Annotated in this window: 51 protein-coding genes and 1 other annotated feature (1 of these 52 running past the window's edge); of the genes, 9 read left to right on the top strand and 42 right to left on the bottom strand. The window is 35.6% G+C overall.

The window, feature by feature from the left end; all coding sequences use genetic code 11:
* The 9 genes from AC806_RS00255 to treP all read right to left on the bottom strand — a co-directional run.
* A protein-coding gene (locus tag AC806_RS00255) for a histidine phosphatase family protein (RefSeq protein ID WP_069028479.1) crosses the window boundary here: on the bottom strand, nt 1–247 show its start. Its footprint begins 620 nt before the window's first position; the window shows 247 of its 867 coding nt (coding positions 1–247); it begins with the start codon at nt 245–247; its stop codon lies off the left edge, out of view.
* A 267-nt stretch (nt 248–514) separates the two neighbouring features.
* Complete coding sequence (locus AC806_RS00250; protein ID WP_061840008.1) at nt 515–1,489, bottom strand: ribose-phosphate diphosphokinase; 975 nt, start codon at nt 1,487–1,489, stop codon at nt 515–517.
* Between the two features lie 301 nt (nt 1,490–1,790).
* Nucleotides 1,791–3,164 (bottom strand): bifunctional UDP-N-acetylglucosamine diphosphorylase/glucosamine-1-phosphate N-acetyltransferase GlmU, encoded by a 1,374-nt coding sequence (gene glmU / locus AC806_RS00245; protein ID WP_061840009.1) that lies wholly within the window; start codon nt 3,162–3,164, stop codon nt 1,791–1,793.
* Between the two features lie 99 nt (nt 3,165–3,263).
* Nucleotides 3,264–3,665, bottom strand: coding sequence for a nucleoside-diphosphate kinase (ndk, locus tag AC806_RS00240; protein ID WP_014123445.1), 402 nt, complete (start codon nt 3,663–3,665; stop codon nt 3,264–3,266).
* A 47-nt stretch (nt 3,666–3,712) separates the two neighbouring features.
* Complete coding sequence (gene purR / locus AC806_RS00235; protein WP_061840010.1) at nt 3,713–4,531, bottom strand: pur operon repressor; 819 nt, start codon at nt 4,529–4,531, stop codon at nt 3,713–3,715.
* 144 nt (nt 4,532–4,675) lie between these two features.
* The gene (locus AC806_RS00230) at nt 4,676–5,509 is read right to left on the bottom strand and encodes a metal ABC transporter permease (protein WP_069029355.1); all 834 of its coding nucleotides are present in this window, start codon (nt 5,507–5,509) and stop codon (nt 4,676–4,678) included.
* Complete coding sequence (locus AC806_RS00225; RefSeq protein ID WP_069029354.1) at nt 5,482–6,162, bottom strand: metal ABC transporter ATP-binding protein; 681 nt, start codon at nt 6,160–6,162, stop codon at nt 5,482–5,484. The genes AC806_RS00230 and AC806_RS00225 overlap by 28 nt, the downstream gene beginning before the upstream one ends.
* Before the next feature lie 223 nt (nt 6,163–6,385).
* Entirely contained in the window at nt 6,386–7,237 is an 852-nt protein-coding gene (gene ispE / locus AC806_RS00220; RefSeq protein WP_061840012.1) for a 4-(cytidine 5'-diphospho)-2-C-methyl-D-erythritol kinase, read from the bottom strand.
* 164 nt (nt 7,238–7,401) lie between these two features.
* A complete protein-coding gene (treP, locus tag AC806_RS00215; protein ID WP_061840013.1) occupies nt 7,402–9,399 on the bottom strand; it encodes a PTS system trehalose-specific EIIBC component in 1,998 nt (665 codons plus the stop codon).
* 287 nt (nt 9,400–9,686) lie between these two features.
* On the opposite strand from treP, the gene AC806_RS00210 reads away from it, so the two are divergent.
* The 3 genes from AC806_RS00210 (at nt 9,687) to treR (ending at nt 13,764) form a co-directional block, all read left to right on the top strand.
* The gene (locus AC806_RS00210) at nt 9,687–12,317 is read left to right on the top strand and encodes a glycoside hydrolase family 65 protein (RefSeq protein WP_069028478.1); all 2,631 of its coding nucleotides are present in this window, start codon (nt 9,687–9,689) and stop codon (nt 12,315–12,317) included.
* Nucleotides 12,318–12,333: 16 nt separating this feature from the next.
* Complete coding sequence (gene pgmB, locus AC806_RS00205) at nt 12,334–12,984, top strand: beta-phosphoglucomutase (RefSeq protein ID WP_014123437.1); 651 nt, start codon at nt 12,334–12,336, stop codon at nt 12,982–12,984.
* A 63-nt stretch (nt 12,985–13,047) separates the two neighbouring features.
* The gene (gene treR / locus AC806_RS00200; protein WP_069028477.1) at nt 13,048–13,764 is read left to right on the top strand and encodes a trehalose operon repressor; all 717 of its coding nucleotides are present in this window, start codon (nt 13,048–13,050) and stop codon (nt 13,762–13,764) included.
* A gap of 53 nt (nt 13,765–13,817) precedes the next feature.
* Here treR and rny read toward each other — a convergent pair whose 3' ends face one another.
* The 8 genes from rny to AC806_RS00160 form a co-directional block, all read right to left on the bottom strand.
* The gene (gene rny / locus AC806_RS00195) at nt 13,818–15,374 is read right to left on the bottom strand and encodes a ribonuclease Y (protein WP_069028476.1); all 1,557 of its coding nucleotides are present in this window, start codon (nt 15,372–15,374) and stop codon (nt 13,818–13,820) included.
* Nucleotides 15,375–15,632: 258 nt separating this feature from the next.
* A complete protein-coding gene (gene recA / locus AC806_RS00190) occupies nt 15,633–16,676 on the bottom strand; it encodes a recombinase RecA (RefSeq protein ID WP_014123434.1) in 1,044 nt (347 codons plus the stop codon).
* A gap of 113 nt (nt 16,677–16,789) precedes the next feature.
* Complete coding sequence (locus AC806_RS00185; protein WP_061840016.1) at nt 16,790–18,031, bottom strand: competence/damage-inducible protein A; 1,242 nt, start codon at nt 18,029–18,031, stop codon at nt 16,790–16,792.
* A gap of 139 nt (nt 18,032–18,170) precedes the next feature.
* A complete protein-coding gene (gene pgsA / locus AC806_RS00180; protein ID WP_014123432.1) occupies nt 18,171–18,752 on the bottom strand; it encodes a CDP-diacylglycerol--glycerol-3-phosphate 3-phosphatidyltransferase in 582 nt (193 codons plus the stop codon).
* A 55-nt stretch (nt 18,753–18,807) separates the two neighbouring features.
* Nucleotides 18,808–19,689, bottom strand: a complete 882-nt coding sequence (locus AC806_RS00175; protein ID WP_014123431.1) for a helix-turn-helix domain-containing protein — start codon at nt 19,687–19,689, stop codon at nt 18,808–18,810.
* Between the two features lie 96 nt (nt 19,690–19,785).
* Nucleotides 19,786–21,084 (bottom strand): EF-P 5-aminopentanol modification-associated protein YfmH, encoded by a 1,299-nt coding sequence (gene yfmH, locus AC806_RS00170; RefSeq protein WP_014123430.1) that lies wholly within the window; start codon nt 21,082–21,084, stop codon nt 19,786–19,788.
* Nucleotides 21,077–22,345 carry an EF-P 5-aminopentanol modification-associated protein YfmF gene (gene yfmF / locus AC806_RS00165; RefSeq protein ID WP_069028475.1) on the bottom strand — a complete coding sequence of 423 codons (1,269 nt, stop codon included), beginning with the start codon at nt 22,343–22,345 and terminating at the stop codon, nt 21,077–21,079. The genes yfmH and yfmF overlap by 8 nt, the downstream gene beginning before the upstream one ends.
* Before the next feature lie 312 nt (nt 22,346–22,657).
* On the bottom strand, nt 22,658–23,980 hold the full coding sequence (locus AC806_RS00160; RefSeq protein ID WP_014124543.1) for an IS1380 family transposase: 1,323 nt from the start codon (nt 23,978–23,980) through the stop codon (nt 22,658–22,660).
* Between the two features lie 249 nt (nt 23,981–24,229).
* On the opposite strand from AC806_RS00160, the gene mscL reads away from it, so the two are divergent.
* The gene (mscL, locus tag AC806_RS00155; protein ID WP_069029353.1) at nt 24,230–24,694 is read left to right on the top strand and encodes a large conductance mechanosensitive channel protein MscL; all 465 of its coding nucleotides are present in this window, start codon (nt 24,230–24,232) and stop codon (nt 24,692–24,694) included.
* 80 nt (nt 24,695–24,774) lie between these two features.
* On the opposite strand, the gene AC806_RS00150 is transcribed toward mscL, so the two are convergent.
* From AC806_RS00150 to AC806_RS00105, 10 genes are all read right to left on the bottom strand, one after another.
* Nucleotides 24,775–25,017, bottom strand: coding sequence for a Veg family protein (locus AC806_RS00150; protein ID WP_014123427.1), 243 nt, complete (start codon nt 25,015–25,017; stop codon nt 24,775–24,777).
* A 95-nt stretch (nt 25,018–25,112) separates the two neighbouring features.
* Entirely contained in the window at nt 25,113–25,676 is a 564-nt protein-coding gene (locus AC806_RS00145) for an RNA polymerase sigma factor (RefSeq protein ID WP_069028474.1), read from the bottom strand.
* Between the two features lie 96 nt (nt 25,677–25,772).
* Entirely contained in the window at nt 25,773–26,291 is a 519-nt protein-coding gene (locus AC806_RS00140) for an NYN domain-containing protein (RefSeq protein ID WP_014123425.1), read from the bottom strand.
* A 6-nt stretch (nt 26,292–26,297) separates the two neighbouring features.
* Nucleotides 26,298–27,089, bottom strand: coding sequence for a 23S rRNA (guanosine(2251)-2'-O)-methyltransferase RlmB (gene rlmB, locus AC806_RS00135; protein ID WP_014123424.1), 792 nt, complete (start codon nt 27,087–27,089; stop codon nt 26,298–26,300).
* Nucleotides 27,090–27,185: 96 nt separating this feature from the next.
* A complete protein-coding gene (locus tag AC806_RS00130) occupies nt 27,186–27,575 on the bottom strand; it encodes a Mini-ribonuclease 3 (RefSeq protein WP_014123423.1) in 390 nt (129 codons plus the stop codon).
* Nucleotides 27,572–28,981, bottom strand: coding sequence for a cysteine--tRNA ligase (cysS, locus tag AC806_RS00125; protein ID WP_014123422.1), 1,410 nt, complete (start codon nt 28,979–28,981; stop codon nt 27,572–27,574). The genes AC806_RS00130 and cysS overlap by 4 nt, the downstream gene beginning before the upstream one ends.
* Before the next feature lie 65 nt (nt 28,982–29,046).
* Nucleotides 29,047–29,241: a binding site (T-box leader), on the bottom strand.
* Complete coding sequence (gene gltX / locus AC806_RS00120) at nt 29,238–30,695, bottom strand: glutamate--tRNA ligase (RefSeq protein WP_014123421.1); 1,458 nt, start codon at nt 30,693–30,695, stop codon at nt 29,238–29,240. Its footprint overlaps the feature before it by 4 nt.
* 126 nt (nt 30,696–30,821) lie before the next feature.
* Nucleotides 30,822–31,958, bottom strand: coding sequence for a PIN/TRAM domain-containing protein (locus tag AC806_RS00115; RefSeq protein WP_069028473.1), 1,137 nt, complete (start codon nt 31,956–31,958; stop codon nt 30,822–30,824).
* A 24-nt stretch (nt 31,959–31,982) separates the two neighbouring features.
* On the bottom strand, nt 31,983–33,353 hold the full coding sequence (radA, locus tag AC806_RS00110; RefSeq protein WP_061840899.1) for a DNA repair protein RadA: 1,371 nt from the start codon (nt 33,351–33,353) through the stop codon (nt 31,983–31,985).
* Nucleotides 33,354–33,376: 23 nt separating this feature from the next.
* Nucleotides 33,377–33,877 (bottom strand): dCTP deaminase/dUTPase family protein, encoded by a 501-nt coding sequence (locus AC806_RS00105; RefSeq protein WP_014123418.1) that lies wholly within the window; start codon nt 33,875–33,877, stop codon nt 33,377–33,379.
* Between the two features lie 195 nt (nt 33,878–34,072).
* Between AC806_RS00105 and AC806_RS00100 the strand changes: the two genes are divergently transcribed.
* From AC806_RS00100 to AC806_RS00080, 5 genes are all read left to right on the top strand, one after another.
* Nucleotides 34,073–34,972, top strand: coding sequence for an aldo/keto reductase (locus AC806_RS00100; protein ID WP_014123417.1), 900 nt, complete (start codon nt 34,073–34,075; stop codon nt 34,970–34,972).
* 344 nt (nt 34,973–35,316) lie between these two features.
* Nucleotides 35,317–36,123, top strand: a complete 807-nt coding sequence (gene proB, locus AC806_RS00095) for a glutamate 5-kinase (RefSeq protein ID WP_061840900.1) — start codon at nt 35,317–35,319, stop codon at nt 36,121–36,123.
* Complete coding sequence (locus AC806_RS00090) at nt 36,120–37,367, top strand: glutamate-5-semialdehyde dehydrogenase (RefSeq protein ID WP_069028472.1); 1,248 nt, start codon at nt 36,120–36,122, stop codon at nt 37,365–37,367. The genes proB and AC806_RS00090 overlap by 4 nt, the downstream gene beginning before the upstream one ends.
* 181 nt (nt 37,368–37,548) lie before the next feature.
* Nucleotides 37,549–37,746, top strand: coding sequence for a hypothetical protein (locus AC806_RS00085; RefSeq protein WP_069028471.1), 198 nt, complete (start codon nt 37,549–37,551; stop codon nt 37,744–37,746).
* Between the two features lie 161 nt (nt 37,747–37,907).
* Nucleotides 37,908–39,530: an ABC-F family ATP-binding cassette domain-containing protein gene (locus tag AC806_RS00080; RefSeq protein ID WP_069028470.1), complete on the top strand. Its 1,623-nt coding sequence runs from the start codon at nt 37,908–37,910 to the stop codon at nt 39,528–39,530.
* Nucleotides 39,531–39,585: 55 nt separating this feature from the next.
* On the opposite strand, the gene AC806_RS00075 is transcribed toward AC806_RS00080, so the two are convergent.
* From AC806_RS00075 to dnaA, 15 genes are all read right to left on the bottom strand, one after another.
* The gene (locus tag AC806_RS00075; RefSeq protein WP_014123412.1) at nt 39,586–40,455 is read right to left on the bottom strand and encodes a DegV family protein; all 870 of its coding nucleotides are present in this window, start codon (nt 40,453–40,455) and stop codon (nt 39,586–39,588) included.
* A gap of 118 nt (nt 40,456–40,573) precedes the next feature.
* Nucleotides 40,574–41,866, bottom strand: a complete 1,293-nt coding sequence (locus AC806_RS00070; RefSeq protein ID WP_014123411.1) for an adenylosuccinate synthase — start codon at nt 41,864–41,866, stop codon at nt 40,574–40,576.
* A 227-nt stretch (nt 41,867–42,093) separates the two neighbouring features.
* On the bottom strand, nt 42,094–44,016 hold the full coding sequence (locus AC806_RS00065; RefSeq protein WP_069028469.1) for a fructose-bisphosphatase class III: 1,923 nt from the start codon (nt 44,014–44,016) through the stop codon (nt 42,094–42,096).
* 142 nt (nt 44,017–44,158) lie between these two features.
* Complete coding sequence (gene dnaB, locus AC806_RS00060) at nt 44,159–45,526, bottom strand: replicative DNA helicase (protein WP_014123409.1); 1,368 nt, start codon at nt 45,524–45,526, stop codon at nt 44,159–44,161.
* A 92-nt stretch (nt 45,527–45,618) separates the two neighbouring features.
* The gene (gene rplI, locus AC806_RS00055) at nt 45,619–46,071 is read right to left on the bottom strand and encodes a 50S ribosomal protein L9 (RefSeq protein ID WP_014123408.1); all 453 of its coding nucleotides are present in this window, start codon (nt 46,069–46,071) and stop codon (nt 45,619–45,621) included.
* A gap of 7 nt (nt 46,072–46,078) precedes the next feature.
* Nucleotides 46,079–47,533, bottom strand: coding sequence for a GGDEF domain-containing protein (locus tag AC806_RS00050; protein ID WP_083207527.1), 1,455 nt, complete (start codon nt 47,531–47,533; stop codon nt 46,079–46,081).
* 193 nt (nt 47,534–47,726) lie between these two features.
* Nucleotides 47,727–47,966, bottom strand: coding sequence for a 30S ribosomal protein S18 (gene rpsR / locus AC806_RS00045; RefSeq protein ID WP_014123406.1), 240 nt, complete (start codon nt 47,964–47,966; stop codon nt 47,727–47,729).
* 23 nt (nt 47,967–47,989) lie between these two features.
* Complete coding sequence (gene ssb, locus AC806_RS00040; protein WP_041591730.1) at nt 47,990–48,493, bottom strand: single-stranded DNA-binding protein; 504 nt, start codon at nt 48,491–48,493, stop codon at nt 47,990–47,992.
* A 41-nt stretch (nt 48,494–48,534) separates the two neighbouring features.
* A complete protein-coding gene (gene rpsF / locus AC806_RS00035) occupies nt 48,535–48,834 on the bottom strand; it encodes a 30S ribosomal protein S6 (protein ID WP_014123404.1) in 300 nt (99 codons plus the stop codon).
* A gap of 244 nt (nt 48,835–49,078) precedes the next feature.
* Entirely contained in the window at nt 49,079–51,544 is a 2,466-nt protein-coding gene (gene gyrA / locus AC806_RS00030; RefSeq protein ID WP_014123403.1) for a DNA gyrase subunit A, read from the bottom strand.
* A 20-nt stretch (nt 51,545–51,564) separates the two neighbouring features.
* Nucleotides 51,565–53,514 (bottom strand): DNA topoisomerase (ATP-hydrolyzing) subunit B, encoded by a 1,950-nt coding sequence (gene gyrB, locus AC806_RS00025; protein WP_069028468.1) that lies wholly within the window; start codon nt 53,512–53,514, stop codon nt 51,565–51,567.
* Nucleotides 53,515–54,636 (bottom strand): DNA replication/repair protein RecF, encoded by a 1,122-nt coding sequence (gene recF, locus AC806_RS00020; protein WP_069028467.1) that lies wholly within the window; start codon nt 54,634–54,636, stop codon nt 53,515–53,517. It lies immediately after the preceding gene.
* Nucleotides 54,623–54,862: a S4 domain-containing protein YaaA gene (gene yaaA, locus AC806_RS00015; RefSeq protein ID WP_069028466.1), complete on the bottom strand. Its 240-nt coding sequence runs from the start codon at nt 54,860–54,862 to the stop codon at nt 54,623–54,625. The genes recF and yaaA overlap by 14 nt, the downstream gene beginning before the upstream one ends.
* A 185-nt stretch (nt 54,863–55,047) precedes the next feature.
* Nucleotides 55,048–56,178 carry a DNA polymerase III subunit beta gene (gene dnaN / locus AC806_RS00010; RefSeq protein ID WP_069028465.1) on the bottom strand — a complete coding sequence of 377 codons (1,131 nt, stop codon included), beginning with the start codon at nt 56,176–56,178 and terminating at the stop codon, nt 55,048–55,050.
* A gap of 158 nt (nt 56,179–56,336) precedes the next feature.
* Nucleotides 56,337–57,671 (bottom strand): chromosomal replication initiator protein DnaA, encoded by a 1,335-nt coding sequence (gene dnaA, locus AC806_RS00005; protein ID WP_014123398.1) that lies wholly within the window; start codon nt 57,669–57,671, stop codon nt 56,337–56,339.

Here is a 57,671-nt window from a genome sequence, read left to right as displayed (position 1 = left end):
CAACTTCTTCACCAGCAGGAGTTAATACTGCGTCTGACCAGCCTTGCACTCTATCAGTAGTATTTAGCATCGTTTTTCCATGACGTACAATATACAAGGTTAATTCGTCCTCTTGATTCGAAGTTTCCTCTGTAGATTCTGTAGTTTGTGCCGCTTGGTTTGCTTGAGTATTTGCCTCATTTTGACAAGCGGATAATAACATAACAAAAGATAAGGCAATGCTAGATTTTATTAACAATTTTTTCATTTTCAATTCCTCCTAAATCTATTTGCTCACAATGAAGTTTTTCTCTCCTCCTTTCGGGCTAAAAAATAAAAAAACCTACAATCGTCCCTTGAAAACTAAATAGGGATAATCGTAGGTTATGCTCCATATGGATAACATTCCAACTTCATTATTAATAATATACAATGAAAAGGCTACCATAACGAGTAGTAACTGTCAATTGTCTTTTAGACATTCATCTATTAAAAGACAATTGATAAAAAAAGCCCCAAAATTAGGGACTTTTTATTATAAGTCAACCTTTTTTTCAAATAAAGGACTAACAGGTTTACTTTCATGAATACGTCTGATTGCTTCTGCAATTAAATCGCAAACGCTAATTTCATCTAGTTTATCAATTTTACGTTCTTCTGGTAAGTTGATAGAATCCGTAACGACCAAATGTTCAATAGCAGAATCTGAAATACGATCTAAAGCAGGACCAGATAATACAGGATGTGTACAAGAAGCATAAACACTCGTAGCACCAGCTTCTTTAAGTGCATTTGCCGCCAGCGTGATCGTACCTGCTGTATCAATCATATCGTCGATAATCACACATGTCTTTCCATTAACATCGCCTATAATGTTCATCACTTCTGCCACATTTGCGCGAGGACGACGTTTATCGATAATTGCAATGGACGCATTTAAAAACTCTGCTAATTTACGTGCTCGTGTTACCCCACCGTGGTCAGGAGAAACAACGACTACATCATCACCTTTAATCCCATGTTCAATAAAATAATCCGCAATTAAAGGAGCACCCATTAGATGATCGACAGGAATGTCAAAAAAGCCTTGAATTTGAGAAGCGTGCAAGTCTAAAGCAACTATGCGATTAGCGCCAGCTTTTTCGATCATATTGGCCACTAATTTAGCCGTAATTGGTTCACGCGCACGGGCTTTACGATCTTGCCGCGCATAACCATAGTAAGGCATTACCACATTTATGGTCTTTGCACTTGCTCGTTTTAAAGCATCGATCATGATCAAAAGCTCCATCAAATTATCATTTACTGGACTACTCGTTGATTGAATAATATATACGTCTGCTCCTCGGATGCTTTCTTCGATGTTAACTTGGATTTCACCATCGCTAAACTGTTTTACTGTACATTTTCCTAATTCTATTCCTATAGCTGCCGCAATTTTTTCTGCTAAAGGTTCATTTGAATTTAATGCAAAAATTTTTAATCTTGGATCAAAATATTGATTAGACATGAGGACCTCCACTTTCTATACATTCCAACGAACCGTTTATTCGTCTTAAATAGTTTGCTTACGTTGTCATTATAATGTTTATAGCCAGTGAAGACAAGACATTAACATCATATTCTTAAAGCGCATAACAAAAAGAGACCGAAATAATAGGGGCCCTTTATAGTAAATATCTACCAAATAACGAAAAAATATTTTAATGCACTAGACACGCTACAAAAAAAGAAGCGAACAAGTCAAGGGTAAACTAATTGAATTTTTTCATATATCATTACTAACAATACCTAACATTTCAGTCTCTTTTTTATTGTAAAAATGGTAATCTTTTTGCGTACCCTTCTTTATTTACTTGACGAGCACGTGCAATTGCCATATCGTCTTCATAAACATCATCAGTAATTGTTGAACCCGCAGCTAAGCAAGTATTTTGAGCAATATTCACAGGCCCAATCAAATTAACCGCTGAACCAATAAAACTATGATCTCCAACTGTCGTATGATGTTTGTTTTTACCATCATAATTGACAAAGACTGTACCACAACCAACATTGATCTCTTTACCCAATGTAGCATCACCAACATAGGTCAAATGGCCTACTTTAGTCTTCTCACCGATCGTTGCATTTTTAATTTCAACAAAGTTCCCTATATGAGCTTGTTGCTTAACTTCGGTTTTAGGACGCAAATGAGCATAAGGACCCACATCTGCTTTTGAATACACAATACTTTCTTCAATCGTAGAAGACTTCACAGTAACACCATCTTCAATCCTGCTATCCGTGATTTGTGAATTTTGTGTAATGACACAATTTTCTCCAATGACCGTTTCGCCTTTTAAGGAAACACCGGGGTCAATGATAGTTTCAGCACCAATTTTTACACCATCATCAATATAGCTTGTATTCGGATCAATGAATGATACACCATTTTGCATATGTTTACGGTTGATCCGTCTACGCATAATATTATTAGCTTGCGCCAAAGCAACCCGATCGTTAACGCCAATAGATTCTTCGAAATCACTTGTCTGATAAGCAGCAACGATATGTCCTTGCTCTTTTAAAATTTCGATGATATCTGTTAGATAGTATTCTCCTTGAACATTATCTGTGGTGATATTATCTAAAGCTTCAAATAACAACTCATTATCAAAACAATAAGTTCCCGTATTTATTTCTTTTACTTGTGCTTCTTCTGTCGAAGCGTCCTTTTGCTCAACGATTCGATCTACAATACCTACACGATCCCGTAAAATCCGACCATAACCACTAGGATCATCAGCGTGTGCTGTTAAAATCGTAGCGGAAGCATTTTTCCCTTGATGATATTCAAATAACTGATCCAAAGTCTCACTCGTTAAAAGCGGCGTATCCCCACTGATAACTAGCGTTGTGCCTTTTTTCCCCTTCAAAAAATCAGCTGCTTGTATTACCGCATGACCTGTACCCAATTGTTCAGCTTGTAAAGCATATTCACTCCGTGTATCCAGCTGTGCTTTTACCTCTTGAGCTCCATGACCAACAATCGTTACAACTTCATTGGGATTAATTTCTTCAACACGATTCATAATATGTTCGACCATGGGTTTACCGCAAACTGGGTGTAGTACTTTATATAGCTTTGATTTCATTCGTGTACCCTTACCAGCAGCTAAAATAATTGCGTAACGTTCGTCCACCTGTCTCACTCCATTTTTAATTTTTGCTTGTTTAAGTGTAGCCCACTTGCTTAGACATTTCAACCAATGAGTAAAAATTACAGCTAGACCAATTTTTAATTATCCAAAGAAACGAGCAATTTCTTCTTGTGCTGTATCTACTGAGTCGGAAGCATGAATCAAATTCCTCGTTTTATTTACACCGAAATCACCACGTAAAGTGCCCATTTCTGCTTCTAAAGGATCAGTCGCGCCAACGATTTTTCTAGTCTGTGAAATTGCTTGTTCTCCTTTAACCACCATCAACAAGACTGGACCTTCCATCATATAATCTAAAAGCCGAGGAAAAAACGGCTGATCTACTAAATGGTGATAATGTTCATGTAACTGCGCTTTAGATAAAGTTTCTATTTTTATTTGAGAAATTTGTAGCTGTTTATCTTCAAACCGTTGAATAATACGTCCTAGCAAACGACGAGCTAGCCCATCAGGTTTTATAATCACTAAAGTTTGTTCACTCATTAAGCTTATCTCCTATTATTTTATAATTAATCCATTCTACAATACTTTTAATTTTCGAAATAATTTCCAGGAACGACTTTAATTGTTTTCGTTTGTGTGTCCACATCTTTAACATATAACAGTGAATTGTAGTCTGTAACAGCTCTTTTTCCTTTAAAGTTTGCTTCAGCAAAAACACTAACGCCCACTAATTCAGCATCGAACTCATCGATCAAACCCTGCATACCATTAATTGTACCGCCGCCTTTCATAAAGTCGTCAACAACCAAAACACGAGATCCTCTGGCTAAGCTTCTTTTAGATAATTCCATTTTTTCAATACGCTCAGAAGAACCTGAAGCATAGTTGACACTAACAGTAGGACCCTCAGTTATTTTTGAGTCTCTGCGTACAATAACAAAAGGAGCATTCAAATAATAGGATACAGCTTGAGCGATGGGCACGCCCTTTGTCGCAACGGTCATTACCGCATCAACTTCTTCGTTGATATATTTTGAAGCGATAATTCGCCCAACCTGTCGTAACAATTGAGGTTGTCCTAATAAATCAGTTAAATAAATATAGCCTCCGGGTAGCAAACGATCTTGCTCAGATAGACGTTTAGCCAAAGCGTTAATATATTCTCTAGCTTCTTCTTTTTCAATCACAGGAACAAAAACAACACCTCCTGCAGCACCAGGGATGGTGTCTAAAATTCCAGTTCCTCTTTCTTTGAATGTTTTTTTAGCAATTGCTAAATCCTCACTAATAGATGATTTAGCTGATTCGTATCGCTTAGAAAAAAACGTTAAGGGAATCAATTCATGCGGGTGCTCTAATAAATAATGTGTCATATCGATCAATCGTTCACTACGACGAACTTTCACTTCATTCAACTCCTTTTTCATTTGATCGTTTTAATTATATAGTTTTTTTTGGAAATTAGCGAGTATTTTTTAAGTTTTTCTAGAAATTGTTCGTGATTTATGCAAACAATAAAAAACAGAGAACATCTTTGTTCCCTGTTAATTTTATTCTTTTAACCGTTTTTCACGTTGAAATAAGGTATAGAGCTTTTTGATCGCATTTACGACTAAAAATAAAGCAATAAATACTAAGGTAATCGTAGCGCCAGGTGGTGTGTCGATATAAAAGGAACTAACTAAGCCACTCAACATTCCCACAAGTCCAATTAACACACTGATTAAAATTACCGCATTAAAGCTTTTTCCTATCCTCATACTAATCGCAGCTGGTAAAACCATAATAGCTGAAATCAGCAATGCTCCTGCAATTGGGATCATAATTGCAATTGCTACTCCTGTTAATACATTAAATAGCATAGACATCCAATGAATAGGTAACCCGTCCACGTGGGCTGTCTCCTCATCAAAAGTTAAAACGTACATCGGACGTTTAAATAAGAGAAATAACAATAAGGACAAAACAAACAATATACCTAAGAAAATAACTTGGGGTTGCGTAATTGTTACGATGGATCCAAATAGATAAGATTGAATGCTAGCAGAGGAGTTTCCCCCGGTAATATTCATCAATACAAGAGCGACTGCAAGGCCTCCTGCCATTAAAATAGCAATAGAAATCTCGGAATACCCTCGGTAAACCATCCGCAAATACTCTAGTAAAATAGCCGCGATAACCACAACGACCATGGTGGTAAATGTAGGATTTAAGTTAAGAAAGAAACCAAAAGCTACTCCTGCTAATGATACATGAGACAAGGTATCAGCCATAAGAGACTGTCGGCGAATAACTAGAAATACTCCTAGCATCGGCGCAATCCCAGCAATAAAAAGAGCAGCTAAAAAAGCTCTTCTCATGAACTCATATGAAAGCAGCGCCATTGGGTTCCCTCCTTTCGCACCAAATGAATTTGACGATCAGCATACTCTTTAATATCTTCATGATCGTGGGTAATCATAAGTACGCCTTTATCATGTTCATGTGCACTATGTTGTAATAAACGATAAAAATTGGCACGGGATTGTTCGTCCATTCCATTTGTCGGTTCATCCAAAATGAAAAGATCAGGATCTGTAGCAAACACTCGCGCTAAACTGATTCGTTGTTTTTGTCCACCAGACAACTCGCCAATACGTTTATCTCGCATTTCCCACATATCAACAGCTTCCAGTGCTTTTTGTACGTGTTCATTATCTATATCAGTAAAACGTTTGAACCAACGACCTTTAGGATAACGCCCGGAACTTACTAATTCATAAACCGTGCTAGGAAACCCAACGTTAAACGAAGCTACCAATTGGGGAATATAACCGATACTAAGTTTTCCGCCTTTATTGTTTTTAGGGGAAATGTAGATACTACCTGATTCAGGTTTTAATAACCCAAGTGTTGCTTTGACTAGCGTTGATTTAGCTGCGCCATTTTCACCTGTTAAAGTAACAAACTCGCCATCACTTACTTGATAACTAACGTCTTCTAATACAGGCTCTTCATCATAGTAAAAAGTTAAATCTTTTACTTCGATATAACGCATCTGTTTTCCTCCTTCTACCATAAATTTTCTCCAATCAATTGAATGATTACCTATTGTTAAATTTTTTATTTTATGCTCCCTAGTTATTTAACGGGATACAAAACGTATTCATTACGATTTATTAACAAGCTTTAATGTATCAAAACTTTTATTGCTCGTCAAGCAAAAGTTAATAGATTAAATCATTACTTTTTCAATAAAAAAAGCCGGGAAATCCCAGCCTTCATCGTAGTGTTCGCACCATATATACTTCATCACAAAATCCTTTTACCCCGTTTACGATACGTTTAGCACGACTTTGTTTTTGACATAATGCAAATACAGTAGGTCCACTCCCACTCATCAAAGCAATATCGGCGCCAAATTTCATCATACGCGATTTGATTTGTTGAATAATTGGATGTTTAGGAATCGTTATATCTTCTAAACTATTACCCATGTAATTCAACATCCCTGAATAGTCCTGCCTTAAAATTGCCGAAGCAAGTTCTTTCATATTAGGATGTGTAATTTGTGTCATATCCACTTGTTGGAAAATTTTTCTGGTTGAAACACTTAATTGTGGTTTAACCAAAATAACCCAACATGGAGACATTGGCTTTAATACATTGACGATTTCACCTTTGCCAGCAATAAAAGATGTGGTGCCATATAGACAGTAGGGAACGTCGGTACCAACGTGCATACCTATATCAATCATTTCCTCCATGGAAAGTTCTAGCTTCCATAAACGATTTAGCCCACGCAAAGTTGCAGCGCAATCAGTACTACCGCCGCCAAGACCTGCAGCGACTGGTATATTTTTTTTAATCGTAATTTTAATCCCTGCAGCAATACCATAACGTTTTTTTATTATAGCAGCCGCTTGATAGACATTGTTTCTTTGATCACTCGGCAAAAAAGCTTTATTAGATTCAATAACAATTTGATCTTCATATAAAGGCTCAAAACTTAAATGATCAGCCAAATCAACGCTTGACATAACCATTTCTAACTCATGATAATTATCTTCTCTTTTATACAATACATCCAAGCCTAAATTGATTTTTGCCGGTGCTTTTTCAATTATTTCCATGTTTTCCACCCATTCGAAATAGTCATGTTGTATTCTATCATAGCAAATTTTTCTTGTATAGACACAAATAACAGTTAAAAAACAAAGAAAAAAGAAAAAAGTGTAAAACCAACTTATAGTCGTTGGTTTTACACTTTTTCAAAATACACTTTACACTTATTTACTCAAGAAACTTCGATCTCTCCTAGGTCTTCTTGTGCAGTGACTTCTCCTTCTCCTACAAGGGCAAAAGAATTAATTTTATCGCCGTTTGTAAATACTGTTAAAACATCCGTTTGTTTACCAGCATCTTTCACCGCTTTTCTATCCATTGTAGCAAGTTGTGTATCAGAGCTGACTTGGTCATTTTCTTTTACATTGATAGTAAAAGGCGCACCTTTTAGTTCAACGGTGTCTAAGCCCATATGAACAAGCACTTCCACGCCACTATCAGTTAAGATACCGATAGCATGTTTTGTTTCAAATACACTAGATATCGTCCCAGCAACTGGAGAATAAATTTGGTCTTCTGTTGGTTTTACTGCATAACCATCTCCCATCATTTTTTGAGAAAAGACAGGATCATCAACAGCTGTAATCTTAAGTAACTCGCCAGAAACTGGTGCAAATAATTTTTCAGTTACTTTTTGTGTATCCGTTAAAGAAGCAGCAGTGTCCTCTTCAGAAGAAGAAAGGCCAATATCACCAGCTGTCGCGCCAACAGCCGCTAATTCTGCTGTTGAATCTTCACGGTCCTCTTTATTAAAAATGCCACGTTTTCTAAAGACCACTGTTAAAATAAACGGAATAACAATAGCGATGACCATCGAAATTGCAAAAGCTAGATAGCCGCCACCAATTTGACTGTTAATAACTAAAATTCCCGGCAGGCCCCCAACTCCAATGGAATTTGCGCGTACATCCATAAAGTTATTAAATAAACCGGCAAATCCCGAACCAATCATCGCGGCGACAAAAGGATAGATAAATTTTAAATTAATCCCAAACATCGCTGGCTCGGTAACACCTAGGTAACAAGAAATCATGGCGGGAATGGAAACTTGTTCTTCTTTCTTATTGCCACGATGCAAGTAAATCACAGCTAAAACCGCTGAACCTTGCGCAATATTAGATAAAGCGATCATCGGCCACAAACTTGTCGTATGGCTTGTCACTTCAGAAGCAATTAATTGTAAGTCAATGGCATTAGACATATGATGTAAGCCGGTAATAACCAGAGGGGAGTAAAGTAAGCCAAAGGCAAAACTGAACAACCAACTAACAGACGAAGTTAGACCAGCGAATATAACATTTGAGATAATATTTCCTAGCCACCAACCAAATGGACCTAAGATTACGTGAGCCGCAATAATCGTAGGTAGTAAAGCAAATAATGGAACAAAGATCATCGAAACCGCTTCTGGAATGTGCTTACGGAAAAATATTTCCAGATAAGCGAGTAAGAACCCTGCTAACATTGCTGGAATAACTTGTCCTTGGTAACCAATCATATCTACCTGGGCAAAACCAAAATCCCACTGAGGAATATCCGCAGCAGCAGTGGAGGCAACCTCATTGGCATCAAGTAACTGCGGGGAAACCAAGGTAATACCTAGGACAATACCTAAGATTTGCGTAGTTCCCATTTTACGGGTAACACTCCAGGTAATCCCTACAGGTAAGAATTGAAAGATTGCTTCTCCTGGTAACCATAAGAAATCATTAATAGCGGTCCAAAAAGTAGAACGATCAACAATTGTAGCTCCACCAAAATCCACGCCCTCTAAAATGTTACGAAAACCTAAAATAAGACCTCCGACAATAATAGCGGGTATAATAGGAGCGAAAATTTCAGCTAAAGCACCGACTGCCCTTTGTAATGGATTCTGATTTTTTTTAGCTACTGATTTAGCATCTTCAGTCGAAGTACCCTCTATTCCTGAAGCTTCTTTAAAATCATTATAAAAAGTAGCTACATCATTTCCTATAATAACCTGGAACTGTCCAGCATTGGTAAACATTCCCTTTACACTAGGAATATCATCAATTGCTTCTTGATCCGCTTTATCCGGATCATTCAAAACAAAACGCATTCTAGTTGCACAATGGGTAACAGCATTAATATTTTCTTTGCCGCCAACTTCTTTTAACAGTCGCTTGGCATCTTCTTCGTACTTGCCCATAAGACTTCCTCCTCAGCGAAAATTGTATATACATGTATAACTACAACTTTATCATACCTTGTGATATTTTATATTGCAAGCGTTTTATTCATTTTATTTTATAATACTTCTGTTTTTTAAAGTAATAGATTGTCGGAAAATGGGCTTTCATTACAATTAGCCCGTTATTTTTCCTCAAGATATATTTTCGGCTATAAGCTCATAAAAAGTTTCTTCTTATCATTGTAAAAGCTTTCATTTTTCGTTATAATAAAATTGCATGTATAGACAAGTTAGGAGGAGTATCCATGTATCATATTCGTATAGAAACAACAGGACAATGGGTAGTTCATTGGCCAAATGGTAACACTGAAATTTTATCCGCCTCTTTAAATGAATGTCTGTCCTATTTAACAAAAGAAATTAAAACACAATCCATTGAAGGAGGAACGATAGACCAAGAGATCCTCTTTGAAAAAGATGGACAAACCTTCGAATTAGCACAATATTTAACTGAAGAAACAAATCGCCCATTTGTTTGCGGCAAGGCAACAGATTTCGACACAAAAGCAAAGCAAATTCCTTGGAATATTGAGTATTATGGTTACAATCCAGAAAAAAATGAATATTCTCAAGAATCTTTATTAACCGTTGGTAACGGTTTTATCGGTCTACGCGGCACTACACCAGAAATGGAAATTAGCGACAATAATTATCCAGCGCTTTATCTGGCAGGTCTTTATAACGAAGTTGGTTCCCAGGTTGCTGATAAAACGATTTATAATGAAGATTTTGTTAATGCGCCTAACCTACAAAAGATGTATTTAGTCCTCGATGACCAACGTATCGATATTGAAAATAACCAAATTTTATATATGAAACGACAGCTTAATTTAAAAAACGGGCTACTCTCTTTTTACTACACCCTTCAATCAGACGATGGTAAAAAAATTGCCATTCAAACGAAAAAAATTGCCAATATGGAAAATGTTCATCAGTATGCGGTAAGTTATTCATTTACGCCACTTAACTTTTCAGGTGAAGTAACGTTTATCTCAGAAGCTGATGGTGATGTTTACAACTACAATGTTGAGCGTTATCGTAGTCTATCAAGTCGTCATCTACAAGTTAGTAAGCTACAAGCGGATAAAGACGTGGTATCTCTTTTAGCAAAAACAAATACTTCAAATATTACTGTCAGTCAACAGGCAAAATTACGTGGTTGCCAGCACTCACTAGATGATTTAGTAATTGAAAAACAGAGCAATAAAGTGATGCAAAAAGTACCCTTAACGGTAAAAAAACAAAAGACTTATACTTTTGAAAAAACCGTGCTCGTCAATCAATATAGAAAAGAAGATAAAGTAGCTGATATCGATCTACAAGCAGTTACTTTACCAACCTTTAACGAATGCTTACAAGCTTCTAACAAAGCGTGGGAAAATCTCTGGGAAAAAGCTGGTATTCATATTACGGGAGATTTGATGTCGCAAAAATTATTAAATCTACACACTTATCATCTATTAGTTTCTGCATCTCCTAAAGGTAATCAAGGATTAGATGCCTCTGTAGCTGCTCGTGGTTTGCATGGAGAAGCTTACCGTGGACATATTTTCTGGGATGAATTATTTATCTTCCCATTTTATATTCTTCATTTTCCGGAAATAATTAAACCACTATTACTCTATCGTTATAATCGATTAGAAATGGCAAAAAAAGAGGCAAAAGAAGTCGGATATCAAGGAGCCATGTTCCCTTGGCAATCTAGCCTAGATGGTTCTGAACAATCACAAGACCTACATCTAAACCCAATTAGTGGAACATGGAAAAAAGATAACAGCCGTTTACAAAGACATATTTCTCTAGCGATCGCTTATAATATATGGCTTTATTGGCACAACACACAAGACATAAGTTTCATGAAAGATTACGGTTTAGAGATGCTTTTAGAGATCGCTCTTTTTTGGGAAAGTGCAGCTGTCTATAATCCAACGACCAAGCGTTATGATATTGATCATGTAATGGGGCCTGATGAATTTCATGAAAGCTATCCTGAAGCAAAAGAAAGTGGCTTAAAGAACAACGCCTATACAAATATGATGGTAGTATGGTTATTTGAAGAAATTGCCCGAATAAAAAATGAATTCTCTACAACAGATTTTGCTACTATTCAGAAGAAAACTGGTGTTAACGATCAATTACTAGAAAAAATGGATGAGATCAAACGTCAATTATCCTTAGAAATTGACAATAAAGGAGTTATAGCACAATTTGACGGTTACTTCGAGTTAAAAGATTTAGACTGGCAGCATTATAAACAAGAATACGGTAATATTTATCGAATGGATCGTATATTAAACGCTGAAGGAAAGTCAGCTGATGATTATAAAGTAGCTAAACAAGCTGATAGTTTGATGATATTTTATAATTTCTCTAAAGAACAAGTATCCACCATACTAAAAGATTTAGACTATCAAGTGCCTGCCGATTATGTTCAAAAGAACCTTAATTATTATCTAGCACGCACTTCACATGGTTCAACCTTATCCCGTGTTGTACATGCTCAACTGGCCGCTATGGTTGGCGATCAAGATTTATCATGGCAACTTTATCAAGAAGCGTTATACTCAGATTATCGCGATATTCAAGGAGGTACTACTGCTGAGGGGATACATGCTGGTGTCATGGCAGCAACCTTGTATATACCACTAACTACCTTTGCCGGGCTAGATATTCGTAAGGATATCATTAGTTTTGAACCAAATTTACCGCAATCTTGGTCAAGTATTCAATTTTCTATAACCATTCGGGGTATTGACTTTATTATTTTTGTTTCACATGAAACAATCTCAATTACACCAACACAAACTACTTTTGTTGAAATTAATCATGAAAATGTTGAACTATCTGCTAATGAACAGACAACAATAACTTATTAAACGAGGAGAGAGAATAATGAAAAAGGGATTTGTATTTGATCTTGATGGCGTCATCACTGATACTGCTAAACTACACTATATCGCTTGGAAAGATTTAGCTGCTGCGTTAGATATCGAAATTGATTTGGCTTTTAATGAGCAACTCAAAGGTGTAAGTCGAATGGAATCTTTAGACAAAATCTTAGCTCACGGCGGAAAAAAAGATGATTTTTCTATAGCACAAAAAGAAACACTAGCAGAAGAAAAAAATAAACACTATGTAGAGTTACTACAAGCTTTAGGTCCACAAGACTTATTACCTGGTTTCAAAGAATTTTTAAATACCGCTAAAGAAAAGCAAGTTCCTTGTGTAATTGCTTCAGCTTCTAAAAATGCACCATTTATTTTAAAAAAATTAGAAGTTTTTGATGCTTTTGATGCAATTGTTGATCCAGATGAACTAACTAAAGGTAAGCCTGATCCGGAAATTTTTATTCGTGCTGCCGATACCATACACATTGCTCCAGAAGAAGCCGTCGGATTTGAAGATGCACAAGCAGGTATCGAGGGCATTAAAGCTTGCGGTATGTTTGCTGTAGGTGTTGAAACAACAGAGCCTTTATACCAAGCAGATCTTCGTGTAAAACAACTAAGTGAACTTACAGTTGACGAATTATTAGAAAAATAACAAATTGTTTTTCCTTTTTTCTACGCCTATATATAATAAACAAAAAAGGAGGCAATGTTTCGAATGAATAAGTTTAAAGAGATATTTTTAGATTTAGAGCAAAAAATATTATCTGAAGAATACCCACCCCACTCCTTGCTTCCAAGTGAAAACCAGCTGATTAAATTATATGACGTTTCCAGAGAAACTGTACGTAAAGCGTTAAATCTATTACGAAATGCTGGCTATATTCAGAAAAAACAAGGGAAAGGTTCTATTGTTTTAGATATCCATCGCCTGGATTTTCCGATCTCTGGTTTAACGAGTTTTAAAGAATTACAATCGAATCAGCATATTTCTAGTCAGACAACAGTGGTGGAATTAAGAAAAATTGCCGTATCTATAAAATTGCATGAAATCACTAGCTGGCCAATAGCCAAAGAAGTGTGGAAATTAGTCCGTCAACGTAAAATAAATGGGGAAGTAGTGATCTTAGATAAGGACTATCTTCTTAGCGATGTTATTCCACAACTACCTAAAGATAAAGCACAAGATTCCATCTATGATTACTTTGAAAATGAATTAGGATTAGACATTGCTTATGCGCAAAAGGAAATAACCGCTGACCCGGTAAATAAAGAACTCCGTGATTTAATGGACTTACATCCGGAAGATCGCCATGTAGTTACTGTTAGAAGTCTAGTTTATCTAGAAGATACGCGTTGTTTTGAATATACAGAATCTATCCATCGCTTGGATAAGTTCCGTTTTGTAGATTTTGCTAGAAGAAGAAAAATATAAAAAAACAAAGGAACGGTCTATTTAATAGATCGCTCCTTTGTTTTTTATCTTTATTATTTCGCGTACTCAGTCGCTCGAGTTTCTCTTATTACAGTAACTTTAATATTACCTGGGTAATTCAGCTCGTCTTCAATTCTTTTACGTATATCACGAACCAAACGGATCGCATCCATATCGGTTATTTCTTCAGGTTTAACCATTACACGTACTTCACGTCCTGCTTGCACAGCAAAACTATAAGAGACTCCTTCAAAACTGTTAGAAATATTTTCTAAGTTTTCCAAACGACGAATATAATTTTCTAAGGATTCACTTCTTGCGCCTGGTCTAGCCGCAGAAAGCGCGTCTGCCGCAGCCACCAAAGCAGAAATAACAGAAGTTGCTTCTGTATCTCCATGATGAGAAGCTATTGCATTAATAACAACAGAATCCTCCTTATACTTAGTAGCTAATTCAGCTCCTATTTGCACGTGAGATCCTTCAACTTCACGGTCTAATGCTTTTCCTATATCATGCAAAAGACCTGCACGCTTAGCCAACTGAACATCTTCACCTAATTCAGCAGCTAATACTCCAGTTAATTTTGCCACTTCAATAGAATGATTCAAAGCATTTTGACCATAACTTGTTCTAAAATGCATTCGCCCTAAAATTTTGATTAGATCTGGATGTAAGCTATGTATTCCAAGATCAAAAACGGTTTGTTCACCATAATCACGAATACGAGCATCCGTTTCTTTGCGAGCCTTTTCAACCATTTCTTCAATACGTGCTGGATGGATACGTCCATCCTGAATCAATTTTTCCAAGGCCATACGCGCCGTTTCTCGACGAATTGGGTCAAAGCCAGATAATACAACCGCTTCTGGTGTATCATCAATAATTAGATCAATTCCTGTTAATGTTTCAAGTGTTCGAATATTACGGCCTTCACGACCAATAATACGCCCCTTCATCTCATCATTTGGTAAAGTAACAACAGAAACTGTCGTTTCAGAAACTTGGTCGGCAGCACAACTTTGAATAGCTAAAGATAAGATATCTTTGGCTTTCCTATTCGCTTCATCTTTGGCTTGCTGTTCTGATTCTTTAACCATTACAGTTAATTCATGATCCAATTCTTCTTCTGTTGATTTCATGATCATATCTTTTGCATCATCTTTTGTCAGCGCAGCGACTCTTTCTAATTCATCTTGTTGTTTTTGAATAAGTTCTTCAATCTCATTTTCTCGCTCGTCAATTAATTGTTGTTTCTCACTAACGTTATTTTCCTTATCCGTCAATGATTGTTCACGTTTCTCCAAAGAATCATCTTTTCGATCAAGTAATTGTTCTCTTTGCAGTAAGCGATTTTCTTGCGATTTTAATTCACTTTTATTTTCTTTCAACTCACTTTCAATTTCTGACCGGTATTTCTGATTTTCTTCCTTAGCTTCTAACAACGCTTCTTTTTTCAGAGTTTCTGCTTCTTTTTTTGCACTAGACAAAATGCTATCAGCACTTTGACTGGCACCGTCTATCTCTTTTTGATGACGATATTTTGTATAAAAAACTCCGCATAAAAGCCCGACAATTAAACCGATGATAGCGAGGAGAATGTTCAATCCCATTGGTAAATCACCTCCAGACTATCTCTATATTTTCATCTTTTGTAGTTTTTTGATAAACGTACTTACAAATAAATTACCAATATGCCTACTTGCATATGTGTGTAATACACACAGTTTAATTTTAATGTTTGTACTAAGGAGTGTCAACTTAAAAAGTGAGAGTTATTAATTAATCGCTTTTTCACATTGTTATTTAACAAAACAAAAACGCTTTTTATGGAAAAATATTTCCCATAAAAAGCGTAAAAATATTTATTCTTATGAATTTTCCTCTAAAGGAAGTTCTTCTTGTCCTTCTTCTGCTGACTCAGAATCATCAATCCCATAAGCTTTACGAACAAGCGCTGATATTTCAGCGACCATTTCTGGACGTTCTTTCATATATTTTTTCACATTTTCACGTCCTTGGCCAATCCGTTCTTCTTTATAAGAATACCATGCACCACTCTTGTCAATAAGATCTTTTTCTACGGCCATATCCAATAATTCACCTACTTGTGAAATACCTTCTCCGTACATAATGTCTACCTGTGCTATCTTAAATGGGGGAGCAACTTTATTTTTTACGACTTTAAGCTTCGTGCGGTTACCAATAATATCCGTACCAGATTTTAATTGTTCAGCTCGTCGAACTTCTAAACGCACTGTAGAATAAAATTTTAATGCGCGTCCACCTGGCGTAGTTTCCGGGCTACCAAACATAACACCAACTTTTTCGCGGATTTGATTAATAAATAGCGCAATTGTCTTGGTTTTATTGATCGAACCAGATAGCTTACGTAATGCTTGAGACATCAAACGTGCTTGTAAACCAACATGAGTATCGCCCATTTCGCCATCGATTTCTGCTCTTGGAACCAATGCTGCGACTGAATCGACTACCACAATATCAACAGCGCCACTTGAAACTAAGGCATCAGCGATTTCTAATCCTTGCTCGCCCGTGTCCGGTTGAGATAGTAATAGTTCATCAATATTAACACCTAAGTGTTCTGCATATTGTGGGTCCAAGGCGTTTTCTGCATCAATAAAAGCAGCTGTTCCCCCTTGCTTTTGAACTTCTGCTACAGCATGAAGAGCAACGGTCGTTTTACCTGAACTTTCAGGACCATACACTTCTACGATACGGCCACGTGGGTAACCACCAACTCCTAATGCGACATCTAATGCAAGTGAGCCACTAGGAATAGTTGAAATCTGTTGATCAGCCTTTTCCCCTAGCTTCATAATAGCGCCCTTGCCAAAATTTTTCTCAATCTTTTTTAATGCAGTATCTAGTGCTGCTTTGCGGTCATCTGCCAATTAAGATAAACCTCCTTATATGATAAAAACTACTTGTGTACTCATTTAATTGTATACCTATCATAGCGTTTTTTTCAAAAAAAAGCAAGAAAAAAGCGAACAAATATTCGTATTTATTTTATTAATTTTTTCCTTAATAAATCTAAGCCAGTCATGACTGCGCTATGACGAATATAGTTCCGATTACGAGTAAAGTGGTATAAATAACTTTCCACACCTTCTTCAGTTGCTAAACCTATCCAAACTGTCCCTGCTTTTTGATCTTCTAGTGAATCCGGTCCGGCTACTCCTGTAAAAGAAAGTGCAAAGTCACTATGGGCTAGTTTTTTCGCTTGTATTGCCATCGCTTCTGCACATTCTTTACTAACCGTTCCATATTTTTCTAACATTTTCGAATCAAGATTTAGTAACTGTTCCTTGGTGGTTTCTGAGTATGTAACAAAACCACCAGGAAAAACTTCGGAAACGCCAGAAACACTGCCTAACATTGCTTGAAAACTACCTGCAGTCAAACTTTCAGCTGCACTTACAGTTTTTTTCTGTTTCTTTAATAGTTCGACAACAACTTCTACTAAAGAATTATTTTCTCCATAACCATAAAAGTAATCACCAACTCGATCTAATATTACTTCTTCCATTTGATTCAGTTTTTGTTTTCCATCATTTTTATCTGTGGTACTAACAGTCAAACGCAAGGTAACTTCATTAGGTTTAGCATATGATGCAATCGTTGGATTGCTTTGATGTTTGATTAGGTCTGCTAATTTAGTAACAAGTTCTGATTCTCCAATGCCATAAAAACGCAACACGCGCGAAATTAACTGTTCATCTGTTTGAAAATGATTTTGCAATAAAGGAATAGCTTCATTAAAAAACATCGGTTTTAATTCATTAGGTGGCCCTGGTAATAACAAATAAGATTTACCTGTCGGTGTTTGATAAAAAATCCCTACAGCCAAACCATTACTATTTTGTAAAGATTCTCCATCTTTGAAAACTAAAGCCTGTAGACGATTATTTTCTGTCATTGGTCGTTCACGTTTTTCAAAAAATGCTAATAAGTTTTGATAACCCCCTTCATCTGTCACTAACTCTTGTCCTACATGTTTTGCTGTAACTTGTTTTGTTAGGTCATCGTCTGTAGGACCTAATCCCCCACACAAAACGGTTAAATCACTTCTTTGGTCCGCTAGCTCCAATGCTTCTTCCAGGCGTTTAGGATTGTCTCCTACAACACTTTGATAATAAACTTCAATTCCTAATCCAGCTAATTCTTCCGCTAAAAAAGTTGTATTCGTATTATCAATTTGTCCTAACAAAATTTCTGTACCTACTGCTATGATTTCTGCTTTCATTTTTCTCGCTCCTACTATTAAGTACGCAAAAAGTCTGGTTTCCATTTTAGAATAATTAAATTTTTCGCTTAAAGAAAAAATCGAATGGTCAAACATCTTCACAACGTTTACCCATTCGTTTATACTTTTTATTCATAATTTACATCGAACCTTTAAATACGCCGGCATTTTTAACAAAATAATCCACTCCTGAATATAGAGTGAAGAACAGGCAAACATATAACAGGATTTCTCCTAATGGTAAAGAGATGAGATTAAACGGTATATTATTAATATATAAAAAGATAATAGCAAACATTTGCGTAGCTGTTTTAATCTTTCCTGGCCATGCTGCGGCCATTACACTGCCATTTTGTTCAACAATCAGCAAACGCAAACCGGTGATCGCCAATTCACGACATACAATAATAACGACAACCCAGCCCGGGGCCTTGCCTAGTTCAACTAATAAAACAAATGCTGTCATAACCAACATTTTATCGGCTAATGGATCGGCAAATTTCCCAAAATTTGTCACTAGTCCTTGTTTACGCGCAATCTCTCCATCAAGCCAATCAGTAAAGCTTGCTACAGCAAAGATCACCGCTCCCACTAAATTGGTTACAGCTAGTTGAGTATTCCCTAAAGATAATACTCCCCAATCTAACGGCGCAAGAACTACCACCATAAAAATGGGGATCATTAACATTCTAATAACAGTAAGTTTATTTGGTAAATTCACTTTATAACCCTCGCATCTCTGATAAAATCAGTGATACATTCCTTTCCTTTATTTTTTAATCTTGATACGTTACCTCAAAATTCAAATTTTTCTGCAACGCTTCATAATCAGGATCATCAAAATCTACTTCTTTATCGTTTGCTTTAAGATCAATATTCGCACTAGCACCTAAGGTTACCACAAAATTTTCCGTTCCCTCTGGTATCGTCGTGCTTTCATTTTGTCCTGCTTCCAATGTTTCTTGTAAAGAATAGTCACCGTTAACAGAAACTCCAACCCAAGCACGACCATTTTTTGCCGTAAACTCTAGTTCTAAAGGTTCTTCAGCGTCAGTCACTTGGATCGTTGCTTGTGACTGAGTTGAATCTGTCATGGCAATTTCCATTTCATCTTCTTCAGAAGAACTGGTTTCAGTCTGACTTGACGTTGAACTTTCTTCATTTGTAGAGGAATCTTGTTCGGTTGTAACAGAGCCATCTACTTCCATGGAAGTAGCAGTTTGTCCGATCACAGGATCAGAATTACGATCTTGCCAAGCCACATAAGCGATTACACCTACAATCATAAACGCAATAATGCCTAATAAGGCCACCGGTAAGTAATCTCGTGTTTTTTTATCACGAGTTTTCCCCTCATGCAACGCTTTTCTAGAACCTTGTACAGTTTCAGGTTCCGCCCGTTTTCCCTCTGGCTCGAAGCTAGCTTTTTCGTCATAAATGTCGACTAAAAAATCACCATCTTCGTCGACAACTTGTGCATACTGCCGAATAAATGAACGTACATAATAAGTACCCGGTAATGCTTCAAAATCGCCTTTTTCGATCGCTTCAAGGTAGCGTTTCTGAATTTTTGTTTTTTGTTGCAGCTCATCGATACTGATGTTTTTTGCCAAACGGGCTTGCCGCAATCTTTCACCAATTATGATTTCATTGCCCACGCTTACATCTACTCCAGTCTTTTTTTATCAATCTACTTTTAGAATACCATAAAAAAGCCCGGCAAAGATAATAATTGCTCTACCTTCAAATAAATTTTAAACTTCTTTTTCTGGTTTTAAACAAAATCTCGCCATAGCTTCTTTTTTTAGTAAATAATTCCCTGCATCAAGGCAATCCTGCAGTTGAATTGAACGAATGATCTCTGGTAAATCAAATAAAGTCAATGTCCCAAAAAGATCTTGTGTAAATTGATTTGCAATAAACTCTAAAGAATTAAGTGATTGGAAATACTTCCCTAACATTTTCTTTTTAAGGCGCTCTAAGTTTTCCTCATTAACTTCTTCTTCGTTAGCAAAATTTAAAAGAATATCTTCAATTTCTTGCAAAAACTCTTCAGGACGCCCTGTATCGCTAGAAAAATCCGCCATATGAAAACTGCGTTCTAACGAAAAATCAAAACCAAAGCTATCATCAATAATACCTTCTTGATATAAACGTAGATAGTTTTTACTTGTATTTCCTAAAAGCAATTGTAACAACAAATTCATTGCTGTTCGAAAGCGTAATTGCGCTTTATCTCCTTTGGGTAGATTTTCTTGAAATCCTCTTACGCCAAGAGTGGCTTTAGGCCGGCTAACTGACATTGTCTTAGAAGAATAGCTATTAATATCAAATGTCGTCTCCTGGGGAAAATATCGATAAATTTCACGAATATCAGTAAAGTTTTTCTCAGCTTGATTATTCTTAACCCAAGACATTGTTTCTTGAGGATCAATATTACCTACAACAAAAAGGATCATATTACTTGGATGATAAAAAGTTTGATAACATTCATAAAGATCATCCGCAGTAATCTTGTCTATACTATTAACGGTGCCTGCAATGTCGATATGCAGTGGATGCTTCGGGTAAAGGTTTTGTAAAAGACCAAAAAATAATTGCCAATCTGGATTATCTTGATACATTTGGATTTCTTGTGCGATGATCCCTTTTTCTTTTTCAACAGTCTCTGGTGTAAAATAAGGCGCTTGAACAAAGTCCAGTAGAGTCAATAAGTTATCTTTAATATGATCAGTAGCAGAAAATAAGTAACTTGTCTTAGTGAAACTAGTAAATGCATTAGCAGAAGCGCCTAAGCGTCCAAATTCTTGAAAAATGTCGCCTTCCTTTTTTTCAAACATTTTATGCTCTAAAAAGTGTGCAATACCATCGGGTACTTTCTTGCGCTTTTCCCCTTGGTAAGCAAATTCGTTATCAATAGAACCATAATTTGTACTAAATAGCCCGTAAGTTTTGTGAAATTCTCTTTTAGGTAAAATAAATACAGTCAGTCCATTATCAAGAACTTCTGTATATAATTTTTCATTAAGAGTAGAATAAACTTTTTTATTCATGAGCTACCTCCTTATCTATGGTAAAAATAGCTTGTAATTGAAGATCTGCTGCAACTTTTTTCACATCTTCTTTGCTTACTGCCATAATCTTCTGTTCAAATTCTTTTTCATCCTCTACTAATTCTGAAAACCATTGTTTTAAATAAGCAATTTCTATTAAGCCACGAGAACTGTCCAAAGAAAGTAAAAATTGATTTTTGAGCATAACTTTTGTCTGTTGCAACTCACTTTCAGTAAAATCACCTGATTTCAGACTTTCTAATTGTTTCTCAATTAATGAAAGTACACGACTACGGTCTTTACTGTCAATTCCTGTTTGTACCGTAACGATTCCACGAAATGAATCAAACGTGCTAGAAGCATAATAAGCTAGACTAGCTTTTTCTCGTACATTGATAAATAATTTCGAATGCGGAAATCCACCAAACAAACCATTAAACACTAATAAAGAGAAACGTTTCTGATCATTATAATAAATAGATGTCTGATAAGCTAAATTTAATTTTGCTTGAACTACAGGTTCGTATAATACTTCTGATTGTACTTCTGCTTTTAACCCTTGTTTATAAAATATTTCTGTTTGAAGTGATGATCTAGGACTAAAAGGTAACGATTGGATTGCTTCTTTTGCCCTTTCTTCTTCAATATCTCCTACAACAAAAATATCAATTTGGTCTTGTGTCATCATTTCATGATAAGTTTGCACTAAATCATAAGCACTTAAAGAATTTAGATCTTCTTTTGTTCCAAAGCTTGGTGTTTTTTGATCAATATCTTCTGCAAAATACAGCTCCTGTAAACGTAAAGCAGCTAGCGTTTGTTTATCTTCTTTTATACTTTCTAAATAATCCATCATATTTTCTTTTTCACGCTGAAAAGTCTCTTGATCAAAGGCGCCCTCTTTAATATTGGGATGAAACAAAATTTCTTGAATAAATTTTATACCTTCTGAAAAAATATCCTGTTCATTAATGTATTTGCCATTTACCAAATTCATCATTAAATTTACTTGATGGATATTTCCTTTTTTGCTGACATTTAACCCAAAACTTGCGCCATACAAATCAGCAAGTTTTTCACTTAATTTTGTCTGAGTAAGATAGTTAAAACTATTGGTTTCCAACAAGTTCGTTAGTAATGCCCGCTTACTTGCAACCGCTTTTTGATGCTTAGTCGAAAAACGTACAAATAAACGAACAGTTTTAAACTTTTCTGTTGGAATAACTGTTAATTTTACACCTGGCTGTAATGAAATGGCCACTTTTGATACTCCTTAGTCTAAATTATAGATAATCTATGTTTTATTTAAAAATAATTATAACATACACAAGCTCGAGAAAAGAAAATTCAATTTAACGAATAAAGAAGAATTTAACCTGAATGATTTATAAAAATTTGTGGATAACGCATTCGACTGTTCAACGAGGTGACTTTTATGTTATTTTCCCTTTTTATCGCCGCTTTTGAATAAAGAATAGAAAGGGATGATCGAACGACGCTAAAAAAAGATAAAATTCTTCCTAGAGAATGAAAGCCAAGCCTTTTTTATCAAGAGGAAAAGGGGAAAAGTAAACTAGAGATTCAATCGCTGAATTCGTGTAAGGACTTCCCAAAAAAGCGTGTTGTAAACATTCGTACTTGATAAGTGAATTTGCACTTGACGCGCGTGTTCTGTGACTTTTCCAGCAATATGAAATAGTTGAAAACGGATCGTGTCAATCACCGTCGTCTTTTTCTCTTGCGGAAAAGTCAGCTGTTTCATCAAGTGGATGATATTATAGGCGATAAAACTTAGGGCTAAGCGAACCTTATTCGCTAAAAAGGAAGGACTGTCCGTTTTATCAGCGAAAAATCCGGTCTTCATTTCTTTAATGAAGTTTTCCATATTCCCTCGTTTTTGATAGAGCTGAAAAATGGTTTGGGGCGAAAGATGAGCGAAATCGGTCACCACAAATTGAAATTCGGAAAAAAGTAAAGTTTCGGCTTTTCGAGTAGCCTTGATGGCTACTGTTCGAGATCGGTCCCAAGAATCTGCTTGATAAGCCATCTTAAAATATTGATGTTCGGACTTTGTGTAGTCCGTACCGTTGGTATATTGGACAAGATGTTGCGCATAATGAATCAACCGTACGTTATTTTTCAATTTAATCACATAATGGGCGCCTCGACACTCACATTGTTTATAAATTTCCGGTTTGGCAAAGCCACTATCCCCGCGTACAAGCATTGTGGGATCACTCGAACGTTGTTGGTAATGCGCCAACATTTCTACGAGATAATCTTCGGCGTGGGTGGAGGTATAAGATTTGCCATGACGATGGCGAACATCTAATGCCAATCCGGTTAAACCTTCAAATGCCACAAATGGATGATATCCATTGAGGCCATAGTGGTAAATATATTCCCCTGCTTCTTGCTTTCCGTAAGTGGGACAACAGGTGGAATCCAGATCAAGCACGAGTTGTTGGCTGTTTTGCTGGTCCATGCCTAAATCGCCAAGTTTTTTCGCCACTTGTAATAGTTGATTAACATTTTCTTCTGTCAAGGTATGAAGCAAAGTAGACATCATAAATTGCGAACTAAGGCGTTCTTGTTTCAATGCTTCCTTAAAAAGGCGATCATATTGTAAGGTATTGGCGTCTCGGTCTCGAGAATAACCAGCGATCAATTGATATAGCCATTGTTTTACGACATCCAGCCATTCATGTTGGGCGAAGGCACGATACTCTGGAATATGAACGTATTGCGCTAACAGGGAATCAAAACGAATTTGATTTAGAAACTCCGAAAGTAAGACGAGCCCCGCGTCATTGGTTAAGGTGCCACCGTCATTGGCGATCAAGATGGCTTTTTGCTTATTGAATGTAAGAGAATTTTGTTGTAAAGTGAAAGACATAAGAAAGCACTCCTTATTGTTATGTTTCGTTGACTTTACAATAACACGAAGTGCGTTCTTTTTGTACACCCAGAAGGTGAAGCAACTCAACCTTTAGAAAAAAGCACATGCCAAGGATTGAATGATCCTGGGAAAAATTTATAAATCATTCAGGTTTAATGTTAAATTTTAAAAAACAATTTATTTCAAAAAAATATTTCGTTTCGTTATACTAAAATAAGCAAAATTGGAGGTGTAAATGTGAAAAGAATTTTTTCAGAATTTAAAGAGTTTATTCTAGCTGGGGATGTATTAGATTTAGCTGTGGGTGTCGTTATTGGTAGTGCTTTTACTGCTATTGTCACTCAGGTTGTTGAAGGCTTAATCACACCGCTGATTGGCTGGTTTGTAGCTGCCATTACAGGCACAAGAGATCTTGAAAGTTCCCTATCCGTACTTGATTGGTCTCCAGTACCTGGCGTAACATTTCAATTTGGTGAGATCGTTAGCGCAGTGATTATTTTTATTCTTACCGGTTTTATTTTATTTATAATTGTCAAAACTGCTAATAAAGCTAAACTTACACAAGAAGAAGAAGAAGCTCCAGCTGCAGAGGATTACTTAGCTGAAATTCGTGATCTGCTACGTCAAGAGCAAGGTTTGCCTATTGAAACAGACGAAGACAATAGTGAAACAGACGCTGAAAACTCAGATTCTGAAACAACAAAAGAGTAAAAAATAGGAAAAAGTAGTTTTTATTAACTACTTTTTCCTATAAAAAATTTATTTTTAATTAAAATGCTTATGTTTCTTAATTAAACTGCATCAAGAAACTCAATTTCTACTGCTTTTGTTAAGACATCTGAATAGCTGTAAGAAACTCTTTCAAATGAATTTTCTTCTGGATCTAAATCTACGACAAAAACTGCTGGATATGTTTCTGCCAAAACGCCTCGACGTTGAGTCTGACGCTTTCTTCCTGTCTGAGCCACCAACATAATTTTACTGCCAATATGCTCTTCCAGGGCTTTTTTGATCGTTGCTAGAGTCGTTGGCATTACATTCACCTCAACACCTATTATACCACAAAATGATTAAAACTTAAAGTATACCACAAAATCTAAAAATTTGACAATAGCTTTTCAATAGAAAATCACTTCTTATATAAAACTAATTTTTGCGTGATTTTTCTTCTTGAACGGTCATAAGCATTACGCAAAGCAGCATTTTTTTGTTCCGATGGCGTTGGTGCGTCTCCGTAAAAGAAACCGCAAAAAGCTCTTCTTTCCAAATTCGTTAATAAAGAAGTATTTTCTTCTAAGGTTTCTTGTACAAGCAGTTGCTCTAAGGGATCATCTGTATACGAACGATATTCAATGTGTTTTATTCCTCCTTTTTGAAAGATCTTTTGATCAAATGAAACATTCCCTTCTGCGTTTTTTCTTTTATATGCACATTTTTTTCGTACTAAACTAACGATCACATTTTCAAAGGAACGTTTAAAAAAACCACCTAAGGTTATTTCTGTATCACCTTTGTACGCATGTAAGCAGTGATTAAATGTGATCAACCCTTCTTGGAACCAATCCTGTTCATCAAAATCATGTAGAAAAAATTTTGCTCTTACCGAATGAACTACAGGTTGATAACGATAATATAGTTCTAATAAGGCTTCTTCATCTCCTTGTCTTGCTTGTACAATTAAATTTTTTCCCATCAAAAAAAGCTCCTTTCATTTATTATCAATGAAAAGAGCGTATCATCGAAAAAAGTTATCGTCTCTCATTTACCTACGCAACTTTTTACAAAATATTCAACTTAATTCTCTTAATTTTTCCTCTAATTTTTTTAACTGTTTCTCATCCCAAGGTGAATTTCGTCGATAATCCGTATATTTTATGGATTCTTGATGACGTTTGATTGCTTCTTCAGTTTTTTTGACTGTTTTATATAATTCCCTAGCTGAGACTCTCAAGGCTCCTTGTGAAAAAATCACCCATTGTTCTGCTAAATCGCTGGTAGCTACTGAAACTTGCGTCATTATATCATTAAGCTTGCCAGCAATCCTTTCAATATAACTATCAGCTGTCTCCCCTTCTTCAGTAAAAACAACTTCCAGCTGATATCTCGCATAATTTTTAGTAACCCCAGGAACAAATTGAGCATCAAAAACGACAATAACAGCTAACTTTTCATATTTAGCATAATTGGATAATGACTGTAACAGTTGTTCCCGCGCATCTTCCATTAAATCTTTATTTTTTAACTGTACAAGTTCAGGCCAAGCGCCAATCATATTATAACCGTCAACAATTAATAATGGTTTTTTCATACTTTCTCACTCATTTCGCTTCACGAAAGCTTCATACATTAGTATACCGCTGGCCACAGAAGCGTTCAAACTTTGCACATGACCTGTAATAGGAATCGTCAGCGTTTCGTCCACTTGTTTTTTCAATCCTGTATTCATCCCATGTCCTTCATTACCAATAATTAATCCGATGGCTCCTTTAGCGTTCCATTCATGATAAGAAGTCCCGTTCATATCTGTGCCAAAAATCCAAAAACCTTTTTCCTTTAATTCAGTAACTGCTTGTGTCAAATTCGTCACACGAGCTACAGGCACATATTCAACCGCTCCTGTCGATGTTTTAACAACAGTAGGGGTAATCCCGCAAGCTCGATGCTTAGGAATAATTATACCATCTACACCTGAAGCATCTGCTGTTCTTAAAATCGAACCGAAATTGTGCGGATCTTCAATATGATCTAAAAGAACAAAAAATGGTTGAGATTTACTCTGCTCAATCAGCTCGTTCAACGTTAAATATTGATAAGGTGTTATTGCCAGTACAACACCTTGATGAACGCCGCCTTCACTCATTTGATCTAATTTTTGTTTAGGCACCCATTTTACAGGGACAGAATGTTCTTTTGCGAGTACTTTTAATTCTTCAATTTTAGTTCCTCCTGCTTCTTTTAACAGGAATAACTTATTTCCCCTTGCCTTTTTCAAAGCTTCTTGAGCTGCATAGTGACCAAAAACAAAATCTGTTTCATTAGTCTCAGGTTGATCTTTTGTTTCACGTGTAACTTTTTTATTTTTCGCTTTATTTTTTGTTTTCTTCATTTTTAACCTCCATATCGACTCGTTATCTTTGAATTCTCATTAATTGCTGAAAAAACGAGAAAATCATCATTTGCCTTAAATTTTTTTATTATTAAGCTATGTTTCTTCTATTTTTTTTATACACCATGTAACCAGTTCTTCCAAACGCTGCGTTTGTTTTGATAAATGTAAATATCCCATTAGGCTTTCAAAACCAGTCGACATACGGTAAGTCTTAACATCTGTATTTTTAGCGCTTGTATGACTCTTACTATTTCGTCCCCGTCGATAGTAAGTATCTTCATCTGTTTTTAATATCTGCTCGTCTAACATCTCTTGAATCAAAAAAGCTTGTGCCTTGGCCGATACATAAGAAGTTGCTAAACGATGGAGTTGGTTAGGGCGAGTATTTCCTATAGCTATCAAATGATCACGGATATAAACTTCGTAAATAGCATCTCCAACGTAAGCTAGTGCCAGACCGTTTAATTGTTGATAATCTGTCATGTTTTTCTTCTCCACCTTGTTCCTTGTGGCGTATCTTCCAAAACAATTCCTTGTTCTTTCAACTGATCTCGGATTTCGTCGCTACGAATAAATTCTTTATTTTTACGAGCTTCATCACGTTCTAAAATCAATTGTTCCACTTGTTTATCAGCTAATTTTTCTTCAAATTCCACACCGAAAATAGTAAGAATTTCTATAAAATGATCTAAAGCATATTTTAACACTTCGTAAGAAACAGTGTTTTGTTCAATATAACGATTCATCCACTTAGCCATTTCATAAACAACTGTAATACCATTTGCTGCGTTAAAGTCGTCATCCATTTCTATAATAAACTGATCAATTAACTGCTTGAATTCGTCCTTTTTGTTATTATCATCATTTAAACTACTTATGGCATCATTTAAGCGAAAAACAGCATTCTCGTAAGTATTTTTTAAGCGTTGTAAATTATTATTTGCTTCTGTTAGTGTTTTTTGGCTATAGCGAATAGGACGACGATATTGCGTAGTAGATAGGAAAAAACGAACTACTTGTGGATCCATCTTATCCAAAATATCATGTACAGTTACAAAATTTCCTAGTGACTTGCTCATTTTCTCGTCATCTTCACCAATTGTCACGTATCCATTATGCATCCAATAATTAGCAAATGTTTTACCGGTTTTGGCCTCGCTTTGCGCAATTTCATTTTCATGATGCGGAAACTCTAAATCCTGTCCACCACCATGAATATCAATTGTATCGCCTAGCAGTTGTGTTGCCATAACAGAACATTCAATATGCCAACCAGGGCGACCTTCTCCCCAAGGAGCTGGCCAGGAAATTTCTCCTTCTTTCGCGTTTTTCCATAAAGCAAAATCTAAAGGATCCTCTTTTAATTGCTGTTCTACACCAGTCCGCTTACTAGCACCAACTTCTAATTCGTCGATTGATTGATCGCTTAAGCGGCCATATTCTGAAAATTTACGTGTACGATAATAAACATCTCCATCAACAACATAAGCATATTCTTTATCCAATAAAACTTGAATAAAATCAATAATTGCTTGCATATAATTAACGACTCGTGGATGATGATTTGCTGGTTTTACATTTAATTTTGTCGTATCTTGTTCAAAAGCTTTGATAAAACGTTCAGCAACTTCAGGTGTACTTATTTTTAACTCTTTAGCAGCTCTAATAATTTTATCATCAACATCTGTAAAATTTGATACATAGTTAACTTCATAACCACGATATTCCAAATAACGACGAATCGTATCAAAAGAAACTGTACTCCTGCCATTGCCTATATGAATATAATTATAGACAGTTGGTCCACAAACATACATTTTAACTTTTCCAGCGGTTATTGGCTGAAATTCTTCTTTTTTTCTTGTCAAAGTATTGAATATTTTTATCATCTAAAAGCTCCTTTCTACTTAAATTGTTAAAAATAAGCGTCTTTCAAGTAGGTTACATAACCTATTCGAAAGACGCTTACAAGCGTGGTTCCACTTTCTTTACTTATTATCTCATTAAAAGCGTAACGAGCTTTACTCGTCTTTGGTTTTGCCAAAGCCACTTACAGGTGCATTTCTCAACCTTTTTTTGACCGCCTTGCAGCAAATAGCCGTCTCTCTGTGAAAAAAACGATGATACTTCGTCTGTTCATTGTGTTTACAATACTTCATTTAAATGTGCCAATGCTGTTTGCTTACCTAATAGTTCAACAGTGTCTGGTAACTCTGGACCATGCATCGCTCCAGAAACTGCAATTCGAATTGGCATATATAAATTCTTTCCTTTCGAACCTGTTTCTTTTTGAACTTCTTTAATTGCTTTTTTAACAGTAGAAGCATCTACTATTTCTAGTTGTTCTAATTGTGCCTTAAATGCGCTAAGAACAGCTGGCACACTTTCACCTGCTAATACTTCTTTAGCTTTATCATCTAAAACCGGATGTTCACCAAAGAATAGGTAAGTCAAATCGACAATTTGCGCAGCATAACTCATTTGTGGTTGATACAAAGCAACCAATTTTTTCACCCATTCTAGGCGTTCAGGGCTAGGATCTTTTTCTACCCGTCCATCTGCTTGTAAATAAGGTAAACACAAATCAGTTAAGATATCTACGTCTAACTGTTTAATATAGTGATTTCCGATCCATTCTAATTTTTTAGCATCAAATGAAGCAGGGGATTTACTCAAACGACTTGACTCAAACATATCAATAATTTCTTGTTTTGAAAAAATTTCTTCTTCGCCCTTAGGGGACCAACCAAGTAAAGCAATAAAATTCAACATTGCTTCAGGTAAATAACCTAACTGGCGATACTGTTCAATAAATTGTAAAATCGATTCATCTCGTTTACTTAATTTTTTGCCCGTATCTGCATTAATGATTAAAGTCATGTGGCCAAATTTAGGGGGGGTCCAACCAAAAGCTTCATAAACCATCATTTGTTTTGGTGTATTGGCAATATGATCGTCCCCACGTAAAACATGGGTAATTCCCATCATATGATCATCTACCGTCACAGCAAAATTATAAGTAGGTACACCATCGGTTTTTTGAATAATAAAATCGCCACCGACATTATCTGATTCAAAAACAATTTCGCCTTTAACCATATCGTTAAAACGATATTCAGTATTTTTAGGTACACGGAAACGAACAACAGGCACGATCCCTTGTGCTTCTTTTTCAGCCTGCTCTTCTGCTGTTAGATGAGCACATCTACCACTATAATGAGGGATTTCTCCGCGAGCTTTTTGCGCATCTCTATCAGCATCTAATTCTTCTTGGGTACAATAACATTTATATGCTCGATTACTAGCCAATAATTGCTCAATCAACGGTAAATAGATGTCTTGACGTTCTGATTGACGATAAGGACCATAATCACCTGGTTTTTCCGGAGATTCATCCCAATCAACGCCTAACCAAGCAAGGTTATCTAATTGGCTTTGTTCACCATCTTCAATATTACGCTTTTGGTCTGTATCTTCAATCCGAATAATAAATTGGCCATCCATGTGACGTGCATATAAATAATTAAATAAAGCCGTCCGAGCATTTCCTATATGTAAATGGCCTGTTGGACTCGGTGCATATCTTACACGTACTTTTGTCATTTTCATCTTCCTCTTCTATTTAAATCTTAGTCGCTTATTGCTTAATATAAATATAACTATTCAGCTAAAATTGTACATTTAAATGACAGATTAGTAAAGCCTGACGACTATCTAGCCCGCCTTTACTTACTTGTTATTAGTTTTATCATTTTGTCCCTGATTATCGATTCCTCTTCCTGCATGAGCTGGTTTTGCAAAAATCATACGTCCAGCAGCTGTCTGTAGTGCACTCGTTACAGTCACATTTAATCGTTCGTTCATATAATGTTGACCTTCTTCTACCACTACCATTGTACCGTCATCTAAATAAGCCACGCCTTGTTGACGCTCAGTACCAGCTTTTACAATCATTACTTCCATAGACTCTCCAGGAATAACAACCGGCTTAACCGCGTTTGCTAGCTGATTGATATTTAGTATAGGGACATTTTGAAATTCAGCAACCTTATTTAAATTATAATCATTGGTTACCACAATACCATCTAACAATTTAGCCAATTTTAATAACTTACTATCCACTTCTGAAATATCTTCAAAATCTCCATCATACATTTCAACAGAGATTTCATCTTCTTTTTGCAAAGAATTGAGAATATCTAAGCCTCGTCGTCCCCGCACTCGTTTCAAACTATCTCCAGAATCAGCAATATATTGCAGTTCATCCAATACAAAGTTAGGGATTAAAAGTACGCCTTCAATAAAGCCCGTTTGCGCGATATCATAAATACGTCCATCGATAATGACACTAGTATCTAATATTTTATACTTATGAAAGTTATCTTCTACCTTGCGATCAAGTAATTGTTGTGTTTGCTGTTCAGTTTTCTTTCCCCTAGGTGCAAAAAGTTTTTTCCATTCGTCGATTCTGGTCACACTGATTTGAAAGCCAAAATAGCCAAATAAAATCATCAGCACAAAGGGGACGATGCTATTAACAAAAGGCACTTCCCAATTATAAAAGGGAACTGAGACGATCACACCAATAATCAATCCCAAAATTGTCCCCATGACACCAAATAAAAGATAAGTTAAACTAAATCCGCTTAACCATTTTTCGACCTTTTTAATTCCTGTTGAAATCAAATTAACTACCAATAATGAAAATAAATAAAAAATAAATGCTCCGATCAAACTATTGGTAATATTGTTATTCAACCATTCATTTTGCTGTTGTCCAATCGTTTCCCAAGCCAAGGGTAAGGAAGAAATCCCCAAACTTGCGCCAGCAAAAACCATTAAAACAGTAATTACTCGTTTTTGCATATACATCTCTCCGTTTGTCTATTTTTACCTAAATATACGTTTTAATGCTTCATCAAGTGTTGCGATACCAACAACCTCGATGTCAGCTGGCGCTTTCCAGCCGCTTAAATTATTTTTTGGTATATACACTTTCTCAAAACCTAATTTTTGAACCTCTTTTACGCGCTGCTCAATAGCACTCACGCGACGAATTTCCCCTGTAAGACCAATTTCCCCAATGAAACATTCAGTAGGTTTTGTACCTTTTTCTTTATAACTTGAAGCAATACTAATAGCTATAGCTAGATCGATCGCTGGTTCATTTAATTTTACACCACCAGCTGCTTTTAAATAAGCATCCTGATTTTGTAAAAGTAGGCCTGCTCGTTTTTCTAATACAGCCATAATCAAGGAGACTCGATTAAAATCTAAGCCAGTAGCCGTTCGTTTAGCATTTCCAAACATCGTTGGTGTAACTAATGCTTGTATTTCCACTAGAATAGGACGCGTTCCTTCCATCGCAACCACAATGGCAGATCCGCTCGTTCCTTCTAATCGTTCTTCTAAAAAAACTTGTGAAGGATTACTTACTTCTTTGAGGCCTTGTTCATACATTTCAAAAATGCCGATCTCATTAGTCGAACCAAAACGGTTTTTTACTGCCCGTAAAATACGAAAACTTTGGTACTTATCTCCTTCAAAATACAATACTGTATCAACCATATGCTCTAGCATACGAGGGCCAGCGATAGAACCTTCTTTAGTCACATGGCCAACCACAAAGACGGCAATTTCGTTTGATTTAGCGATTTTTAATAACTCGGCCGTAGTTTCTCGAACTTGGCTAACACTTCCGGCCGCGCTTGAAATATCTGGTTGTGTCATCGTTTGAATGGAGTCAATGATCACATAATCGGGTTGCAGCTTTTCAATTGTTTCTCGAATATCCTGCATATCCGTTTCAGCAAATAAATAAAAATCATTTTCGGCATCGCCTAAACGCTGCGCTCGTAATTTGATTTGTTCTGTACTTTCTTCTCCGGAGACATAAAGTACTGTTCCACCGGTTGCTGCTAACTGTTGCGATACTTGTAAAAGCAAGGTGGACTTACCAATACCAGGATCCCCGCCTAATAGGATCATCGATCCTGGAACCACACCTCCACCTAAGACACGATTCAATTCATCTAGAGATGTCTTTATTCGTGGCTCTTTTTTAGGAACAACATCTTTTAAAAGTGTCGGCTGCATCTTGCTACCTGTCAGTGTTGTTCGATTCCTGCGATCGGTAGTGTCTTGTAGTTTTTCTTCTACCATCGAATTCCAACTACCACAATTAGGACATTTGCCTAGATACCTAGGTGAAATATAACCGCAATTTTGACATTCAAATTGTGTTTTTACCTTTTTTGCCATATTTTCCCTTCTTTTTATTTTACTTAGTCAGACGAACCTAGCCCACCTGTACGGTCATGCGTTGTTTGATCTTGATCCGCCTTTAAAAACGGCAAGAAAATCCCTTGGCCAATTCGTTCCCCTTTTTTTATTACCCTGTCTTTTAAACCAAAGTTAGAAAACTGGAACATAATATGCCCCTCGTTTTCTGAATTGTTATAATAATCACTATCAATAATACCCACACCGTTTGCCACAAGTAAAAAACGTTTTAATGGATTACTGGACCGATTTGCCAGTTGTAAAAATTCGTCTTCCATCATATACGCCTTGATACCTGTAGGCACCAAAACAGGTTTAATATTTTTTTCTGTTGTTGGATTATCATTGATTTTCCTTGTTAAAAGCTGTTTCCAAATACTTGGGATTACCACTTCTTCTGCAGCTTCAAAGTCATATCCTGCAGAATGATGGGTCGCTCGTTGTGGTAAATGAATTTCTTTTTCTTTATAATCTGTCACTACTTTAAATCCTCTTTTTTCCATAAAAAACCTCCATAAAGACTATGCCTATTTTACCATATCTCGATAAAAAAACTGAATGTCTTATTGTTTTCTAAAAATTTCTCAAGAATTAGCAAAAAAAGCATTACTTTTTCATAAAACAAGCTTATCTTTGCAAGTTTTCAGTCAACGCGTTAGGATAAAATTAAATAAAAAAGAAAGGCAGGTATCACATCAATGACAAAAAACATTTTAGATGAAACGACTACTTTAAATAATGGGGTAAAAATGCCCTACTTTGGTTTAGGAGTATGGCAAACAGACAATCACACTGCACAAAACTCAGTTACTGAAGCAATCAAAAATGGTTACCGTTTGATCGATACTGCTAAAGAATATGGTAATCAAGCTGGCGTTGGCAAAGGAATCCGTGAAGGTTTAAAAGAAACCGGCGGCAATCGAAAAGATTTATTTATTACAACAAAGGTATTTAACGGGGACGCTGGCTATGATTCCACGATACGTGCTTTTTATGATACATTGCATGAATTACAATTAACTTATATCGATCTATATTTGATTCATTGGCCAGTGGATGGTCGTTATATTGACACTTGGCATGCTTTGGAAAAATTGTACAAAGACGGTTTAATCCGTGCTATTGGAATTTCTAATTTTGATAATGAACGATTACAAGATTTGCTTGATCATGCTAGCATTACTCCAGCAATTAACCAGATGGAATACAATCCATTAAATCAAGAAAAAGAAATTCACGAAATGGCAAGAATGACTGGCATACAATTAGAAGCCTGGTCTCCATTAGGTGGCGGTGAAGCATTAAATGATCCAATTATAAATCAATTAGCAGAAAAATACGATAAAACCGCTGCTCAAATTATTTTACGTTGGAATTACCAACAAGATGTAATCACCATTCCAAAATCTACTCATCAAAAACGTATTATTGAAAATAGCCAAATTGCTGATTTCGAGTTATCTGATGAAGATGTTCAAAAAATCCAAGAAATGGACCAAAAGAAACATACGATTTGGTATGATGTGTTTGACTGGCATAATGCAATCAAAGCTGAAACCGTACAAACTTGGGACGATACAGAAGAATATAAATCATAATAAAAAAGAAAGCTGGAGATGTCTCTAGCTTTCTTTTTTATTATTCTTCTGTTGGCTCAACTGATACTTTTTTCTGATAACTTTTTTGTAAATAAACAAAGCTATTTGATTTTTCTGACTTTTCCAATTATTAAAGTTATACAAACTCAAATAACGCTTGTTTAGTTTATTATTCAATAAGCTAACACCACGTTACCTACATGTCAATTGTTTTTCTGAATCTTTCGAATATTCAGTAAAGAAGTTTCGAATCTAAATTTTCTCTAATATTTTTTGTATAATAAATGACGAAAAGCTTATTTGTTAGTACAATATATAGTAACCAAAGAAAAATGGAGAAAATTATGTACAAGGAAATTACAGACCCAAAGCGTATCGTAATCAAAGTGGGAACAACAACCTTAATTTATCCAAACGGTAATATAAATTTAGCTAGTATTGATGAATTAGCTTTTGTATTGACTGATTTGCAGAATCGAGGAAAAGAGGTTATTTTGGTTTCTTCTGGTGCTATCGGTGTAGGATTAAACCAACTGCAGTTAAACCAACGACCTTTTTCAATTCCGCAACAACAGGCCGTAGCAGCTGTAGGGCAAGCAGAATTAATGGATATTTATAATCAACGTTTTCAAGTGTACAGCCAACAAACAGCTCAAATTCTTTTAACAAGAGATATTATAGAGTTCCCTGAAAGCCGTAATAATGTAATAAACACTTTAGAAGAACTGCTGGCTATGGGAATCATCCCTATTATTAACGAAAACGATACGGTAGCAGTTGATGAGTTGGATCATTTAACAAAGTTTGGAGATAACGACCGGCTTTCAACTATTGTTAGTGAATTAACGCGGGCTGAGTTACTCATTATGCTCTCAGATATTGACGGTTTTTATTCTGATAATCCTTTGAAAAATAAACAAGCAAAACTTCATCGTCGAATTACAAAAATTGATGACGAATTAATGAAACAAGCAGGCGCCAGTAACAATCAGTTTGGCACGGGTGGCATGTCTAGTAAACTTAAAGCAGCCAAACGCGTTTTAGATGTGAATGGTAGTATGGTATTAGCAAATGGTAAAAGACCTAAGATTATTTTTGATATTTTAAAAGGTGCAGAGGTTGGTACTTTGTTTAAGGGGGAATCATTTTGACAGATTTACAAACATTAGGACAACAAGCAAAAGAAGCAGCTACTGAATTAGCTCTTTTGAATACCAAAGAAAAAAATCAACTCTTAGAAAATATGGCTTGCGCTATCGAAAACAACACAGAAGAAATTTTACAAGCCAATCAAAAAGATCTTGAACAAGCAGACGAAAATGGAATAAAAGAAGTAATGAAAGATCGCCTGCGACTATCAGAAGAACGAATTGAAGCGATGGCTGCAGGCATACGTCAGGTTGTTCAACTAAACGATCCGATTGGCACTATTAAACATATGTGGAAAAACGAAGAAGGTTTGACAATTGGACAAAAACAAGTGCCTATTGGCGTTATTGGCATTATCTATGAATCACGTCCCAACGTAACAACTGATGCAGCCAGTTTATGTTTTAAATCGGGCAATGCTGTTATTTTAAGAGGTGGTAAGGAAAGTTTTCATTCTAACCAGTTACTAGTCAGTATCTTACAAGAAGCATTAGAAGAAAGTCAGTTTGCTTCTCACGCAATTCAATTTATTGATGATACAACTCATGAAACGGCTAATGAAATGATGCAATTAACTGATTTTCTAGATGTCTTGATCCCTAGAGGCGGAGAAGGCTTAATCAAGCATGTCAAAGAAAACGCAAAAGTGCCTGTTATTGAAACAGGTACAGGTAATAATCATATTTACATTGATAAAGACGCGCAAGTAAATATGGCTACAGATATCGTAGCCAATGCTAAAGCGCAGCGTCCTTCTGTTTGTAATGCATGTGAAACGCTGTTGATTCATAAAGAAGTGGCCGCTTTCTTTTTACCAGCAATAGAAGAACGCTTAATAGAACTTGGTATTGAACTACGAGCAGACGAAATTGCTAGTGATTATCTTCCTTCTGCAACTTTAGCAACAGAAGAAGACTGGTCCACTGAATTTCTAGATTATATCTTAGCTATAAAGGTAGTGGACTCTGCTGAGGAAGCTATTTCCCATATCAATCGATACAATACAAAACATTCAGAAGCTATCGTAACCGATAATTATTTTACTGCTCAAAAATTTTTAAATGAAGTAGACGCAGCAGCAGTCTATGTTAATGCTTCTACTCGTTTTACTGATGGTTTCGTTTTTGGTTTTGGCGCTGAGATTGGTATTTCTACACAAAAATTACATGCAAGAGGCCCTATGGGATTAGAAGCCTTAACAAGTATAAAATATATTATTTATGGCGATGGTCAGACTAGAGCGTAAGTTTCACGTGAAACAGCAAGTTTAAAACGATAGATTAAACTTATGAATAGGTATATTTTTTAAATTATTATTCATATATCGTTTCTCCTTAGATAGTTTTTCAATAAAATTACTGCTTGAGGCGGATGTAAACCTAGAAAAATTTTGCTATTCTTAGTATGAAAAATAGGAGGGACATATTATGAAAAGCCGTTCAAATTTCTTAAATATTCTAATCATCATTGGCGGATTGGTCTTAGCCAGTTTAGTACTGAAAATACTCTTATCCCTAGCCACAGGCGTTTTATATCTTGTTTTTAAATTTGGTATTCCGTTATTAATCATTGGCGGTGTCATTTACTGGTTAACAAATAAGAGAGGTAGAAGACCAAGAAGATAATAAATGGAACGGACAATTAAATTGTTCGTTCTTTTTTAATAAGATATTAAGACTAACTGTAAAATCGTTATATCTATCTCACAGACTTGAAACACTTCAGTTTCATCGCTATAATAACTTGAGGGCCACAATGGCCAATACGAAAAAAGCGAGGAAATTTATTGATTACTGTAAATAATGTGAGTTTGCACTTTTCTGGTCGCAAACTTTTTGATGACGTGAATTTAAAATTTACTCCTGAAAACTGCTACGGTTTAATTGGTGCTAATGGCGCCGGTAAATCTACTTTCTTAAAGATCTTATCAGGGGAAATCGAACCATCCACAGGTACTGTTAGTATGGGGCCTAATGAACGGATGGCTGTACTAAAACAAAACCACTTTGATTACGAACAGTTTCCGGTGATCGAAACTGTTATTATGGGACATAAACGTCTATATGATGTAATGAAAGAAAAAGACGCACTGTATATGAAGGAAGGTTTCACAGATGAAGATGGTATACATGCCGCAGAATTAGAAACTGAATTTGCCGAATTAAACGGATGGGAAGCTGAATCAGAAGCAGCTGTACTTTTACAAGGATTAAATATCCCTGATACAATGCATCAAGTTCAGATGAGTGAATTGACTGAAGGACAAAAAGTAAAAGTATTGCTGGCCCAAGCACTATTTGGTAAACCGGATGTCTTGCTGCTTGATGAGCCAACAAATGGTTTGGATATTCCATCAATCAATTGGTTAGAAGAATTTTTGATTAACTTCGAAAACACTGTAATTGTCGTATCTCATGACCGTCACTTTTTAAATAAAGTATGTACACATATGGCTGATTTAGACTATGGAAAAATTAAATTGTACGTTGGTAACTATGATTTTTGGTTAGAATCCAGCCAATTAGCTACAAAATTACAACAGCAAGCCAACGCTAAAAAAGAAGAGCAGATCAAAGAATTACAAGAATTTATTGCTCGTTTTAGTGCAAATGCTTCAAAATCAAAACAAGCAACTTCGCGTAAGAAAATGTTGGATAAAATTACTTTAGACGATATTCAGCCTTCTTCTCGTCGTTATCCTTTTATCAGTTTTAAACCCGAACGTGAAATTGGTAATGACTTGTTACAAGTAGAAAATGTTAGTGTCACAATTGATGGCAAGAAAATTTTAGACAACATTTCCTTTACATTAAATAAAAATGATAAAGTTGCTTTTATCGCTAAAGATGATATTGCAACTACCACTTTATTAAACGTCATTACCGGATATACTAAACCTGATACAGGCACCGTGCGTTGGGGAGTTACAACAAGCCAAACTTATATGCCAAAAGATGCTAGTAATGAATTTGATAGCAATCTAACTATTTTAGAATGGTTGCGTCAATATGCGGATAAAGAAGAAGATGATAATACCTTTTTACGAAGCTTTTTAGGAAGAATGTTATTTTCTGGTGAAGAAGTTAACAAAAAAGTTAATGTCCTTTCTGGTGGTGAAAAGGTTCGTTGTCTATTATCTAAACTGATGCTGACTAAAGCTAATGTGTTACTTTTAGACGATCCTACAAATCATTTAGACTTAGAATCGATCACAGCATTAAACAACGGTCTAATAGACTTTAAAGGTTCATTGCTTTTTACTTCCCATGACCATGAATTTATACAAACATTAGCCAATCGTGTCATTGTAGTTTCAGACCAAGGTGTCGTTGACCGCATGGATACTACTTACGATGAATTTTTAGAAAATGAAGCTGTACAAGAACGTGTGGACCAACTGTATGCTTAATTATGCGATAAAAGTAAAGCAAGCCCCTTCAATTGAATTTGGAGAGGCTTGTTTTTTAAAATCTTTTTGTTTTTCCCGTTGAAAATAATGCTACACAACCGTAGCCTGTATGACTAGCAATCGTAGGACCTAAAGAAAAGCGTGTAATTGGTGTTTCTGGGTAGTGTTGTTTTAATTGTTTACTAACTTTTTCTAAAGCTTTTTCATCACCACTATAAGCAATATAAAAATGGTTAACTATAGATAAATCCAGGTCTTCAATTGTTTCATCTACCATTCTCTGCAAAGCTTTTTTACGTCCATGCACTTTATCAACACTTTGTAATTGGCCTTTCTCATCTACATTAAGAATGGGTTTAATATTTAACAAACCACCAATCGCTGCTTGTGCTTTGGTTACTCTACCGCCATGCACCAAATGTTTCAAATCATCAACAGTAAACCAGGAACGCAGATGCTCTTTGCATATATCTAGCCATTGAACGGTCTCTTCTAAAGTCCTACCTTCTTTTTGTAAACGAGCTGCTTCCATTACCAACATCCCCAAGCCTAAACTAGCAGTTTTGGTATCAAAGCTAGTAACCGTAAAATCAGGATATTCTTCTTTTAATAACTCAATTGCATTTAGACTGCTTTCATAAGAGCCGCTTAAACCTGATGAAAAGCCAACGTATAAAATAGATATTCCTTTTTTTGCATAGGGTCTAAAAAAATCCATATACCTACCAACATTAATTTGTGCAGTTTTTGGATGTTTATTTTCTTTTAATTGATCTAAAAACCATGAATTATCAAAAGTTCTTCCAAGATCATCAGTATATTCTTTCCCCTCTAACTCAACAAACATAGGTATGTAAGCAATTTTATCCTTATCTAACAAGTCCGCCGATAAATCGCAGCAGGCATCTGTTATAATTTGAAACATATTCTCGCTCCTTTAGCGTTAACTTTTCTTTATTATACCTTATATTCTCAAATAAATTAAGCTTTTTACGTTTATAAAAAAACATCAGAAATTTTCTCTGATGTTTTTTTAAGTTATTTTAAATTTGTGACCAAACACTTTCTAAAATGTTTGTTTGATTCCGATCGGGGCCCACTGAAAAAGTAGAAATTCTTACCCCTACAAGTTCTGAAATTCGACGAAGATAATTTCGTGCATTTTCAGGCAATTCTTCCAATGTTTTACAATTTGTAACATCTTCTGACCAACCAGGCAATTCTTCATACACAGGCTTACACCGGTTTAATTCTTTTAGGCTGGCAGGATAATGATAGATTAACTTCCCATCTAATTCATAAGCCGTACAGATTTTAACAGTATCTAAACCACTTAATACATCCACACAGTTCAATGATAAATTGGTAATACCAGAAACTCGACGCGAATGACGCATAACCACCGAATCAAACCAACCAACACGACGAGGACGTCCAGTTGTTGTACCGTATTCATGTCCTACTTTTCTGATTTGATCACCTACTTCATCGAATAATTCTGTAGGAAAAGGACCGTCACCTACACGCGAAGTATAAGCTTTACATACACCCACAACTTTATCGATCTTAGAAGGACCTACGCCACTACCGATTGTCACTCCACCAGCAACTGGATTTGAGGAGGTAACAAAAGGATATGTTCCTTGATCAAGATCCAACATAACGCCTTGTGCACCTTCAAACAGTACGCGTCTTCCACGGTCCAAAGCATCGTTTAAAATGACAGAGGTATCTGTTACATATTGCTTGATTTGTTGACCGTACTCATAGAATTCTTCAAAAATATCCTCAAAAGCCATTGCATGGTCATCATACATTTTTTCAAATTGTCTATTTTTGTCTGCTAAATTAATTTTCAAACGTTCACTAAAGATATCCTTATCTAGCAAATCAGCGACCCTTATACCAACACGAGCTGCTTTATCCATATAAGCTGGCCCAATTCCTTTAATTGTCGTACCGATTTTATCAGCGCCTTTAGCATCTTCTTGCAATTGATCTAACTTGATATGATATGGCAAAATTACGTGTGCACGATCAGAGATTCGTAAATTTTCTGTTGATACACCGTGTTCTTTTAGATAATTCAATTCTTCTACAAGTGATTTGGGATTTACCACTACACCATTTCCGATAACGCTTGTTTTTTCTTTATAAAAAATACCAGAAGGAATTAGATGCAACTTATAAGTCACATCATCGAATTTAATCGTATGTCCGGCATTGTCGCCACCTTGATAACGTGCGATCACTTCTGCATTTTCACTCAAAAAATCAGTAATTTTTCCTTTTCCTTCATCGCCCCATTGTGTTCCTACAACTACTACTGAAGACATATGAATACCTCTTTCTTTTTGGACTATTTAGTAGACAAAAAATAAACAGCAACGGCCTAGCTTATCGACTACTGTTTTTCATTCCTGAATTATTGTATCAACATCCCACTATTATTACAATGAAAAAATCGAATATTTATCTTTTAAAACTTTTATCATTAGCCAAAAAACGAACATTAATAAAAAAATAATAAAAATATCTCATAAAAAACGAAAAAAATATGGTTTTAATAAAAATCATAGTTTTCGTATAATGTTTCAAGAGCCTTTTTCTCCTGAATCAATTTCTTACCAATATTCGTTTGTGATACCCTTGTACGATTTTCGACTCGTTCTACTAATCTTTTTGTTGATAGAATATCTTTTTGTTGTTCAACAGATTCTTTTACCGAAGAAAATGGTTGGTGTGCCACTAATTGTAATCCATAACTATTTGATAATAATGTATAACCAGCTAAGCCAGTTTCTTTCTGATAGCTTTTGGCAAAACCGCCATCAATGACTAACATTCGACCATTAGCCTTAATCGGATTTTCTCCCTGATTTGCTTTTACTGGCGTATGTCCATTAATAATATGTCCTGTTATCGGTAAATCAAAGTCTTTTAGTATCTCTTGGCAGACGGCTTCTTGATTTCTTAACCGGTAATAAGCGTTTTTTTCTTCATGATGGGTTTGTTTGTCTTCAATATAATAACGTTCAAAAGTTGCCATAACTTTTTTACCAAATAAAGAAGAACACTCTCCTGTCCATAAATACCATAACAAATCAGTCGAAAAATCATTAGAAAGCTCCGGATGTGCATAACTATATCGGATTTGTGCTTCAAAAAAATCCAGCAAGCTTTTCCCAGAATAATGTGTCTGTCCAATTCTCAGTGATTTAAAATCTCCATTTTGATGAAGCGGAATACAACCGTGAAGTAACAAATTCCCATTATAGCATAAATACATATTCCCTTTTTCCATCAAAAAATCCATATGACGTCGTAAAGGTTCAGAGTTTTGAAATGAAAGTAACAAATTTTTTACTAGCTCTTCTTCTTCTTTTGTTAACTCACAAGGATTATCAGGATCAATTGTAGGTCCGCTGAAATCAACTAATGAATAAATTTTACCCTGAAGACTTATTGTTGAGTTAGTATAATTAATAAAGTCTAGCATACTTCTTTCATCCATGAGAAATTCAGGACGACGTTTGATCAATTGACCTTCTAATTTAAACTGTAGTATAGCCGTTGCTTGCTGAATTTTATTCAGACTATCTTTTTCAGCAGCAGAAAAATCTGTTTCATCTTCTAATTTAGGTGAAAACTTATCTAGTACCTGATAATATTTATGGCTATACTCTACTAAAGGCCGTAAATTAACACCATAACGATCCTCAATAATTGCTAAGTTTCCATATCTTGCACAAATACGTAAAACATTAATAAGAGCAAGTGGCGAACCGGCCATACTTGCCAACCAAATAATATCATGATTTCCCCATTGAATATCAACTGAATGATAATGAATTAAACGTTCCATGATCCTGTCTGGTGCTGGTCCTCGATCATAAATATCTCCTACAACATGTAAATGATCTACAACAAAACGTTGAATAACGTAACATAAAGCACTTATTAAGGGCGCTGCTTGCCTTAGCTGAATAATATTATCTATAATTGCTTGAATATAAGCTTGTTTATCACTTTCTTGTTGCTTTTCTGTCAGTAATTCCTCAATAACGTAGCTAAAACGAGAAGGTAATGCTTTATGGACTTTTGAGCGAGTATATTTACGGCTAGTATAATTAACGACAGTGATCAATAATTGAATTTGCTGTGCATACCATTTTTTTACTTCTTCTTGTGTCTTTCTTTCTTTTTCTAACTTAATTTTTTCTTCTGGATAATAAATTAAAGTAGCCAATTCATCAATATCCACTGCTTTTTTATCTAAGCATTCAGCCAATTTTTCTTTAACACTTCCAGAACCATTGCGCAATACATGATCAAATGCATCGTATTCACCATGTACATCGCTAATAAAATGTTCAGTTCCCTTAGGTAAATGTAAAATCGCTTCTAAATTGATGAGTTCAGTGATTACATTTTCTTTATTTTCAAAATTTTCCTTTAACAAACTATAATAGTTTACTTCTGACATTTATATACGCTCCCTCAAAAAGTAAAATTGGTATTGTTGTATACAAATACAATACAAGTTAATAAAAATAGTTGCAAGCCTTTTTATTAAAAAAACTTACAACTATAATTCTTTACGTATATAAATTGGTATAGCCAATTAATCACTCAAATGCTGTTCGCGGTGAAAGAGAAGAAAATTTGTTATATTCTTTTATAAATAGTAACTCGACAGTCCCTCGCGCGCCATTCCGATTCTTTTCAATAATAACTTCAATTACATTGTCATTACCTGCTTCTTCTTCTTCCTCTTCATCATTTTCACGTTGATAATAATCATCACGATATAAGAAGGCTACAATATCAGCATCTTGTTCGATCGAACCTGACTCACGAATGTCACTTAAAACCGGTCTTTTATCTTGTCTTTGTTCCACACCACGAGATAATTGTGAAAGAGCTACAACTGGAACGTTTAATTCTTTTGCCAATTTTTTCAATTGACGAGAAATTTCCGATACTTCTTGTTGACGGCTTTCTCTACCTGAACCCTCAATTAATTGCAGATAATCGATTAAAATCAAGCCCAGGTTTCCTTTTTCTTGGGCTAATTTTCGACAACGTGCACGGATCTCAGAAACCTTAATTCCCGGTGTATCATCGATATAAATACTTGCTTTAGATAAACTACCCATTGCTACGATCAAATTACGCCATTCTTCATCTGTCAATTGCCCAGTACGTAAATGACTCGCATCAATGGAGCCTTCTGCACAAAGCATCCGACTAACTAACGATTCAGCGCCCATTTCCAAACTAAAAATAGCTACCGTATTATCGGTTTTTGTACCCACGTTTTGAGCAATATTTAAAGCAAAAGCAGTTTTTCCTACTGCAGGACGAGCTGCAATAATCAATAGTTCATCTTTTTGTAAACCAGCCGTCATTTTATCCAATGCTTGATAACCCGTAGGCAAACCAGTAATTTCTTCATTATTTTGAGCCAATTCGTCTATATTTTCGATCGTTTGGTTTAAAACATCTGCAATTGATTGGAAACCATTACTGTTTCTTTTCTCAGAAACTTCCATGATGCTTTTTTCTGCATCTTCTACAATTTCCTGTACATTTTCATTTTGTTCAAAACCGCTACTTACGATTTTATTGGCTGTTTGAATCAACTGCCGTAAAATTGCTTTATCATCAACGATCTTAGCATAATAAGAGACACTTGATGAAGTAGGTGAAACTTGACTTAATTCGGTTAAATAACTGATACCACCGACATCTTCTAAATCATTTGTTTTTTCAATTTCAGCTTTTAAAGTAATTAAATCAATCGCTTCATTACGTTCATTAAGCTGATACATACATTGAAAAATAATTTGGTGGCTCCTACGATAAAAACTGCTGGGTTCTAGCAATTCCATTGCTTCAATAATCGCATCCGAATCAAGAAAAATGGCACCCAATACAGCTTGTTCCGCTTCTATATCTTGTGGTGGGATACGATCTTGCCAAACTTCATTCATATTTTTTTCTCCTAAATACCTTCGTTTACAAACATACGAATATTCTTTTGAAAACGCAAGGCAGATCTGCTCATTACCAGACCTGCCTCTTCTTATTCTTCTACTACATGTACTCTAATAGTGCCTGTTACTTCAGGGTGCAACTTAACTGCTACGTTTGTATAACCCATTGAGCGAATAGGGTCTTTTAATTCAATTTTTCTTTTATCCACTTTAATATTATATTGACTCTTTAAAGCTTGTGCAATTTGTTTAGATGGGACTGAACCAAAAAGACGACCATCTTCACCGGCTTTAGCTGTAATCTCTACTACCGTTTTCTCATCTTCTAAATCATCTTTTATTTTTTGAGCTTCTTGTAGTTGTTCAGCTTCTTCTTTTTCTTGAGCTTGCTCTTTACCGCGCATTGCAGCTACATTCTTTTGATTTGCTTCTTTTGCTAAGTTATTTTTTATTAAATAATTTTGCGCATAACCATTGGGAACATTTTTTACTTCCCCTTTTTTTCCTTTTCCCTTTACATCTTGTAAGAAAATAACTTTCATCGTTTTCTCACTCCTTGTCATCTAATTTTTTTAACTCATTAATTAAACTTTTTTGTACTTCTTTCATTGACTGATCTTTAATTTGAGTTGCGGCATTACTGAAATGACCACCACCACCCAATTTTTCCATAATCCGTTGAACATTTACACCACCAGAACTTCTTGCGTTGATAGAAATTTCATGTTCAAACTGTTTTGTTATAACAAAGGCTGCCTCGATATCATTCATAAACAATAAAGTGTCTGCTGCCTTAGAAGCTGTGACATTATCATAAATTTCATTTTCAGAAGCTGCTGCCACAACAATATTTTTGGTTATATATTCACTACGTGCTACCAGTTCACTCATTTGTAGATATGAATTTAAATCTGAACTCAACAAATAGCGTACCAATGTCAAATCAGCACCATGACTTTTTAAATAACTTGCCATTTGAAAAGTTTGTGCTGTTGTTCGAGTAAAAAAGCTCTTCGTATCGACATAAATCCCTGATAATAATAAACCAGCAATAAATTTAGGTACTTTTTTTCGTTTATTTGATTGAAATTGGATCAATTCTGCTACTAACTCACTCGCTGAAGACGAAGCAGGCTCAACATAAGTAAGTAAAGGATGATCTGGAAACTCCTCACCACGTCGATGATGGTCAATAATCATAATTTTATCAAAGGCTTCAAACGCCTCTTTTGAAATAGAAAGCGACGGTCGATTATAATCCACCATAACCAACACACTATCATCATCAATATACTCTAGTGCCTTTTTTCCAGAAAAGATCAACTTAGCTATTTCAGGGTGTTTATTTATTTCTGTTAAACAACGCTCAGTATCTTCTGTTACTTCATCTTGTTCAATGATCACATAGCATTCTTTTTGATTAAACTGAGCTAAAGCAGCTACACCAAAAGCACTACCAATAGCGTCCATATCTGGATAACGATGTCCCATAATAAAAATCTTTTTATTTTCAGAAAAAATTTTCTTTAAAGAAGTGCTCATTGCTCGTGAACGTGTCCGCGTTCGGCGAATGGTACCTTCTGTTTGTCCACCAAAAAATTGCGGCTTTGCTTGCGAGTCAGCATCCTTTAATACAACTTGATCGCCGCCTCGTGCTAAGGCCATATCTAAATTGTTTTGGGCAACTTCGCCTATTTTTTCCATCGAGCTATGACCGTATGCTACTCCCATACTCATCGTTAGTACAAATTCGCTATTTGTATTTGATTCTTTTAGTCGTTGTAAAATATCAAATTTTTTTTCTTTAATCTGTTCAAATTCATTCATACTAGCGACAAAAAAATAGCGATCCGTATTTACTCGTTTGTAAAAAATATGATATTCATTCGCCCAGTCAGAAATCATTGTTGTCACTAATGTATTCAATAAAGAAATATTTTTATCATCCATTTTATCAATGATATCGTCATAATTATCCAAAGAAATAATGCCGATCACAGTCATAGACAGGGCTCCTTATAATTTCAAAATCCAATTAACAAAACTAAATAATCGCTTAACTTTTATAAAAAAATATTTTTATCTGGACGTTTCTACTCTTTTCCATTTTATCATAAACTATTTTATTATGCGATTTACAGAAATAAGATAGATGATAAAAAAACCGAATGACAAAAATGTCATTCGGATCAACTTTTTACATTTCATCATTTACGAAAGGTAGCAAGCCCATAATACGTGCACGCTTGATAGCAATTGTCAACTTACGTTGATTTTTTGCACCAGTACCTGTGACACGACGAGGTAAAATCTTACCACGTTCGGAAATAAATCTTTTTAATAATTCAATATCTTTATAATCTACATGTTCAATGTGATTTGCTGCAAGATAGTCTACTTTACGACGTCTACGTCCGCCTCTTCTTTGTTGAGCCATTCTATTTCCCTCCTATCAATTTATTAGAATGGTAAATCATCATCTGAAATATCAATTGATGATCCGCCAAAAGGATCGTTGTTATCACGATCAAAATTAGGTGTTTCAGGAGTTTGAGATGTTTGTGTTTGATTATAACTGTTCCCAAAGTTCGATTGATTGCCACCAACAGAGTCATTATCAGCAGAACGACGTTGCTCACTGACAGAACGAGGTTCCAATAATTGGAAATTTTCTGCCACAACTTCAGTTACAAAAACACGTTGTCCTTGTTGATTTTCGTAATTTCTTGTCTGAATTCTTCCAGTGGCGCCAATTAACGCGCCTTTACGTCCTAAATTTGCGAGATTTTCCGCAGCCTTTCTCCAAATGACACAGTTAATAAAATCCGCTTCCCTTTCACCATTTTGATTCGTAAATGTACGATTCACGGCTAAAGTAAAAGTAGCAACTGCTACGCCATTAGAGGTGTAACGTAAATCAGGGTCTTTTGTCAATCTTCCTACTAGTACAACGTTGTTAATCAAAATTACCATCTCCTCATCGTTATTGTTTCATGTGAAACACGTTATTCTTCTTCTTTCACAATCATATGACGAATGATATCGTTGCTGATTCTTGCACGACGGTTAAATTCATTAACCGCATCTGCAGTTGATGGAGAAGAAACGTTAACGATGTGATAGATGCCCTCGCGGTATCCGTTCATTTCATACGCAAAACGACGTTTTTCCCAGTCTTTAGATTCAATCACTTCAGCACCATTATCAGTAATAATAGTATCGAAACGGTCTACTAAAGCTGTTTTTGCTTCTTCATCAATGTCAGGACGAATAATGTACAAAATTTCATACTTCGTATTTTCCATTGATCTTTCACCTCCCTATGGTCTTTGGCTCCTTTTTTCTAGGAGCAGAGAGAGTTGTCCGTTAAGACTACTCACGAAGTAAAATTATACACGTATTTGTCTAGTTACGCAAGATATTTCGTCTTGATTATTTAGAATTTGTTGTACACAGTTAAGTACGCAAAAAATCAACAAAAGCTTTTTTTATTTTTGTACTTTTGTTGATTTTTGCTACTAAACTGTCTTTATTTATTTTTAATCTTACTTACTCTTCTATTGACTCTTCTTCAACTTTTTCCAACTCTTTTGCATCTACTGTTGTCATAGTAACAACTTTGGCGTCATCCTCCATTTTCATCAAACGAACACCCAATGTTGCACGGCTTGTTTGTGAAATATCATCAACATGGAAGCGAATAATAACACCTCTGTCGGTAATCAGCATAACATCTTCATTGCCTGAAACGGTTGTTAAACCTGCTAATGGACCATTTTTTTCAGTAATATTAGCTGTTTTTATCCCTTTACCACCACGGCCTTTTACTGGATACTGATCTTCACTGGTACGTTTACCGTAACCTTTTTCTGTAATAACCAATACCTCGTCATCTTCTTTAATAACAGAAGCACCGATCACATAGTCTTCTGATCTTAAACGAATCCCTCGAACTCCACTAGCAGTACGTCCCATATCTCGAACTGCTTCTTCCTTAAAGGTGACAGAATAGCCATTATGAGTACCTATGATTACTACGTCATCTCCACTGGTACTTAAAACATTAACCAGCTCATCGTCTTCTTTTAAGCCTATAGCAATTAAACCATTACTACGAATGTTTTTAAAGGATTCTACTGAAGTACGTTTTACTACACCATATTTCGTTGTAAAGAAAAGATATTTTCTTTCTTCTGATTCATTTGGTAAAGCAATAATCGTTTGAATCCGCTCATTGGAATTGACACCTAAGAAATTAATGACGGGGATTCCTTTAGCTGTACGTCCATATTCTGGTACTTCGTATCCTTTTGCCTTATAAACTTTTCCTGCATTAGTAAAAAACAATAAATTGTCATGCGTAGAACAAGATACCAAGGTGGTAACAAAGTCTTGATCATGAATTCCCATACCTTGAACACCGCGTCCGCCGCGATTTTGTGTTCTAAATTCACTATTAGCTGCACGTTTAATATAGCCATTATTGGTTAAGGTAACAACGATCTCTTCTTCTTCAATTAGATCTTCGTCTTCTAAACTTAAAACTTCACCAACCAACAATTCCGTACGACGTTTATCGCCAAAACGTTGTTCGATTTCATGTAGTTCAGTTTGAATAATTTCAATCACTCGTTCGGGTCTAGCTAAGATATCAGTTAGATCTTCGATTTGTTTTAGTAAATCTTGATATTCATTTTCGATTTTATCTCGTTCTAAACCAGTTAAGCGGCGTAAACGCATATCCAAAATCGCCTGAGACTGACGATCAGATAGTTTAAATTGCGCCATCATCGTTTCTTTAGCCTGAGCATCTGTTTCAGAACCACGAATAATTGCAATAATCTCATCAATATGATCTAAAGCAATCCGTAAACCTTCTAAAATATGAGCTCGAGCTTCAGCCTTTTGTTTTTCAAAAATTGTTCGACGAGTAATAACATCTTTCTGATGTTCTAAATAATCTTCTAAGATTTGTTTTAAGTTAAGAATCTTAGGAACACCATTTTCAATAGCTAACATGTTAAAACCAAAAGATGTTTGTAAAGCAGTCATTTTATACAGATTGTTTAAAACAACCGAAGCACTCACATCACGTCTTACATCAACAACAATTCGCATTCCTTCACGTGAAGACTCATCACGTAAGTCGGTGATGCCCTCAATTCTTTTATCTCGATGAAGTTCAGAGATTCGTTCAATCAATTTAGCTTTATTGACCATATAAGGTAATTCTGTAACCAAAATACGTTCTTTACCATTAGCCATTTCGCTAATTTCTACTTTACCCCTTACAGTGATTGAACCCTTCCCTGTTTCATAAGCACGTCGGATACCTGATTTTCCCATCACTAAACCGCCTGTAGGAAAATCTGGACCAGGTAATACTTCCATTAATTCATTTGTCGTTACTTCTGGATTTTCAATCAAACGATCGATAGCTGCAACGACTTCACCTAGGTTGTGCGGAGGAATATTGGTTGCCATACCTACAGCAATCCCTGTCGTGCCGTTAACCAATAAGTTAGGGAAACGGGCAGGTAATACCTCGGGTTCTTTTTCTGTATCATCATAGTTTCCAATAAAGTCAACGGTATCTTTATTAAGATCACGCAACATTTCAACAGATAAACGACTCATACGAGCCTCTGTATAACGCATTGCCGCGGCGCCATCTCCATCAACAGAACCAAAGTTACCGTGCCCATCAACTAAAACGTAGCGATAACTAAAAGTTTGTGCCATTCTTACCATGGCTTCATAAATCGCACTATCGCCATGAGGATGGTATTTCCCCATGACATCTCCGACGATACGAGCGGATTTTTTATGCGGTTTATCCGGTGTAACCCCTAATTCACTCATACCATATAAAATTCGTCGATGGACTGGTTTTAACCCGTCACGAACATCAGGCAGCGCTCTGGCTACAATGACGCTCATCGCATAATCGATAAAGGATCCGCGCATTTCACTTGATAAATTAATATCATGAACATGATTTTCTTGATCTCTCAAAATTTTTCCTCCTTTACGATTTAAATATCAAGGTTTTGTACATAATGAGCATTTTCTTCAATAAAAGCTCGTCTAGGTTCTACATGATCGCCCATCAACATTTCAAAAACTTGGTCCGCCTCAATTGCGTCTTCTATACTTACACGCAACATTAAGCGATTTTCTGGGTTCATTGTTGTTTGCCATAACTGATGTTCATCCATTTCTCCAAGCCCTTTATAACGTTGAACAGATGGCTTAGGACTTTGAGGAAGAGAATCGATGACCTCTTGCAGTTCTTCCTCCGCATGTTCACCGGGTTGTACGTAGCGAATGTTTTTGCCTTGTTTAACCCCATATAGCGGTGGTTGTGCAATATACACATACCCTGCTTCCACAACGGGCCGCATATAACGATAAAACAACGTTAATAAAAGTGTACGAATATGAGCGCCATCCACATCAGCATCTGTCATAATAACTAATTTATGGTAACGTGCTTTAGATACATCAAATTCTTCGCCAAAACCAGTACCCATCGCGGTAAATAACGAACGAATTTCTTCATTAGCCAAAATTTTATCCATACTTGCTTTTTCAACATTCAATATCTTTCCTCGTATAGGTAAAATTGCTTGAAATTCACGGCTGCGTCCTTGTTTAGCAGAGCCTCCAGCAGAATCTCCTTCGACAATAAATAGTTCGCTTTTTTCTGGATCTCGGCTAGAGCAATCTGCCAATTTCCCAGGCAAGTTACTGATCTCAAGTGCGCCTTTACGTCGTGTGACTTCCCGAGCTCGCTTAGCAGCTTGTCTAGCTTTTGATGCTAGCATTCCTTTTTCTACAATTCGACGACCAATAGAAGGATTTTCCATCAAAAACTTAGCAAAATGCTCAGAAAATAGTCGATCAGTGACCGTACGTACTTCAGAGTTTCCTAATTTGGTTTTTGTTTGTCCTTCAAACTGTGGGTCTGAATGTTTAACTGATACAACAGCAGTCAAACCTTCTCGAACATCTTCACCGGAAAGATTATCATCATTTTCTTTCATTAACTTTTGTTTATGTCCGTAATCATTAATAACACGAGTTAATGCTGTTTTAAATCCGGCTTCATGTGTACCACCTTCATAGGTGTGAATGTTATTAGCAAATGTCATCAAATTTGTATGATAACTATCAGTATATTGTATCGATACTTCCACATTGATATCTTGTTGTTGCCCTTCTAAATATATCGGTTCAGGAAACAAAACATCTTTACTAGCGTTTAAATGTTCAACATAACTTTTGATTCCGCCTTCGTAATGATAATTTTTAACTACGGGTTCTTCTGGACGACGATCTTCAATAGAAATATGCAAACCACGGTTTAAAAAGGCAAGTTCACGAATTCGAGTTGCCAATTTATCAAAACTAAATTCAACAGTTTCATTAAATATTTCTGAATCAGGTTCAAAATGAACTTCCGTGCCTTGTAATTCTGTCTCCCCTATTACTTTTAAATCTCCCGTAACTTTTCCACGGTGAAATTCTTGATAATAAATTTGACCATTTTTATAAACCTTTACCTCTAGTTTTTTAGATAAGGCATTAACTACTGAAGAACCAACACCATGTAGTCCTCCAGAAACTTTGTATCCACCACCGCCGAATTTTCCGCCAGCATGAAGGATCGTAAACACCGTTTCTACCGCGGGTCTACCCGTCTTATTTTGAATATCTACCGGAATCCCACGGCCGTTATCTGTTACTGTTATACTATTATCTTTTTCAACAATAACCTGAATTTCTGTAGCAAAACCAGCAAGGGCCTCGTCAATTGAGTTATCTACGATCTCCCAAACTAAATGGTGGAGCCCCTCAGAGCTAGTAGAACCAATATACATTCCCGGTCTTTTTCTTACAGCTTCTAGCCCCTCTAAAACTTGTATCTGGCTAGCATCGTATAAATCTGCTTGTTCACGCATATTCTTATCTTCTTCTGCCACTTATACATCTTCTCCTTCTAGTTGTCCTTGGTTGATATAAAAAATTTCAGGCTCTACAGACATTTTATCTTTTACTTGTTTTAGTGTTGTCGTTGTTAAGAAAGTTTGAACTTTCCCTTCAATTGTTTCTAATAAATGTAGTTGCCTGGAATCGTCTAGTTCACTCATCACATCATCTAGTAACAAAACCGGATACTCTCCTGTTTCTTCTTTTATCAAATCAATTTCTGCTAACTTTACACTTAAGGCAGCAGTTCTTTGCTGTCCTTGAGAACCAAACGTTTGTACATCTTTTTTATTAATTAAAAAAGATAAATCGTCCCGATGGGGGCCCACTAGTGTAATTTGTCGTAAACGTTCTTTATCATTTGTTTTTTCAATTTCCTGGGTGTAAGCTTTTTTAACTGCTTGTTCATCATTCCAGTGATCTCCAGGGATACTCGAACGATATTCAATCGTTAGTTCTTCCTTTGATTGAGTAATTTTTTGATGCAATTGGTTTGCCCAAAATTCCAAACGTTTGACAAACTGTTGACGAGCCAACAGCACTTTACTCCCGTGGTCAATCAATTGCTCCGATAAAATGTCCAAGTATAGTTTATCAGTTTGTTTATGCTCAGCCAGTTGTTTAAGATATTGATTTCGTTGTTTTAATATTTTTTGATATTGCGTAGACTCGTAAAGATAAACAGAATCAATCTGAGCAATTTCCATATCTAAAAATTTTCTTCTTCCTTGTGGGCTACCTTTGACTAAAGAAAGATCCTCTGGTGCAAATAAGATGACATTTAACTGGCCAATATAACTAGAAAGCTTTTTTTGCTCCATATGATTAACTTTTGTTTTCCGACCTTTTTTAGTCAAAAACAACTCAATTGGAACACTTGTATATTTTTTTTGAATATTGCCTTTAATAAAACTTTGATCTTTTTCCCACTGAATAAGTTCTTGTTCGTTATTGGTTCGATGACTACGAGTTAAAGCTAGTATATAAATACTCTCCAGCAAATTCGTTTTACCTTGAGCATTTTCACCTAAAAAAATAACAACATTTTTATGAAAATCTACCAATAATTCATCATAATTACGAAAATTTTTAATATGTAGATTATTTAGACGCATCTTTTGTGCCCTTTTCTGTCATAAAAAAAGTACCTATTTCAGGTATTTCAATCATTGTTCCAGCATAAAGTTTTCTTCCTCTGCGATTTTCAATTTCTCCATTAACAAAAATAGTATTTTCTTGTAAATACCATTTTGCTTGTCCACCGCTCGAAATGACATCGAGTTCTTTCAGTAATTGGGCAAGCGTCATATATTCTGTTTTCAAAATGATTTTTTCTTTCATTTTATCCCTCGATTTTCTTTTCGACATATACTTATATTATACCCTTTTTTAACAAATAAAACAAATAAATCCTTCTAATTTTGTTTCTCAGAAGTTTTAACATATTTAGATAATTTCAGCCTAAAACAAAAAGAAGAGCTTAGAATTTAATCTAAGCCCTTCTTAAGTTAAAAAGTATATTTTTATTAATTGGTCCGTACCGGTGTGATCAGTTGTAAGAAATCACCTTGACCTTCTGTAGGTTCCAAGGTAAAAGGTCGAACAGCTGAAATAAAGCAAATCCGTATTGTTGTATTTCCAAAAGCACGTAATGCATCTTTCATATAATCAGGGTTGAAAGAAATTTCTAATGGATCACCAGAAACTTTTTCATATTTTAAATCTTCTTCTACTTTACCGACTTCTGGTGAATTTCCATGTAAAACAACACTATTTTCTGTAATTTGCAGGCGAACAATATTATTACGACTTTCATGAGAAAGTAAAGAAGCCCGTTCAATAGCTGATAAAAGACCAGAAACATCAAATTCAATTTCGGTATTAAAAGAAGATGGGATTAAACGGTCTGTATCTGGATATTTTCCTTCAAGCAGACGTGAATAAAATTTCATCGTTTCGGTTTCAAATAGGACTTGATTTTCCATGATACTAATTTTAACTGTATCTTCTTCATCAGTTAAGGAGCGAGATAATTCAACCAAACTTTTTCCTGGAATAACAATATCAAATTCCTCTGTGTCATTTTCTAATGGGATAGTTCGTTGGCTGAGACGATGTGAATCAGTCGCTACAGCCAATAAACGATTATTTTGTAGTGTAAAATGAACCCCGGTTAAAATAGGACGACTTTCGTGTTGCGAAACAGAAAAAACCGTCTCGTTAATCAATTTATTTAACATATCAGCAGGTAATTGAATTTCCTTTTGTCGATCTACTGCTGGTAAATGTGGATAACTTTCTGAGTCTAGCCCATTAACTAAGAAGTTTGCTTTTCCAGAAGTAATTTCTACTTGATTATTATCCAAAACCTCTAAAGTAACATGATCTTCGGGCAATCGCCGGATAATTTCATTAAAAAAACGTGCTTGTAAAACAATACTTCCCGTACTTTCAATGTTCATTTTAGCTTTTTCATCATCAGAACTTAAAAAAGATTCAATTGAAATATCGGCATTACTTCCTGTTAGGGTTAAACCATTATTAGCCAAATCAATTTTTACTCCTGTAAGTATAGGCATCGTTGTTTTGGTAGAAATAGCACGTTGTACTGTTTGTAATTGTTGGGTAAAAGCTGTTCGGTTTAATGTTACTTTCATAAATAGGCACTCCTTTATATATTATATTAATAAAAAAATCGCAGTAATAGTAGAGCAGTGAATATTGTGGATAACTATAAAAAACAAGGGAAATTAATACTTTTCCACCTGTGGAAAAGCTGTGGATATCTTTTTGATTTTTCCCACATTTATACACATCATTGCATCAAGTGATTTTTTATCTCTTTAATTTCTGATTGTGCTTTTTCGTCTTCTTCCATTAATTTTTGAACTTTTTCATAAGCATGGATAACAGTTGTATGATCTTTCCCTCCAAAATCAGCTCCGATTTTAGGCAAGGAATAATCTGTTAATTCTCTACATAAATACATAGCGATTTGACGAGGGACAACAATACTTTTTGTACGTTTTTTGCCGGTTAAATCACTAACGTTCAAATGGTAGTAATCAGCAACTTCTTCTTGTACTTGTTCAACAGTAAGTTGACTCAAATTTGTTCCGATTTTGAGCGCTTTTAAAGCTTCCGCTGCTAAACTAGTTGTGATATCAGAACTTTGGATGGCAGCATAAGCTTGGACTCGCACTAAAGCTCCTTCTAGTTCTCGAATATTAGAATCAATTTGACCGGCAATATAACTTAAAGCATCGTCTGGAATTTCTAAATTTTCGGCTTCTGCTTTTTTACGTAAGATAGCAGTCCGAGTTTCTAAATCTGGCGGGGTAATATCTACTGATAACCCCCAAGCAAAGCGCGAGACAAGTCGCTGTGGCAAGGTAGGGATTTCATTAGGTAAACGGTCACTTGTTAATACGATCTGTTTATTATTTCTGTATAACTCTTCAAATGTATTAAAAAATTCTTCTTGTGTACCTTCTTTATTAACTAAAAATTGAATATCATCTACAAGTAATAAATCCATTGTACGATATTCATTCCGAAATTCTTCCATCTTATTATTTTGAATAGAACTAATAAAGTCATTAGTGAAATTTTCACTCGAAACATATTTAATCTTGGCATTAGGGTGAGTCACAAGCATTTGATGACCAATCGCCTGCATCAAATGGGTCTTTCCTAAACCAACACCGCCGTAGAAAAAGAGAGGATTATAGATAGAAGCCGGTTCTTCAGCAACAACTAAAGCAGCAGCATGAGCCATCTGATTACCTTTACCAATAACAAAGGTATCAAAAGTATATTTTGAATTGAGCATTGTTTTATGTTCAGGAACTTTGGGTGTTTCTTCTTCAGGTTCTACTTCTTTTTGCTTATAACGCTCTGCTTCATCTGGCGTTACAAAAGTAGGAAGAATTTCTTCTCCGCTCATCATAAAGAAAGTTTCAAGAATTTTTCCAGCTAAATTTTTTTCCCAATAATTTTTCTGAACTGTTGTGGGAACTTCGATAATTAGTTGGTTATCGTAATATGAAATAGGTTTTGCAGGTTCAATCCAGGTATTATAACTCACTGGATTCATCTCTTTTCTATAACTATCTTGCAGTTCTTTCCATATTGTTTCCAGAGATGGCAT

The sequence above is a fragment of the Tetragenococcus halophilus genome, from assembly GCF_001712815.1.
GTDB lineage: Bacteria > Bacillota > Bacilli > Lactobacillales > Enterococcaceae > Tetragenococcus > Tetragenococcus halophilus.
This window is presented reverse-complemented; position numbering and strand designations above follow the sequence as displayed.

Excerpts from the sequence above, each read along its gene's own strand:
- recF (WP_069028467.1), bottom strand. The coding sequence starts at position 54,636 with ATGCGTCTAAATAATCTACATATTAAAAATTTTCGTAATTATGATGAA.
- pgmB (WP_014123437.1), top strand. The coding sequence starts at position 12,334 with ATGAAAAAGGGATTTGTATTTGATCTTGATGGCGTCATCACTGATACT.
- rny (WP_069028476.1), bottom strand. The coding sequence starts at position 15,374 with ATGGGATTGAACATTCTCCTCGCTATCATCGGTTTAATTGTCGGGCTT.
- treR (WP_069028477.1), top strand. The coding sequence starts at position 13,048 with ATGAATAAGTTTAAAGAGATATTTTTAGATTTAGAGCAAAAAATATTA.
- AC806_RS00145 (WP_069028474.1), bottom strand. The coding sequence starts at position 25,676 with ATGGGAAAAAATTTAATTGTACAAGCAAGACAAGGAGATGAAGAAGCC.
- rpsR (WP_014123406.1), bottom strand. The coding sequence starts at position 47,966 with ATGGCTCAACAAAGAAGAGGCGGACGTAGACGTCGTAAAGTAGACTAT.
- proB (WP_061840900.1), top strand. The coding sequence starts at position 35,317 with ATGTACAAGGAAATTACAGACCCAAAGCGTATCGTAATCAAAGTGGGA.
- AC806_RS00160 (WP_014124543.1), bottom strand. The coding sequence starts at position 23,980 with ATGTCTTTCACTTTACAACAAAATTCTCTTACATTCAATAAGCAAAAA.
- AC806_RS00065 (WP_069028469.1), bottom strand. The coding sequence starts at position 44,016 with ATGTCAGAAGTAAACTATTATAGTTTGTTAAAGGAAAATTTTGAAAAT.
- AC806_RS00105 (WP_014123418.1), bottom strand. The coding sequence starts at position 33,877 with ATGGAAAAAAGAGGATTTAAAGTAGTGACAGATTATAAAGAAAAAGAA.
- AC806_RS00250 (WP_061840008.1), bottom strand. The coding sequence starts at position 1,489 with ATGTCTAATCAATATTTTGATCCAAGATTAAAAATTTTTGCATTAAAT.
- AC806_RS00115 (WP_069028473.1), bottom strand. The coding sequence starts at position 31,958 with ATGCAAAAACGAGTAATTACTGTTTTAATGGTTTTTGCTGGCGCAAGT.
- rplI (WP_014123408.1), bottom strand. The coding sequence starts at position 46,071 with ATGAAAGTTATTTTCTTACAAGATGTAAAGGGAAAAGGAAAAAAAGGG.
- AC806_RS00130 (WP_014123423.1), bottom strand. The coding sequence starts at position 27,575 with ATGACAGATTATCAACAATTAAACGGTCTGGCACTAGCTTACGTTGGA.
- AC806_RS00150 (WP_014123427.1), bottom strand. The coding sequence starts at position 25,017 with ATGCCAACGACTCTAGCAACGATCAAAAAAGCCCTGGAAGAGCATATT.
- AC806_RS00070 (WP_014123411.1), bottom strand. The coding sequence starts at position 41,866 with ATGTCTTCAGTAGTAGTTGTAGGAACACAATGGGGCGATGAAGGAAAA.
- ispE (WP_061840012.1), bottom strand. The coding sequence starts at position 7,237 with ATGGAAATAATTGAAAAAGCACCGGCAAAAATCAATTTAGGCTTGGAT.
- rpsF (WP_014123404.1), bottom strand. The coding sequence starts at position 48,834 with ATGGAAAATACGAAGTATGAAATTTTGTACATTATTCGTCCTGACATT.
- cysS (WP_014123422.1), bottom strand. The coding sequence starts at position 28,981 with ATGATAAAAATATTCAATACTTTGACAAGAAAAAAAGAAGAATTTCAG.
- dnaN (WP_069028465.1), bottom strand. The coding sequence starts at position 56,178 with ATGAAAGTAACATTAAACCGAACAGCTTTTACCCAACAATTACAAACA.
- AC806_RS00050 (WP_083207527.1), bottom strand. The coding sequence starts at position 47,533 with ATGACTGTGATCGGCATTATTTCTTTGGATAATTATGACGATATCATT.
- AC806_RS00230 (WP_069029355.1), bottom strand. The coding sequence starts at position 5,509 with ATGGCGCTGCTTTCATATGAGTTCATGAGAAGAGCTTTTTTAGCTGCT.
- yfmH (WP_014123430.1), bottom strand. The coding sequence starts at position 21,084 with ATGAATAAAAAAGTTTATTCTACTCTTAATGAAAAATTATATACAGAA.
- AC806_RS00210 (WP_069028478.1), top strand. The coding sequence starts at position 9,687 with ATGTATCATATTCGTATAGAAACAACAGGACAATGGGTAGTTCATTGG.
- ndk (WP_014123445.1), bottom strand. The coding sequence starts at position 3,665 with ATGAGTGAACAAACTTTAGTGATTATAAAACCTGATGGGCTAGCTCGT.
- AC806_RS00100 (WP_014123417.1), top strand. The coding sequence starts at position 34,073 with ATGACAAAAAACATTTTAGATGAAACGACTACTTTAAATAATGGGGTA.
- AC806_RS00140 (WP_014123425.1), bottom strand. The coding sequence starts at position 26,291 with ATGAAAAAACCATTATTAATTGTTGACGGTTATAATATGATTGGCGCT.
- AC806_RS00085 (WP_069028471.1), top strand. The coding sequence starts at position 37,549 with ATGAAAAGCCGTTCAAATTTCTTAAATATTCTAATCATCATTGGCGGA.
- gltX (WP_014123421.1), bottom strand. The coding sequence starts at position 30,695 with ATGACAAAAGTACGTGTAAGATATGCACCGAGTCCAACAGGCCATTTA.
- AC806_RS00075 (WP_014123412.1), bottom strand. The coding sequence starts at position 40,455 with ATGTTTCAAATTATAACAGATGCCTGCTGCGATTTATCGGCGGACTTG.
- AC806_RS00185 (WP_061840016.1), bottom strand. The coding sequence starts at position 18,031 with ATGAAAGCAGAAATCATAGCAGTAGGTACAGAAATTTTGTTAGGACAA.
- yaaA (WP_069028466.1), bottom strand. The coding sequence starts at position 54,862 with ATGAAAGAAAAAATCATTTTGAAAACAGAATATATGACGCTTGCCCAA.
- dnaA (WP_014123398.1), bottom strand. The coding sequence starts at position 57,671 with ATGCCATCTCTGGAAACAATATGGAAAGAACTGCAAGATAGTTATAGA.
- rlmB (WP_014123424.1), bottom strand. The coding sequence starts at position 27,089 with ATGAAGAAAACAAAAAATAAAGCGAAAAATAAAAAAGTTACACGTGAA.
- AC806_RS00225 (WP_069029354.1), bottom strand. The coding sequence starts at position 6,162 with ATGCGTTATATCGAAGTAAAAGATTTAACTTTTTACTATGATGAAGAG.
- radA (WP_061840899.1), bottom strand. The coding sequence starts at position 33,353 with ATGGCAAAAAAGGTAAAAACACAATTTGAATGTCAAAATTGCGGTTAT.
- dnaB (WP_014123409.1), bottom strand. The coding sequence starts at position 45,526 with ATGAATGAAGTTTGGCAAGATCGTATCCCACCACAAGATATAGAAGCG.
- treP (WP_061840013.1), bottom strand. The coding sequence starts at position 9,399 with ATGGGCAAGTACGAAGAAGATGCCAAGCGACTGTTAAAAGAAGTTGGC.